At 44.1% G+C, this 57,671-nt stretch carries 50 protein-coding genes (1 of these 50 running past the window's edge); 33 read left to right on the forward strand and 17 right to left on the reverse strand.

Going from position 1 to position 57,671, the window contains the following annotated elements:
• Positions 1–155: 155 nt before the first annotated feature.
• The 6 genes from proV (at position 156) to JHD44_RS16835 (ending at position 6,751) form a co-directional block, all read left to right on the forward strand.
• Positions 156–1,328 (forward strand): glycine betaine/L-proline ABC transporter ATP-binding protein ProV, encoded by a 1,173-nt coding sequence (proV, locus tag JHD44_RS16810; protein ID WP_199463923.1) that lies wholly within the window; start codon positions 156–158, stop codon positions 1,326–1,328.
• 36 nt (positions 1,329–1,364) lie between these two features.
• On the forward strand, positions 1,365–2,333 hold the full coding sequence (proW, locus tag JHD44_RS16815) for a glycine betaine/L-proline ABC transporter permease ProW (protein WP_199463924.1): 969 nt from the start codon (positions 1,365–1,367) through the stop codon (positions 2,331–2,333).
• A 24-nt stretch (positions 2,334–2,357) separates the two neighbouring features.
• Positions 2,358–3,377 (forward strand): glycine betaine/L-proline ABC transporter substrate-binding protein ProX, encoded by a 1,020-nt coding sequence (proX, locus tag JHD44_RS16820; protein ID WP_199463925.1) that lies wholly within the window; start codon positions 2,358–2,360, stop codon positions 3,375–3,377.
• A gap of 283 nt (positions 3,378–3,660) precedes the next feature.
• The gene (locus JHD44_RS16825) at positions 3,661–4,638 is read left to right on the forward strand and encodes a LysR family transcriptional regulator (protein WP_233402259.1); all 978 of its coding nucleotides are present in this window, start codon (positions 3,661–3,663) and stop codon (positions 4,636–4,638) included.
• Positions 4,639–4,720: 82 nt separating this feature from the next.
• Positions 4,721–5,683 (forward strand): GlxA family transcriptional regulator, encoded by a 963-nt coding sequence (locus tag JHD44_RS16830; protein WP_199463927.1) that lies wholly within the window; start codon positions 4,721–4,723, stop codon positions 5,681–5,683.
• Between the two features lie 78 nt (positions 5,684–5,761).
• Complete coding sequence (locus JHD44_RS16835; protein ID WP_199463928.1) at positions 5,762–6,751, forward strand: isopenicillin N synthase family dioxygenase; 990 nt, start codon at positions 5,762–5,764, stop codon at positions 6,749–6,751.
• 63 nt (positions 6,752–6,814) lie between these two features.
• On the opposite strand, the gene JHD44_RS16840 is transcribed toward JHD44_RS16835, so the two are convergent.
• From JHD44_RS16840 to JHD44_RS16865, 6 genes are all read right to left on the reverse strand, one after another.
• A complete protein-coding gene (locus JHD44_RS16840; RefSeq protein ID WP_199463929.1) occupies positions 6,815–8,434 on the reverse strand; it encodes a BCCT family transporter in 1,620 nt (539 codons plus the stop codon).
• Positions 8,435–8,545: 111 nt separating this feature from the next.
• Positions 8,546–9,649, reverse strand: a complete 1,104-nt coding sequence (locus tag JHD44_RS16845; protein ID WP_199463930.1) for a hybrid-cluster NAD(P)-dependent oxidoreductase — start codon at positions 9,647–9,649, stop codon at positions 8,546–8,548.
• A gap of 38 nt (positions 9,650–9,687) precedes the next feature.
• Entirely contained in the window at positions 9,688–11,040 is a 1,353-nt protein-coding gene (locus JHD44_RS16850; protein WP_199463931.1) for an NAD(P)/FAD-dependent oxidoreductase, read from the reverse strand.
• Between the two features lie 83 nt (positions 11,041–11,123).
• Entirely contained in the window at positions 11,124–12,641 is a 1,518-nt protein-coding gene (locus tag JHD44_RS16855; protein WP_199463932.1) for an aldehyde dehydrogenase, read from the reverse strand.
• Positions 12,641–13,582 carry a dihydrodipicolinate synthase family protein gene (locus tag JHD44_RS16860; protein WP_199463933.1) on the reverse strand — a complete coding sequence of 314 codons (942 nt, stop codon included), beginning with the start codon at positions 13,580–13,582 and terminating at the stop codon, positions 12,641–12,643. Before JHD44_RS16860 ends, JHD44_RS16855 begins: the two co-directional genes overlap by 1 nt.
• Before the next feature lie 211 nt (positions 13,583–13,793).
• Positions 13,794–15,005 (reverse strand): aromatic ring-hydroxylating oxygenase subunit alpha, encoded by a 1,212-nt coding sequence (locus JHD44_RS16865; protein ID WP_199463934.1) that lies wholly within the window; start codon positions 15,003–15,005, stop codon positions 13,794–13,796.
• Between the two features lie 311 nt (positions 15,006–15,316).
• Here JHD44_RS16865 and JHD44_RS16870 point away from each other — a divergent pair, with 311 nt between their 5' ends.
• Positions 15,317–16,663 carry an MmgE/PrpD family protein gene (locus tag JHD44_RS16870; protein ID WP_199463935.1) on the forward strand — a complete coding sequence of 449 codons (1,347 nt, stop codon included), beginning with the start codon at positions 15,317–15,319 and terminating at the stop codon, positions 16,661–16,663.
• A 68-nt stretch (positions 16,664–16,731) separates the two neighbouring features.
• Here JHD44_RS16870 and JHD44_RS16875 read toward each other — a convergent pair whose 3' ends face one another.
• The gene (locus JHD44_RS16875) at positions 16,732–17,352 is read right to left on the reverse strand and encodes a LysE/ArgO family amino acid transporter (RefSeq protein ID WP_199463936.1); all 621 of its coding nucleotides are present in this window, start codon (positions 17,350–17,352) and stop codon (positions 16,732–16,734) included.
• Between the two features lie 117 nt (positions 17,353–17,469).
• Here JHD44_RS16875 and JHD44_RS16880 point away from each other — a divergent pair, with 117 nt between their 5' ends.
• From JHD44_RS16880 to JHD44_RS16910, 7 genes are all read left to right on the forward strand, one after another.
• Positions 17,470–18,369 carry a LysR family transcriptional regulator ArgP gene (locus tag JHD44_RS16880; RefSeq protein ID WP_199463937.1) on the forward strand — a complete coding sequence of 300 codons (900 nt, stop codon included), beginning with the start codon at positions 17,470–17,472 and terminating at the stop codon, positions 18,367–18,369.
• 131 nt (positions 18,370–18,500) lie between these two features.
• Positions 18,501–19,463 (forward strand): TRAP transporter substrate-binding protein, encoded by a 963-nt coding sequence (locus JHD44_RS16885; protein WP_199463938.1) that lies wholly within the window; start codon positions 18,501–18,503, stop codon positions 19,461–19,463.
• Positions 19,464–19,518: 55 nt separating this feature from the next.
• Entirely contained in the window at positions 19,519–20,031 is a 513-nt protein-coding gene (locus tag JHD44_RS16890) for a TRAP transporter small permease (protein WP_199463939.1), read from the forward strand.
• A gap of 1 nt (position 20,032) precedes the next feature.
• A complete protein-coding gene (locus JHD44_RS16895; protein ID WP_199463940.1) occupies positions 20,033–21,340 on the forward strand; it encodes a TRAP transporter large permease in 1,308 nt (435 codons plus the stop codon).
• Positions 21,341–21,349: 9 nt separating this feature from the next.
• The gene (locus JHD44_RS16900) at positions 21,350–22,081 is read left to right on the forward strand and encodes a 5-oxoprolinase subunit PxpA (protein WP_199463941.1); all 732 of its coding nucleotides are present in this window, start codon (positions 21,350–21,352) and stop codon (positions 22,079–22,081) included.
• A gap of 7 nt (positions 22,082–22,088) precedes the next feature.
• Positions 22,089–22,787: a 5-oxoprolinase subunit PxpB gene (pxpB, locus tag JHD44_RS16905; protein WP_199463942.1), complete on the forward strand. Its 699-nt coding sequence runs from the start codon at positions 22,089–22,091 to the stop codon at positions 22,785–22,787.
• Positions 22,777–23,700, forward strand: a complete 924-nt coding sequence (locus JHD44_RS16910; RefSeq protein WP_199463943.1) for a biotin-dependent carboxyltransferase family protein — start codon at positions 22,777–22,779, stop codon at positions 23,698–23,700. Before pxpB ends, JHD44_RS16910 begins: the two co-directional genes overlap by 11 nt.
• Before the next feature lie 3 nt (positions 23,701–23,703).
• Here JHD44_RS16910 and JHD44_RS16915 read toward each other — a convergent pair whose 3' ends face one another.
• Complete coding sequence (locus tag JHD44_RS16915) at positions 23,704–24,582, reverse strand: LysR family transcriptional regulator (RefSeq protein WP_199463944.1); 879 nt, start codon at positions 24,580–24,582, stop codon at positions 23,704–23,706.
• Positions 24,583–24,710: 128 nt separating this feature from the next.
• Here JHD44_RS16915 and JHD44_RS16920 point away from each other — a divergent pair, with 128 nt between their 5' ends.
• Complete coding sequence (locus tag JHD44_RS16920) at positions 24,711–25,136, forward strand: VOC family protein (protein ID WP_199463945.1); 426 nt, start codon at positions 24,711–24,713, stop codon at positions 25,134–25,136.
• A gap of 148 nt (positions 25,137–25,284) precedes the next feature.
• Complete coding sequence (gene dinB / locus JHD44_RS16925; RefSeq protein WP_199463946.1) at positions 25,285–26,370, forward strand: DNA polymerase IV; 1,086 nt, start codon at positions 25,285–25,287, stop codon at positions 26,368–26,370.
• Positions 26,371–26,373: 3 nt separating this feature from the next.
• On the opposite strand, the gene JHD44_RS16930 is transcribed toward dinB, so the two are convergent.
• On the reverse strand, positions 26,374–27,744 hold the full coding sequence (locus tag JHD44_RS16930; protein ID WP_199463947.1) for an MATE family efflux transporter: 1,371 nt from the start codon (positions 27,742–27,744) through the stop codon (positions 26,374–26,376).
• A gap of 105 nt (positions 27,745–27,849) precedes the next feature.
• Between JHD44_RS16930 and JHD44_RS16935 the strand changes: the two genes are divergently transcribed.
• Positions 27,850–28,728, forward strand: coding sequence for a LysR family transcriptional regulator (locus JHD44_RS16935; protein WP_199463948.1), 879 nt, complete (start codon positions 27,850–27,852; stop codon positions 28,726–28,728).
• Here JHD44_RS16935 and JHD44_RS16940 read toward each other — a convergent pair.
• The gene (locus tag JHD44_RS16940) at positions 28,725–29,624 is read right to left on the reverse strand and encodes a LysR family transcriptional regulator (protein WP_199463949.1); all 900 of its coding nucleotides are present in this window, start codon (positions 29,622–29,624) and stop codon (positions 28,725–28,727) included. The two genes, JHD44_RS16935 and JHD44_RS16940, sit on opposite strands and share 4 nt — an antisense overlap.
• A gap of 107 nt (positions 29,625–29,731) precedes the next feature.
• Positions 29,732–30,196, reverse strand: coding sequence for an Lrp/AsnC family transcriptional regulator (locus JHD44_RS16945; RefSeq protein ID WP_199463950.1), 465 nt, complete (start codon positions 30,194–30,196; stop codon positions 29,732–29,734).
• Positions 30,197–30,337: 141 nt separating this feature from the next.
• Between JHD44_RS16945 and JHD44_RS16950 the strand changes: the two genes are divergently transcribed.
• From JHD44_RS16950 to JHD44_RS16960, 3 genes are all read left to right on the forward strand, one after another.
• The gene (locus JHD44_RS16950; RefSeq protein ID WP_199463951.1) at positions 30,338–30,958 is read left to right on the forward strand and encodes a LysE family translocator; all 621 of its coding nucleotides are present in this window, start codon (positions 30,338–30,340) and stop codon (positions 30,956–30,958) included.
• A 107-nt stretch (positions 30,959–31,065) separates the two neighbouring features.
• Positions 31,066–31,740: an MFS transporter gene (locus JHD44_RS16955; protein ID WP_199463952.1), complete on the forward strand. Its 675-nt coding sequence runs from the start codon at positions 31,066–31,068 to the stop codon at positions 31,738–31,740.
• Positions 31,640–32,374 (forward strand): MFS transporter, encoded by a 735-nt coding sequence (locus JHD44_RS16960; protein WP_233402267.1) that lies wholly within the window; start codon positions 31,640–31,642, stop codon positions 32,372–32,374. The genes JHD44_RS16955 and JHD44_RS16960 overlap by 101 nt, the downstream gene beginning before the upstream one ends.
• A gap of 57 nt (positions 32,375–32,431) precedes the next feature.
• On the opposite strand, the gene JHD44_RS16965 is transcribed toward JHD44_RS16960, so the two are convergent.
• Genes JHD44_RS16965 through JHD44_RS16975 form a run of 3 tightly spaced genes read right to left on the reverse strand, consistent with a single transcriptional unit; the run spans position 32,432 to position 34,019 of the window.
• Entirely contained in the window at positions 32,432–32,770 is a 339-nt protein-coding gene (locus JHD44_RS16965; RefSeq protein WP_199463954.1) for an AzlD domain-containing protein, read from the reverse strand.
• Positions 32,767–33,492 (reverse strand): AzlC family ABC transporter permease, encoded by a 726-nt coding sequence (locus JHD44_RS16970; RefSeq protein WP_199463955.1) that lies wholly within the window; start codon positions 33,490–33,492, stop codon positions 32,767–32,769. The genes JHD44_RS16965 and JHD44_RS16970 overlap by 4 nt, the downstream gene beginning before the upstream one ends.
• Positions 33,489–34,019 carry a helix-turn-helix domain-containing protein gene (locus tag JHD44_RS16975; protein WP_199463956.1) on the reverse strand — a complete coding sequence of 177 codons (531 nt, stop codon included), beginning with the start codon at positions 34,017–34,019 and terminating at the stop codon, positions 33,489–33,491. Before JHD44_RS16975 ends, JHD44_RS16970 begins: the two co-directional genes overlap by 4 nt.
• A 196-nt stretch (positions 34,020–34,215) precedes the next feature.
• Between JHD44_RS16975 and JHD44_RS16980 the strand changes: the two genes are divergently transcribed.
• Both JHD44_RS16980 and JHD44_RS16985 read left to right on the forward strand, forming a co-directional pair.
• On the forward strand, positions 34,216–38,634 hold the full coding sequence (locus JHD44_RS16980; RefSeq protein ID WP_199463957.1) for a DUF4347 domain-containing protein: 4,419 nt from the start codon (positions 34,216–34,218) through the stop codon (positions 38,632–38,634).
• Positions 38,635–38,671: 37 nt separating this feature from the next.
• A complete protein-coding gene (locus JHD44_RS16985) occupies positions 38,672–39,928 on the forward strand; it encodes a tetratricopeptide repeat protein (protein WP_199463958.1) in 1,257 nt (418 codons plus the stop codon).
• Positions 39,929–39,932: 4 nt separating this feature from the next.
• Here the strand turns inward: JHD44_RS16985 and JHD44_RS16990 are convergent, their stop codons facing one another.
• Positions 39,933–40,868 carry a LysR family transcriptional regulator gene (locus tag JHD44_RS16990; RefSeq protein ID WP_199463959.1) on the reverse strand — a complete coding sequence of 312 codons (936 nt, stop codon included), beginning with the start codon at positions 40,866–40,868 and terminating at the stop codon, positions 39,933–39,935.
• Between the two features lie 119 nt (positions 40,869–40,987).
• Between JHD44_RS16990 and ggt the strand changes: the two genes are divergently transcribed.
• The 9 genes from ggt to JHD44_RS17035 all read left to right on the forward strand — a co-directional run bounded on the left by ggt (position 40,988) and on the right by JHD44_RS17035 (position 53,320).
• The gene (ggt, locus tag JHD44_RS16995) at positions 40,988–42,739 is read left to right on the forward strand and encodes a gamma-glutamyltransferase (RefSeq protein WP_199463960.1); all 1,752 of its coding nucleotides are present in this window, start codon (positions 40,988–40,990) and stop codon (positions 42,737–42,739) included.
• Positions 42,740–43,027: 288 nt separating this feature from the next.
• On the forward strand, positions 43,028–44,908 hold the full coding sequence (locus JHD44_RS17000; RefSeq protein WP_199463961.1) for a methyl-accepting chemotaxis protein: 1,881 nt from the start codon (positions 43,028–43,030) through the stop codon (positions 44,906–44,908).
• A gap of 73 nt (positions 44,909–44,981) precedes the next feature.
• Complete coding sequence (locus JHD44_RS17005; protein ID WP_199463962.1) at positions 44,982–45,950, forward strand: LysR family transcriptional regulator; 969 nt, start codon at positions 44,982–44,984, stop codon at positions 45,948–45,950.
• A gap of 194 nt (positions 45,951–46,144) precedes the next feature.
• Positions 46,145–47,047 carry a dihydrodipicolinate synthase family protein gene (locus JHD44_RS17010; RefSeq protein ID WP_199463963.1) on the forward strand — a complete coding sequence of 301 codons (903 nt, stop codon included), beginning with the start codon at positions 46,145–46,147 and terminating at the stop codon, positions 47,045–47,047.
• Between the two features lie 51 nt (positions 47,048–47,098).
• Positions 47,099–48,601, forward strand: a complete 1,503-nt coding sequence (locus JHD44_RS17015; protein ID WP_199463964.1) for an aldehyde dehydrogenase — start codon at positions 47,099–47,101, stop codon at positions 48,599–48,601.
• 105 nt (positions 48,602–48,706) lie between these two features.
• Positions 48,707–50,062, forward strand: coding sequence for an NAD(P)/FAD-dependent oxidoreductase (locus tag JHD44_RS17020; RefSeq protein WP_199463965.1), 1,356 nt, complete (start codon positions 48,707–48,709; stop codon positions 50,060–50,062).
• Between the two features lie 335 nt (positions 50,063–50,397).
• On the forward strand, positions 50,398–51,435 hold the full coding sequence (gene dctP, locus JHD44_RS17025; RefSeq protein WP_233402262.1) for a TRAP transporter substrate-binding protein DctP: 1,038 nt from the start codon (positions 50,398–50,400) through the stop codon (positions 51,433–51,435).
• A 70-nt stretch (positions 51,436–51,505) separates the two neighbouring features.
• Positions 51,506–52,009 (forward strand): TRAP transporter small permease, encoded by a 504-nt coding sequence (locus tag JHD44_RS17030; protein ID WP_199463966.1) that lies wholly within the window; start codon positions 51,506–51,508, stop codon positions 52,007–52,009.
• Positions 52,010–52,027: 18 nt separating this feature from the next.
• Positions 52,028–53,320, forward strand: coding sequence for a TRAP transporter large permease (locus JHD44_RS17035; RefSeq protein ID WP_199463967.1), 1,293 nt, complete (start codon positions 52,028–52,030; stop codon positions 53,318–53,320).
• 132 nt (positions 53,321–53,452) lie between these two features.
• Here the strand turns inward: JHD44_RS17035 and JHD44_RS17040 are convergent, their stop codons facing one another.
• Positions 53,453–53,953: a GAF domain-containing protein gene (locus tag JHD44_RS17040; protein ID WP_199463968.1), complete on the reverse strand. Its 501-nt coding sequence runs from the start codon at positions 53,951–53,953 to the stop codon at positions 53,453–53,455.
• 160 nt (positions 53,954–54,113) lie between these two features.
• Here JHD44_RS17040 and JHD44_RS17045 point away from each other — a divergent pair, with 160 nt between their 5' ends.
• Positions 54,114–55,145, forward strand: coding sequence for a threonine aldolase family protein (locus JHD44_RS17045; protein WP_199463969.1), 1,032 nt, complete (start codon positions 54,114–54,116; stop codon positions 55,143–55,145).
• A 111-nt stretch (positions 55,146–55,256) separates the two neighbouring features.
• Positions 55,257–55,529, forward strand: coding sequence for a hypothetical protein (locus JHD44_RS17050; RefSeq protein WP_199463970.1), 273 nt, complete (start codon positions 55,257–55,259; stop codon positions 55,527–55,529).
• 59 nt (positions 55,530–55,588) lie between these two features.
• Here the strand turns inward: JHD44_RS17050 and JHD44_RS17055 are convergent, their stop codons facing one another.
• Positions 55,589–57,671, reverse strand: the 3' portion of a protein-coding gene (locus tag JHD44_RS17055) for an EAL domain-containing protein (protein WP_199463971.1). 188 nt of this gene lie beyond the right edge of the window; the window shows 2,083 of its 2,271 coding nt (coding positions 189–2,271); its start codon lies off the right edge, out of view; the stop codon is at positions 55,589–55,591.

A 57,671-nucleotide genomic window follows, 5' to 3' on the forward strand; every position in this document is an offset into this window, starting at 1 on the left:
GAAAGTAATTTGATGATATTTGGTTATAGATTTGACCGATAAATTGTGATTGGACGCACTCTCATAAAGTTTTTAACGTAGATGTTAGTCAATTAATGACCAACAGAATAACGAATGATCGCGAGTAAAGTGATCAAAAATGCTACGAGGAACATATGAGTAAAGGTCAAGAAATCTTAGAGGTTAGTAATGTTTTCAAGGTCTTTGGAGATTCTCCTGATAAGGCTATGGAGATGTTGCATAAAGGTGCCACGAAAGAGCAAGTCCTCAGTGAAACGGGTCAAAACGTTGGTGTATTTGATGCAAGTTTTACGGTCAAACGTGGTGAGATATTTGTCATTATGGGTTTGTCTGGTTCAGGTAAGTCCACCTTAGTTCGCCTTTTGAATCGATTGATTGAACCCAGCTCAGGTTCTATCAAGTTAAAAGGTCAGACCATTACCAATCTCAAAGATAAAGACTTACTTAATGTTCGTCGCCGTGACATGAGCATGGTATTTCAGTCTTTTGCCCTGATGCCCCACATGTCGGTGATTGATAACGCGGCGTTTGGTCTTGAAGTATCGGGAGTAGACAAGAAAACTCGTCATGAACGTGCGATTGAAGCGTTAGACCAAGTTGGCTTGGCTAACTACGCATCCAGTCGTCCAGATCAACTCTCTGGCGGTATGCAGCAACGAGTTGGACTGGCTAGGGCGCTGGCCAATGATCCAACTATTTTGCTTATGGATGAAGCCTTTTCTGCATTAGACCCTCTGATTCGTTATGAAATGCAAGGCGAGTTGATTCGTCTGCAAAAAGAACAAGAACGTACCATAGTGTTCATTTCCCATGATTTAGATGAGGCGATACGCATTGGTGATCGCATTGCCATCATGGAAGGAGGGCGGATTGTTCAAATAGGCACGCCTGATGAAATTATGAACAACCCTGCGGATGATTATGTTGCATCTTTCTTTAAAGGTGTGGATTCAGCAAAAACCATCAAAATACGAGACATCGCAACGTCTGATGCCATGACGTGGTCAAAATCTTACGATGCTGCTTCTCAAGCGTCTGATGCTCAGCAAGAGTTTGTCTATCTACTCGATGATGACCAAAAGTTCCTAGGTGTTGTGCCAATCGGATCGGTCGAAGATTGGTCTTTAGAGTCCCTCAAAGGCAAGTGCTTACCTAATCAATTCACGTTAAATGGATCAACGTCTCTAAAAGAGTCCATTTCAATGGTTTCTGAATCTCCTTATCCAGTTCCCGTTTTAGATGATCGGGGTGTTTATAAGGGCATTTTGTCTAAAGACACAGTGCTCGCTTCATTAGCGAATAACTAACTCCCTCTACGCGAATTGATAAAAGGTAAAACCATTATGTTTGAAGTAAGTTTTTTAGACCCTTTTCAAATGTTCACCATTCCAGTCGGAGATTGGGTGGAGAGTATTCTTAATTATTTAGTGCAAAACTTTCGTGACGTGTTTCGTGCAGCGAGATGGCCTATCGATCAGATACTTGATCTAGTCGAAGGTACTCTAAATTTCATTCCACCGTTGATTGGTATCTTGTTATCGGCACTATTTGGTTGGCAGGTCGCAGGCCCAAGAATGGGGCTTTTCTGTGCGATCACCCTGACTCTGCTAGGTCTGATTGGGGTTTGGGAGCAGTCAATGGTGACGTTATCTCTGGTCATCACTTCACTGTTTTTCTGCGTCGTTGTCGGTGTCCCTCTGGGCATTTTAAGCGCACGTTATGATCGATTGGAAAAAGGCATTCGTCCAGTGTTGGATGCCATGCAAACACTGCCTGCTTTTGTGTATCTCGTGCCTGTGGTGATGCTATTTGGTATAGGGAATGTCCCAGGTGTTTTGGTGACGATCATCTTTGCATTACCGCCGTTAGTGCGCTTAACCAATTTAGGTATTCGTCAGATTCCAGCCGACAAAATTGAGGCAGCCAGAGCGTTTGGTTGTACGCCACAACAAATGCTTTTCAAAGTCCAATTACCACTTGCTACGCCCACCATTATGGCGGGTGTTAACCAGACACTAATGCTTTCTCTGTCGATGGTCGTTATTGCTTCGATGATTTCTGTGGAAGGCCTTGGGCAAATGGTACTCCGTGGTATCGGTCGTTTAGACATGGGCTTGGCAACCGTCGGCGGTTTAGGCCTTGTGCTGTTGGCAATCTTCTTAGACCGACTGACTCAGGCGATGGGGCAAAGCTCTAGTGCAAGTGGAGCGGTGAATTGGTACGAAGTGGGTCCAATTGGCTTCGTTCGGTCTCTGTTCTCATCCGGTAAATCAAAGCGTTCTCAATCGTTTAAAAAAGCAACACAAGAATAACGAAAACCATCAAAAGGAAAACGTATGAACTTCACAAATAAATTTGTTAAGCAATTCGCATCGGTCACTTTAGCTTCGTCAATCGGTTTAGTGTCGACTCAACTCTCCGCTGAAGCGTTACCAGGAGAAGGTGTAGAAATCACGCCAATTTTTCCTTCGATAGCAGAGGAGCGCTTTCGTGGTGAGATTGCAATAGCAGGCCTTGAAGCGCTTGGATACGATGTTCAAGAGCCCAAAGAATCAGAATACGCAACCATGATGTTAGCGTTAAGCTACGGTGACGCGGATTTCTCCGTGCATTTATGGGACAAGCTGCACGACACGTTTTATCAAAAAGCGGGTGGCGATGACACCATGATGAAAGTGGGTGCTATGATGCCGGGTGTGCTTCAGGGCTATTTAATTGATAAGAAAACGGCAGAGGAATATAACATTACCAATCTGGAAGACTTCAAAAAGCCTGAGATCGCGAAGCTTTTTGATAGCAATGGTGATGGCAAAGCGGACTTAACGGGTTGTAACCCTGGTTGGGGGTGCGAGCTAATGATAGATCACCATTTAGAAGCCTATGGATTAACGGATACGGTTACTCACAACCGAGGCTCCTACTTTGCATTAATGGCGGACACGATTGCGCGTTATAACGATGGTGAACCAGTGCTTTATTACACCTGGGTACCGCAATGGGTATCAGGTGTTCTTAAAGAAGGTGAAGATGTTACTTGGCTTAGTGTGCCATTTACAGACATGCCTGATGGAAACAATGACGTGATCACTACTTACAAAGATAAAAACCTTGGTTTTGCTGTCGATGAGGTTATGTCTGTCGTGAATCGCGACTTTGGGCTAGAAAACCCTGCTGCGATGGCCCTATTAGCGCAGGTGCAGATCAGTACCACGGATGAAAGTGTACAAAACTTAAAGATGCGAAATGGCGAAAATTCTGAAGCGGACATAAAACGTCATGCGGCGGAGTGGATTGCAAGTCACCAAGAATTGTTTGATAGTTGGGTGGCAACAGCTAAAGGTCTGTCAAAGCAATAAAATGACACTTGAGGAGTCGGCAAAAGCTTGCTGACTTCTCATTTACTAAACGAAATTACCGATCGTTTTAATTCAATTTTGTTAAAAAATTCTTACAAACCAACAAAAATTGCAAAAACTCTTCGTTTTTTTGGTATCGCTAACATTTGGTTGAAGCAAATAATGACTTCAGCTTATCAATGAGGTGATTTGCCAGTCTAACAATAACACCTTGTATTTTTACCACCTTCTGATGAGCCATCTTATTCCACATCGAGAGAGTACGAATATCATGGTCAAGCAAATGGAACCCGATCAAACCCTTGTGAAAATGCCTTCACTTAGAGCAGTGAAATCATTCGTCGCAGCGGCAAAATACCAAAATTTCACTCGTGCAGCTGAGTCCTTGTGTGTGACGCAAGCGGCCATCAGCCGACAAATAAGAGAACTTGAGTTTTCACTAGGTGTTGAACTTTTTCAGCGTTCAGGAAGAACCGTATCGCTAACCGATGCGGGAACAAAATTTTATGACGCTGCGTACTTATCATTCATGAATATTTCTCAGGCGGCTCAACGGATTCAAAAAGTGGCGCCTGAAAAACAAGAACTAAGCATATGCTGTACTCCAGCATTTACTTCCTTTTGGCTAACGCCTTACTTAAAAGACTTCTTCAATCAAGCGCCAGATGTACATATTAGCGTTATTTCTACCAGTCATCTGATACATGATCATCAGTCAGTTTCTGGGGCAAATCCAGATGTCTACATTAGTAAAGTGTACGACCCACGAGATGGCTATAAATCCATTCCACTGTTTTACGATGTGATTTATCCAGTCTGCTCACCTGAGTATTTAGCGCAGCATAACGACACCAACGATGTTGAAAGCTTGTTAGAAATGGACTTGTTAGACTTGACGCCTTATGGGCGAGATCAAGTCGCAGAGCATGTAGATTGGAATGTATGGCTAAAGTCTTTCGGTGTGAACGACTCAGAAGAAAGGGTGGAGAAGTATTTCAGTGCGAATGACTACTGTATGCTGATTCAAATGGCGACGGCGGGGCAGGGTGTTTGTTTGGGATGGCATCACTTGGTAGATAAATTAGTGGCAGAAGGGAAGCTAGTTCGAATGACAGAGCAAGCGCTCACCTTTACTGAAAAATGCCATTACCTAAGTTATCCCGAGAAGTTTGAGGGCAACCCTGCCTTTGTCCAATTTCGTACTTGGCTGATGGAAAATCTACAACGAACGCTCCCGGATGTTTCAATCGCGACACACTGATAGCCTCAAGTATTCAGGTGTATTAGCATAAGCTGGCTTCAAGCCAGCTTTTTCATTCGTTGTCATCTTTAGGAGTGTAGTTATGACAACAAAGGTAGCTATTATTTTATTGCCAGGCTTTGCGATGACATCGTTCTCTTTGGCCTTGGATACTTTAAATTCTGCGAATTATGTCGCCAATGATTCAATCTTTACCTGTGCTGTTTTTAGTGGTGCGAAAGACCCAGAGCAGAAAGTTGTTTTAAGCGCCAATCATGTATCGGTTCTCACTGAAAAGCACTTTAGTGAGACCGAAGAGGTAGACCTTATCTGTCTGTGTGCTTATAAAAATGTATCAACTTACGAAGATGAAAGCTTATTTAAACTGTTAAAAAAACATGTGAATAGAGGTGGTCAGATTGCGTCATTATCCAGCTCTAGTTTTCTTTTAGCCAAAGCAGGACTACTCAAGAATAGTACTTGTACTATCACAGAGGAACATCAGAGTATTTTCAAAGAGCTCTATCCATCGATTGGATTACAAGAAAACCTATATACAGTCAGTGCGAATATATTTACTTGTAAAGGCGGGACCACTGCCTTAGATATGATGTTGTATATAGTCGGTAGCTTATATGGTTCTGAATTAATGAAAGAGGTCTCTTCATTTCAATTTCAAGCAGACCGAATAAGAACACTGGAAGAAATTAATATCAGCAATGCTTACCTTTATCTTCGTTTGAAATCCCCATTATTGGGGGCTGCTATTGAAGTGATGGATAAAAATATCGAAGAACCTTACAGCATTGAAACCTTATGTAAGAGAATTGGTTGTTCGGTCAGAACTCTAGAAGTGGTTTTTAAAAAGCATCTAGGTATGACACCCAATAAAAAGTATTTAAGCATTCGATTAGAGCACGTGTATAAACTAGTAGATGAGACTAGGATTCCGTTAGCCGATGTGGCAAATGCTTGCGGTTTTTCAACCCATAGTTATATGGGGAAATGTTTTAAAGATAAATATGGATTTTATCCTTCCCATTTAAGAAATTCGAAATCGTTATAAGATTTTTCGTTTTTTCTAGATCGTAAAATGTCTGATTGAAAAATAATAGCTGTGGATAATAAATCACAGGAGAGAAACATGAGTGCTGATGTTCACAGCTATTTAAAAGCAACAGAAACCGATATCGAAAGTATCCCAGTTATCGATATTAGTAAACTGATCGATGGTACTGATAAACAAGGTGTCGCGGATGAAATAGGCCGTGTATGCGAAAGCTTGGGTTTTTTATATATCGTAAACCATGGCGTTGATAAAGACTTAATCAAGCGTGTAAAGGATATGACCGAGCGCTTCTTTAATCTGCCTTTTGAAGAGAAACAGAAGCTTAATATTGTAAACAGTGGCCAAACGTTGAGAGGCTATATACCGATGTTTGGTGAAAATGTCGATCCAGAACATACCAAAGATTTTAAGGAATGTTTTGACTTGGCGGAGGATGAATCCGATATCTCACCTTTCTTTGGTCCTAATCAGATGCCTGAAAACTGGCCAGAGTTCAAAGACACAATGGAAGCCTACCATCAGGCGATGGTTGAACTGGCGAACAAGCTCATAGGTGCTATTTCATTGAGTTTGGGGCTTCCACACGATTACTTTTACAACAAGCAAAAGCACCCAATTAGCATTCAACGGATTCTGCATTACCCGCCTCAAGAAGGCAGTATTACTCGGGAAAAGATCGGTATTGGTGAACATACTGACTACGGCTTTCTAACGATCTTGTCGCAGGATGATGTGGGTGGCTTACAAGTTAAAAATCGCTCAGGTGAGTGGATCAGCGCTCCGCCGATTGAAGGTAGCTTTATCGTTAACATCGGTGATTTAGTGCAGACCTATACTAACGATCGCTATGTATCTACTTATCACAGGGTTATTAATATCAGCGGCAAAGAGCGTTATTCATACCCATTTTTTATGGATATGGATTTTGACGCTGTGGTGGAACCAGTTGCAACATGTGTTTCAGAAGATAACCCAAGTAAGTATGCCGCATATAAGTGTGGTGAGCATAAATACCGTCGATTCGTAGAGAGTTATGAGCACTTAAAAGAGGAAAAGATTGCTTAGTCTGATTTGGATGAAGGCAGTACTTAAAGAAGCGAGGGAGGTGATGAGCCTCCCTACGTATTTTTAGCGATAGGGTTCGCTCTGTAAACCGCGGAAAATGGAGTAGCACATTAAGACACAGAGCAATGCAAATGGAAAACCTGTTGCAATGGCTAAGGCTTGTAACGAGCCTAGTCCTCCGCCAATTAATAATGCGATAGCGATTAACCCTTCAAATAAACACCAGAACATGCGTTGAGCAACGGGTGTCTGTTGTATACCACCAGCACATATAGTATCCACGACAAGTGAGCCAGAGTCTGAGGATGTAATAAAGAAAACAAGAACTAGGATAATGCCTAGTACAGACGTTATTTCTGATAGGGGCAGTGGCTGTAACATGACAAAAAGAGACAGCTCAGGCGTCCAATCTAAAAGAGTTTGTTGAACATCGGTATAACCTGACAGCAATTGCGCAATAGCATTTCCTCCAAATCCAGCCATCCAGATAGCACTGACTAAAGTTGGTACGAGTAACATGCATAGAACAAACTCACGCACTGTACGTCCTACGGAAATACGGGCGATGAACATTCCGACAAATGGAGACCATGCAATCCACCATGCCCAATAAAGAGTAGTCCAGCCATGAAAATAGCCGGTGTCTTCACGGTTCACCCAGTTTGAAAGAGCGGGCAACTCAACTACGTAGCCTCGAAGTTCGAGCCAAAGTGTGGCTAAAATCTCGGTCGTACTGCCAAGAAATACCACAAATAAGAAGAGTACCAATGCCATCAGCATGTTAATTTCCGATAAGCGCTTAACGCCACCATCTAAACCACGATAAACGGAATACATGGCAATCCCAGTCACCACTAAAATGATCGCAACCATAAGTTGGGTGTTAGCTTGGATACCAAATATAAACTGTAATCCAGCTGCGGCTTGAGTCGCTCCGAATCCGAGGGACGTTGCTAACCCTGCCAAGGTTGCGAGCGCTGCGAATGCATCAATGCAGTGTCCGGGCCAACCCCAAACACGTTCACCTAAAATAGGATAAAAGGCAGATCGAACGGTTAGCGGTAACCCCTTGTTATAACAAAATATCCCTAGCCCTAATGAGACGACAGCATAGGCCGCCCAGGGATGAATACCCCAGTGAAACAATGTCGCTGCCATGCCAAGCTCTATCGCTTTTTGACTGGAAATATCTGGATTCATACTGCCATCAGAGCGTAATAACCCTTGCTCTCCTAATGGCGCAAACAGCGTATGCTGCATGGGCTCAAGTACACCATAGAATACGAGGCCGATGCCCATTCCGGCTGCAAACAGCATGGAAAACCAACTTAAATATGAGTAACTTGGACGAGCACTGATGCCGCCAATGCGTACTTTGCCGTATGGTGAAATCGCAATCCCTAAACAGAACACTACAAAGATGTTCATGCTTAAAGCAAAGACCCAATCAAATTGAGTGGTTAGCCACGGTCTTAGAGTACCGAATATGTCGGCTGCGAGATTCGTGAACAGAAGAGAAAAAGCGACCAACGCTAAAACGAAAACAGCTGTTAGACTAAATACTGAGAAATGTATGTCGGCGCTCACCTTGCCAATACTTAACTGTAGGTTGTCTTGTCCTGCCACATAGTCCGTTTTGTAGCGCTCGGTTAGATGTTTTGGGGATTGAGATGTGTGTTTCAAAAGTGTTCCTTAAGCCATGATTATCTGGCCTAACTATTTTATTAGAAGTTATTTATAGCTATGCAGCAAACCAGCTAGAGAATCAAGCTGATTTGCTGATGGGGAATTGAATCAGATTTCGAGTTCAATGTCGCTTTTAACTCGGGTACAGCATGAAAGCACGTAACCTTGAGCAACTTCTTCATCGGTGATGCCACCATTGTGATTCATATCGAATTCACCGTTGACGACTTTGACACGACAAGCGCCACAGATACCTAAGCCACAAGCTTTGGAGATATTGACGCCGGCTTCTGCTGCGGCTTCATTTAATGTCGATCCCAGTTCCACGGAATGAACAATATCCTGTTCAGGGATGCGCAGTGTGACCAATGCCTTGGGCTCCTCAGCTTCGGCTTGATCAGCGTGAATTTCCGCCTGCTTAACATCCTTAATAGGCGTTTCTCCAAACGACTCCTCATGATAACGTTTCATATCAAAACCGGATTCTTCCAGTAATGTTCGCACTGCTTTCATGTAAGGCTCAGGGCCACAGCAAAAGACTTCCCGTTCCTGAAAGTCAGGGGCAATAAAACTGAGCATGTGCTTGTTTAGGTAGCCTCTATAACCAGCCCAAGATTCGCCAATATTGGTTTGCTCACAAATCAAATGCATTTTGAAATTATCAATACGCGTGGACATGTATTCCAGCTCTTTGGCATAGATAATATCCCTTGGTGAACGTGCACTGTGCGCAAAAACCATATCAACTTCGGAGTCAGTGTTGAACCACCAGCGCGCCATGGACATTACCGGTGTTATGCCCACCCCACCTGATAGCAGCAAGACTTTCTCGGCGGGGAAATCCATACAGTTAAAGTTTCCGACTGGGCCGTGAACAGCTACTTGATCACCCGATTTTAAGTGATCATGTAGCCAGTTGGAGACCATGCCGCCTGGAACCCTTTTGACAGTAATGGAAAAGCTATACGGAATTGAGGGTGAACTGGAAATTGTGTAGGAACGCATGACTCGTTCACCAGCAATTTCTAGCTCCAATGTGACAAACTGGCCAGGTTTGAAAAAGAACATGACCGGTTCGTTCATGCTAAATGTGAACGTTGTGACATCATGTGTTTCAGGGATAACTTTGACGCAGCGAACTAAGTGGCGACCGTTGCTCCAGATTTGAGTTTTCATGGGGTTCATGAAATCAGAGGTGTTAAATTCAGTCATGTTGACTCCTAAATGTGAAAACGTCCGTCACAAGACGGTTACAACTCTTTTCCTGCTAACCACTGTTTCCAGCGCATGGTGAGGTTAGCGCCTGCTGATAAAAACGGCTCAGGGGGCAATCGCTTGGGTTGTTCTTGGGCAAGGAAATCCAGAAGTAGGTCAGATGTTCCTAGTACAGCTTGTTCTGCGGCCATCATGCCGGAAAGCGTACCTTTCACTGTCCCAAGCCCGTTTTGGCAACAGGCAGACCAGATCCGTGGCTCGACTTCTCCAAAAGCTGAAACAGAGTTAAGTGACAAACACAGTCGTCCGCCCCAGCGGTGCTCCATTTCAACTCCGTTAAGCATTGGAAAGCGTTCTTGAAATGAATGATCTTGCATGGCTGCAGCACGCTTTAAGTCTGTGCTTGGTGCTTCAAGATTTTGATTGAGCGTGGCAAGGTTGCGGATGATGATGCGATCCCCACTGCCTGAAAAGTTAGATATTTTTCTAACTGTTGTGCCCATCGGATCAGCGGGTAATATCCCCCAATCAGAAGTGCCTCCGAGTCGTTTTAGCTCGCTTGAAGTCAGGGGACTCGTGATAGAGGCGTAAGTAAATACATGCAGCAATTGTTTGGGAAAGAAGCCAAATGACTGGATGTGCCCATTAACGGCTAAGATGATGTTTTTCGTTTCTACTTTTCCGCTTGGGGTTTTGACTGTGTGACTAGACTGCCCCCTGTGCAGTTCAATAGCTGGAGAGTTTTCAAATAATTGAACGCGCTCACTTAAGCCTTTTGCCGACATTCTAATAAATGCGGCAGGCTGTATCATGGCACCGCCTTCGGTGCGGATACCTTGAGTATAGAATTCGCTCCCGGTCAGCTGCTGCATTTCTGTCGCATTTTTAAGCGTAAACGGCTCACCAATATGCGCTAAATGTTGGCAATAAGTAGCAATATGCTTTTGACCTTTTGCGGTTGAAGCGGCCGTGATTTTTCCAGATTGTCGAAACACTTGCTCTGGCATGGCGTATTCTTTTGCCATGTCCGCTGCGAATTGAATGGCATGTCGATTCAAGCGAATTTGCTTAAAATCGTGTTCATGGCTATCACTGGCGTAGGTGTCTGAATTTAACTCATGTGGTAAGTCGATCATAAAACCGCTATTTCGACCGGCAGGCCCTTCAGCAAATCGTTTAGCCTCTAGCAAAACGATTCGTTCACTTTCTGGAAGTAGTTGTGCCAGTCGTCTTGCAGCAGCCAAACCAGCAAAACCTCCGCCCACGATAAGCCAATCTGTTTGAATGGAATGGTCTAAACTAGGGTAGGCTGGTTCCGATTGAATAATGCTATTCCAAGCAGCGGGACCTGGGTCTTTAGGCAGACGTTTGATTTGAATTGTCGTCATAAAAGCATCCTGGAAAATGCAATCAAACCAATCAGTTAGGAAACCGAGAGTAGAGATGGTTTGATTGCATTGTGCGGCAAAGATTAATCGATAGAACCGTCAACGGTCGTGTCGTTTAGGTCGATCCAAATGGTCTTAAGTTCAGTGTATTGATCATGCGCGTGAATGGAGTTGTCACGGCCACCAAAGCCTGATTGTTTGTAACCACCAAACGGTGTGGTCGCATCGCCTTCACCGAAGCAGTTGACTGTTACCGTTCCCGCTTTAATGGCTTGTGCAGCGCGTAGTGCTTTTTTCGTGTTGGCCGTAAAAACGGAAGCCGCTAAGCCGTAATCTGTGTCATTGGCAACGCTCAACGCTTCATCAAAGCTGTTAACGGTAATGACAGAAAGAATCGGACCAAAGATCTCGTCTTGTGCTAGCTCATCGCTGTTTTGAACACCATCAAAAATGGTGGGTTGGATGTACGTGCCATCAATGCTTTCTCCACCCGTTACAAGCGTGTATCCAGCTTCTTTGCCTTTTGTTAGGTAGCTTTCTACTTTACTAAAATGGCCTTTATCAACCATGGCGCCTAATGCATTTTGTGGGTCAAGCGGGTTGCCAACTTTCCAGCTACGAGCATGAACTTTCACACGCTCAAGAAGCTTGTCTTTGATGCCAGATTGAACAATAAGACGTGACCCTGCTGAGCAGTTTTCGCCCATATTCCAAAATGCTGCGGCACAGACCTGTTGTGCGACGTAATCAATGTCTTCTGCATCGTCTAAAACAATGCAAGGGTTCTTGCCGCCCAGTTCTAAAACCACTTTCTTCATGTTTGAATCAGCTGAGTATCGTAAGAAACGGCGACCGGTCGAAGTAGAACCTGTGAAAGTCACCATATCAACGTCTTGATGAAGACCAATCGGCTCGCCGACTTCAGCACCACTGCCTGTGACGATATTTAAGACGCCTTTCGGTAAACCTGCTTCAGCAGCTAATTCTGCTATGCGTAATGCTGTGAGTGATGTTTGTGCAGCCGGTTTAACCACCATAGTGCAACCAGCCGCTAAAGCTGGCGCAATTTTCCAAACCAACATAAGTAACGGGAAGTTCCAAGGTAGAACCGCACCAACGACGCCAACTGGCTCACGTACGATCATGGACACTGCATCAGGTCCAACCGGAGCAGTTTGGTCATAGATCTTGTCACCCAGTTCAGCGTGCCAATTCATAAGGTGAATAAACTCGTCGACATCGATATTTTCGCAGTCGCTGATGGGTTTGCCTGAATCAAGGCTTTCCATCACAGCAAGCTCATGGCGATTACGCTTCACGAGCTTTGAAAGGTTGATCAAAATCTCCTTGCGCTCGTTAGGGTGAAGCTTGCTCCAGCGTCCATCGTCAAAGGCTTGGCGGGCTTTTGCAACAGCGAAATCCACATCTTCTGGCCCACACGCCGCGATGTCCGTTAGGTGCTGACCTGTTGCTGGATTGGTCGTTGCAAATGTTTTACCTGATTTTGCCGGACGAAAAGCACCATCAATGAAGCTCATAGAAGGGAATGTTAAAGACGCTGCGATGGCTTCGTATTCTTGAAGTGTCAAAATGTTAGACATTATTTATCTCCTTTTTTAGCAGGTGCTTTTGCTGCTGAAGTGTCTGCGGTGATGTTGGCGATTGTGGTTTTCAATGTCTTGATAACTTGTGCTAATTGGCGCTTATCAGATTCATTTAAACCGCGTAAAGGCTTGCGTACCGTACCGGCATTGCGCCCGTCTAAACTAACGCCATGTTTAACGCTCTGAATGAATTTTCCACCTTGCTCAAGTACATGCATTAGCGGCATCATCGCGGACATGATTTTGCGACCAGTATTGAAGTCATTGTTGACGACGCATGCTTCAAACAGAGCAATGTGTTCTTTAGGAAGGAAGTTAGATCCTGCACAGACCCAGCTTTGTGCTCCCCAAGCAAAAAACTCGAGCGCTTGGTCATCCATGCCACAGGATGCTTGGATATGTGGGTAGTCGCGCATCAGCATGTGTAAACGGTTGATGTCGCCAGAGCTTTCTTTGATACCACAGAAATTTTTAGACTGACCAACACGGTCTAAAAACTCACTTTCCATGTTAACGCCCATTCGATCAGGGTAGTTGTAAAGCATGATCGGTAGGTTTGCTGAGCGATCTATCGTTAGGGCATGCAGTGCTAATTCTCTTTGTGTGGGCAACGAGTAAGGTGGAGTCGCAACAAGTAAGACGTCTGCTCCATGCTTTGCACCGTCTTCAGCTAGTGCAATGGATGCAGCTGGGTCTATTGAGCCAGTACCAAAAATGATAGAAGTTTTATTACCAACCACTTCTTTCGCAGTTTTTAATAATTCAATACGCTCCTGATGGCTTTCAACATAATATTCTCCAGTTGTACCGCCAATCATTAAACCATGGATGCCATTGTCGCTTAGGTAGTTAACATGCTCTGCGAAAGCATCAAAATTAATCTCTCCATTTTCGTGGAATGGAGTAATAACAGGAGTATAGATACCTTTAAACTTCATCGTTAATCTCGCTTATTGAAAGACATATTTATGTCATGTGTTGTATTTCACTTTGAGTTCAATATATCCCTGCAGTTTTAGACTTAAATTCACTGTTTTATTTTTAAATAGGCTGAGTTTTAGTTATTAAGAGAATGATAGCTTTCAATTTAATAACTTCCTGTAGACGAAAAAAGCGACCCGGAGGTCGCTTTAAAGAGTGTTGGTGCGATTATTTTGATAAGCGTTCTTTCATCGTATCGCAGTACCAATCAACAAACTGGCATACACCATTCTCGGCTATCTCTGAGAACGGGCCTGGGCGGTATGCAGGAGATTGAACACCGCGGAATGTCTCTTCAACAAGCTGGCGGTCTTGATCGTTTGTTGCAAGCCACACTTTGGTTAAATTGTCCAAATCGTAGTCAACGCCTTCTTGAGCATCTTTCGGTACTAGCCATTTAGTGGTGACTAACGTTTCCCCCGAGCTAAGAGGAAGTACTCTAAAGCTCAATGCATGATCGCCCAAAAAGTGGTTCCAAGTTGATGGGTAAAGGAAGTAAAGAAGCGCACCGATGTCCTCGACACCAGACTTATCAAGACGACCATTGACAGCGGGCTTTCCGGACATGGTGTAACTTACAGCTTTGGCTGAAAGTGGGATGCGCGTCATACGATAATTGCCTGTTTCTCCCATAACCAAACGGCTTGGTAGGCCTGCGGCCTCACATTTATTCCAATGTTCGGTAAGTTCAGGATCTTCCTCTCCGCCAACGCCTGCTACAGATAGGTTCTCAACAAATGAATTCAGTAATTCTGGGTGACTGCCATCGCAGTGATAACATTCACGATTGTTTTCGAACACTAACTTCCAATTGCCTTTTTCGACCAAATTAGATTCATAGGCTACCTTGCAGTTGTCTAAAAAGTGAGGCTCGATGAAAGGCGTCACAGCATCTCTAAATGGTGCGAAGTTAGGCGCTTCATCGGCAACACAGATATAGATGTAGCTATTCACAATCTCGCAGTTTACCGGCATTAAGCCATGTTCTTTTGGATTAAATTCAGCCCCCATGTTACCTGCAAATAAAAGGTTGCCATCTAGTCCAAATGTCCATTTGTGATAAGGACATACTAACTTTGCGTTCTTGCCTTTGTCATTTTGACAAATACGAGAACCTCGATGTCTGCAAGCGTTATGAAATGCTCTGACGATTCCTTGATCATCTCGAACAACTACTACAGGATAGTGTCCAACTTGTAGTGTAAAGTACTCACCAGGCTTTTCTATTTCAAAGGTGTGGCCAGCGAATATCCACTCCTTGTGCCAGATCTGGTTTAAATCCTCAGCGAAAACGTCTTCGTTAGTGTACAGCTCCCTGCTTAGAGCATGCCTAGGTTTGCGTTGCTTTACTAATTCTAGTGTTGATTCTGCGCTATTCATTGGTTCACTCCGTAATAAATACTGTTGTAATGCAATCGGGTAAAGGGGACCCAAACCAATGTTCCATAGTATTTATTTAGACTGGCTTATTAATGGAACGATTCTTTCTCTGCGATCCATTGCATTTTAGAAATGTAAACGACAACATCAAAATGACTTTTTATAGGGGGTATTTGAAAACATGTAATCATTGATAACATGAGGTATTTAATGATTATTAGAATAGGTATTGGAAATATTAAAAACAAAAATATATCTTGAGTGTGAATATTTAAATGTATTAATTAACAAGCTTTATAGGGAGGCTTGTTATGAAGAATATATTTAATTTTGTTGATGCTGTTCAATTCAATGAGATGCCAGAATTAACTGCTAAAAGAGTAAAGCATTCGCTACTGGATATTGTTGGGATCCTTGCTGCAACATCACGTAATTCGACCGTCAAAGCAGCTCAAGATTTTGCTTTGAAGCATTTCTGTGGAACTCCAGCTGACACAACACGTCTGTTTTTTAATGGGGCATCTGTTTCAACACTTGGTGCAGCATGGGTTGGTGGGTTTGGTGCAGACAGTCTTGATGGTCATGAGGGACACTTTTTGTCAAAAGGGCACGCTGGCGCGACAGTTGTCCCAAGCCTACTGATTCTAGCGGATGCGTATAAAGATGCTGGTCATAAAATAAGTGGCCATGAGTTCCTTAGCCTATTAGCAATAGGATATGAGACTTCCCTTAGAGCAGGCGTCTCATTGATTGAATCAACACCGTATTACCCTGCCTCGGGTGCCTTTTCAGGTATTGGTGTGGTGCTTGCTGGTGGAAGAATGATGTCTTGTAACCCAGAAGTTATCGAGCATGCGCTTGGTATCGCTGAGTACTTTTCACCGAGGTGCCCGATGATGAGAGTGGTAGACTACCCAACTATGTTAAGAGATGCCCACAGCGCAGGCGCATATTCAGGCATTAATGCTTTATATTTGGCTCAGGCTGGTATAACGGGCGCTCCTGCAGAAACATTGAAGTTCGAGCAATCACTTAAATACTGGCAATGTCTTGGTCAAAGCTGGGAAATTGACAATCAGTATTACAAGCCTTGGCCAGTATGTCGCTGGGCTCAGCCTGCCTTAACTGCTATTGAGAGGCTTCTGAATGATCAGCCCGAGATCTGTGGCAATGCTATTGAAACCATAAGAATTGAAACCTTCCACGAATCGACTAGGCTACAAGGTTATACCCCTAAAAACCGAGATGAAGCCGAGTATGGGCTTGCTTATCCTGTTGCTGCGATGGTGCATGCTGGCAAATTCGGACCTGAGCAGCTAACGGATGAGTTCCTTGTCGATGAAAACGTCTTGGCTCTTGCGAAAAGAGTAGAGATAGTGGAATCAAAAGAGCTTTCACAAAGGTTTCCAAGCGAAATCTTGTCTCGTGTAGAGATTCGTCTGAAAACAGGAGAAACGTTCTTGAGTCCTATTACTCAAGCAAAAGGTGACCCTGAAACGCCAATGTCGGAAAGTGATTTCCTCGATAAATTTTATATAAACACTAAAAGTGTTCTTACAGAAGAGCACCGTGATGCATTACTTGAAGAGTTGCTTAATTTAGAGCATCGACAAGACATATCGAGATTGCTTGAGCTGATATTTAAACCTAGTTTGTAAATACTCATTAGTGAAAATGACCAGCTGTATTTGTTAGACCAATTGGGGCAAAGCTGCCCCAATTTTATTTAAGCCAACGGTCCCATCAACATCAAAGTACTTAGTGTCAGCATAAACACTGCGATGATGGCGTCCAGTACACGCCACGCATTTGGGTTGTTAAATACGGGGATTAAAAGTTGTGATCCATAACCTAATGACATAAACCAAGCCACGCTGGCTAGGCAGGCGCCGATACCAAACGCTAGTTGCCCCAGCCCTGGATAATGGGTGGAAATACTGCCCAGTAAAACCATGGTATCAAGGTACACGTGGGGGTTTAGGAAGGTAAACGCCAAGCAGGTTAGCACTGCTTTTTTCAAAGAATTATGGTTGGCCGCATCGTCGGCATTGAGAGCGCCAGCACCCGACCAAGCACGCTTAGCGGCTTGTACCCCATAAAACGCAAGGAATGCAGCTCCGCCAAATTGCAGCACTTGCATCAGTTTAGGCCACTCTTTAACCAGTAAACCAGTGCCTGCCACGCCCAATGTGATCAGCAAAATATCGCTTATAGATGTTATCGCGACAATGATGCCAATGTGGTTGCGCATCAAACCTTGCCTAAGTACAAAAGCGTTTTGGGAGCCGATGGCAATGATAAGTCCCGCGCCTGTGGTAAAACCTGCAATTAAAGCTGTCAGTAACATTTAATAATCCAGTGAATGGTTAGATATTGAATAGGCTCATGATCTGAGAAAATTGAAAGTTAGTAAAATTAATAATTCTAGGTATAGTTAAGAAAAACTTATCTGAAGGCTATTCGCATGAGCTTGATACATCCCCAACTTGCGGCGTTCGCAGCAGTGATTGAAGAAGCGAGTTTTGATGGGGCGGCGCAACGTTTATCGGTGACGCCATCCGCCATTTCACAACGGGTCAAAGCATTAGAAGACCGTTTAGGACAAGTGCTCATCGTTCGACAATTACCTTGTCGACCGACAGAAGCAGGGGAAAAATTGCTGCGAAAAGTAAAGCCCATGTTGGCACTAGAAACAGAAGCTTATGAAGACTTTCAGCTTGAACAGCCCAACGCTGTGCATCGACGACTGGCCATCGCAGTTAATGATGATTCGTTAGAAACTTGGGTATTGCCAGCGTTGGCCACCTTAAATCAGGAGTTTGGTTACTTATTTGATGTCATCGTAGATGATCAAGACCACTCACTCAGCTTATTGCGAAATGGCAGTGCAGTAGGCGCTGTGACATCCGAAACCAAAGCCATCCAAGGGTGCGATATCCATGCGCTAGGCACCATGCGTTATCACGCCATTGCATCGCCGGAATTTAAGCAGCGCTTCTTTGCCGAAGGCTTAAACCTTGAGAGTTTAACCAAGGCGCCAATGTTGGTGTTTAGCCGTAAAGATGAGCTACAAAATCGCTTTATTCAGCAAGTAGTGGGGCATGATTTGTACCCACCAACGCACTACATTCCTACCTCAACTGGCTTTGTTGAAGCCGCAGCACTGCACCTTGGTTGGTGTATGGTGCCTGAATGTATGATTCAGCAGGCGCTTGCCGATGGGAAAGTAACCATGATTCATCCAAGTTTCACGGTCGATGTTCCACTGTACTGGCAACATGCTTCTATCCGCTCAACGACCCTGCAAAACCTAACCAAAGTCTTCGTTAATCAGGCACAGACAAAACTGGCAATTGTCGAGTAAATATATAAATATTTTTTGAGTTTTATAAAAAAATATTAGTTAGATTTTTGTGTATCAACTGTTTTAGTTTTTAGTAATCACAATGACGAAAGTCAAAATAACCATACTAAAAAACGAAAATAGGAACGCTCATGAAACCATTAAAATACACTCTAATTGCCAGTAGCCTGCTCGCAACCTCTGTTTTTGCAACCACATGGCATATGCCAACGCCCTATGGTGATGGCAACTTATCTACGCAACTTGCCTATGAATTTGCTGAAGAAGTGAAAGAAAAAACCGGTGGTGATTTAGACATTACCGTTCACTCGGGCGGCTCGCTTGTTAAGCACTTAGAGATCCCTCGTTCTGTTCGTACAGGGCAAGTTCAAATGGGGGAAATTTTTATGGCGATCATGGGTAATGAGGACCCTGTTTTCAAACACGATAATATCCCTTTCTTAGCCTCCACCTACCCTGATGCTAAATCCTTATGGGAGGCCGCTAAACCTGCAGTCGAGGAAAAGCTGGCAAAAAGTGGTATGCAGCTTCTGTATACGGTCGCTTGGCCAGCCCAAAGTCTGTACACCAAAATGCCAGTTTCAGACTTGGCGGATCTTAAAGGTGAAAAGATGCGCACAAACAGTCCATCGACTTCACGTCTTGCTGATTTAATGGGAACAGTTCCGACCACAGTACAAGTGCCAGATGTTCCTCAAGCATTTAGCACAGGAATCATTCAAGCTATGGTTACGTCACCATCGACAGGTGCTGATACGCAAGCTTGGGATTATGTGAGCTATTACACAGATATCAAAGCATGGATTCCGAAAAACATCGTGATTGTTAATAAGCGTGCCTTTGCTCGCTTGGATAAAGATACTCAAAAAATCATTATGGATGCGGCGCAACATGTAGAAGCCGAAGGCTGGAAGCGTGTTGTATTGCGTGGTGAAAGTGACACGCAAATCCTAAAAGATAATGGTATGACGGTGTCAGAGCCTACTGAGACCTTTGTGAAAGAACTGAAAGAAATTGGTGCTACGATGGCCTCTGAATGGGAAGCCGAAGATCCTGCCACTATCAGCAAAATCCTAGAGCGATACCAGCCTTAACCTCCATCTTCGCTGCGCTAATTTACTTGGCGCAGCGACCTTTCTAGGAGGCGTTATGACTTCTTTGAAAACCAAGGTCTACCAGCTCTCTGGTTGGCTTTCTGGCGCCTGTATTGTCGCCATTACGATTTTATTACTGCTGCAAATCATCGGTCGGATGTTCGGCTTCATTGTTCCTTCAGCAGAGGATTTTGCAGGGTTCGCTTTGGCCGCTTCTACATTTTTTGGCTTGGCTTATACCTTTCGTGAAGGTGGGCATATTAGGGTCACCCTTGTCATTCAACGGTTTGGCCGAATAGCACGACAGTGGCAAGAACGAGGCGTATTAGTACTTGCTGTCTTACTGAGTGCAGCGATCGCTTATGCCTGCTGTTTTATGGTGTATGAGTCTTACATTTATGAAGAAGTCTCTTATGGCTATGTACCTGTGCCGCTTTGGATTCCACAAGTGCCCGTAGCTCTTGGGGCAAGTGCATTGCTATTGGCTACATGTGATGCATTGTGGCAATCCCTAAACGGACAAGTGCCTGATTACATGAAATATGAAGACGAACTAGGGGAAGGCTAAGATGGATTTAACACTGATTTCAGTTGTGTTAGCTCTGGCGATGATTGCCATGCTCGCCTTAGGAGTTTGGGTGTCGTTTACCTTAATCGCCATTGGCGGGATTGGCTTAGTGCTCTCAGGCAACTATCAAGTTGATTTGCTATTTAGTACCTCTTCTTGGGGAGCCAGTACGGCGTGGTCACTTACGGCGTTACCCTTGTTTATTTGGATGGGAGAAATCCTGTTTCGAACGAGGCTTTCGACTGATCTATTTGAAGGCTTGTCTCCATGGCTTGGCAGTGTTCCAGGCAAGTTACTACACGTAAACATCTTAAGCTGTGGCATCTTCGCTGCTGTGTCAGGAAGCTCTGCTGCGACAGCCGCCACCATTGGCCGTATGACATTGCCAGAGTTAAAAAAGCAAGGTTACAACGATCGTATGGCGATTGGCACCTTAGCGGGTTCGGGTACACTTGGGCTGCTGATACCACCATCCATTATCTTAATTGTTTATGGGGTGGCAGCCGAAGTGTCTATCGCTCGATTGTTTGTCGCAGGGGCTATTCCTGGTTTGCTACTGATGGCTTTATTCATGGGCTACACCATGATTTGGGCACGATTAAACAAAGATGAACTGCCAGCGAAAACAACCGTGTCTTTGACGCTTAAACAAAAAATTGTTGCCATTCGTCGACTCTTTCCTGTGATGGGGCTGATTGGCTTCGTTTTGGGGTCAATATATGGTGGTTTAACAACACCAACGGAAGCCGCAGCGCTTGGTGTAACAGGGGCTTTGGCGTTAGCCGCGTTAACAGGTGCCTTAAGCATTGATAGCTTTAAGGAGAGTCTACTCGGTGCTGTGAAAAGTGCCTGTATGATTACCTTTATCCTTGTAGGCGCGCATTTTCTAACTGTTGCGATGGGTTTTCTTGGCATTCCTAAATCTCTAGCTGAATGGATTGCTGAGCTAAATCTTTCCCCGATGCTTTTGATCTTGTATCTAACGGTTTTCTTTATGGTGCTTGGCTGTTTCTTAGATGGCATCTCCGTAGTGGTGTTAACAGTAGCAGTGGTTTTACCGATGGTCGAAGCGGCAGGGATTGATCTACTTTGGTTCGGTATCTTCATCGTATTTGTTGTGGAAATGTCTCAAATCACCCCGCCAGTAGGCTTCAACTTATTCGTGATTCAAGCACTAACTGGTAAGAATATTTTGTATGTAGCGCGTGCTGCCTTGCCATTTTTCCTATTAATTGGCTTTGCCATTGTACTGGTCACGTTGTTCCCTGAACTGGTGACGTATTTACCAACGACTATGTCTCAGCGTTAAGGAGTTGTGATGTTATTAAATTGTGATATGGGTGAAGCGTTTGGTGCTTGGGTTATGGGGCAAGACGAACATATTATGCCGTTTGTCGACCAAGCTAATATTGCTTGTGGTTTTCATGCTTCAGACCCTTTAACGATGGCTAAAACAGTCAGTTTGGCAAAACAACATTCTGTATCAGTGGGCGCACATCCAGGCTTCCCAGACCTTGTGGGCTTTGGACGTCGCAAGATGGATATTGCAGCAGCGGAATTAAAAGCGCTTATTCAATATCAAGTGGGGGCTTTACAAGGTATTTGTCAGTCTCAGGGTATGAACTTAAGTTACGTGAAGCTTCATGGCGCGTTGTATAACCAGATGGCCTCCAATGAAATGACTTTAGACATTGTCATGCAAGCGGTGTCAGAAATCAGTGACACCTTGCCTTTGATGGTGATGGCCGTACCTGAGCGGGAAGCTATTTCTCGTCATGCCGAGCGCTATGGGTTGACGATATTGTACGAAGCGTTTGCTGATCGTCTTTACACTGCGGATGGACGGCTAACGCCAAGGTCTCAAACTGATGCAGTTCATAGCTCCGTTGAACTAATTGAACAACAAGTGCTAGGGCTATTGCAGCGTAGTGAAGTGACGACAGAAACCGATCAAGTTTTAGCCGTGAATGCGGATAGTATTTGTATTCATGGCGATAATCCTCATGCCTTGCAAGCGGTTAAACGTGTTCGACGTTTGTTGCAGGGGTAAATGTAAGATGAATTTTCCTACTGAGTGCCAATTTTTAAACAGTCAGACGTGTTTCTTTGAGTTTTCTAAAGAAGTCAGCGAAGAAGTATCGGAATACATTGCTTTGGTGGTTGCAGCATTAGAGCATGACCCTGGCATTGTCGATATTATTGCCTCTTACACAACGTTAATGGTTGTATTTGATCGTCATCAATATGATCGCCATAGCATCAGAAAGCGCTTTAAATGTATTTTCTCACAGCTTGCTAATGAACCGTCATTACAGGCGAAAGGTAAGTCTATTGAGATTCCTGTCTTTTATGACCCTGAAGTGGCTCCAGATTTACTGGATGTTGCAGAGCGTTGCCAGATAACACCCGAAGAAGTCATTGCGTTACATAGTGAACGAGTATATCGAGCGTATGCGATTGGTTTTATGCCTGGGTATGCTTATCTAGGGACACTAGACCCACGTATACAACTGCCGCGCCGTGATACGCCACGTTTAAAAGTCGCGAAAGGTACGGTCGCGTTTGCGGAAAAACAAACCGCAGTTTACCCAAGCGTCAGTCCGGGTGGTTGGCACTTAGTGGGCAGAACCCCGATTGAATTGGTTGATTGGAGTAGCGAATCTCTTTCCTTGATGAAAGTGGGAGACCGTATTCAGTTCAAAGCTATTTCGAGGGATGATTACGTCGCGTTAGGAGGAACTTTCCATGGCGTTTAAAGTGCTTAAGCCTGGGGTGTTATCCTTGCTTCAAGATTTAGGCCGTTATGGCTACCATGCAGTGGGCCTGTCTAATGGCGGTCCAATGGATGAATATGCGTTTCGACTAGCAAATCGATTGTTAGATAATAACCCCAATGCTCCACAAGTGGAAATCACTTACGGACTGTTAGTGCTTCAAGCTACTGCTGATACCACCATTGCATTGTGTGGTGCTGATCTCGGTGCCAAGTTGAACGATAAACCGCTTTTAGTATGGCAAACCTATGCGATTCAAGCAGGAGATCGTTTGAGCTTTCATCAACCGCAGCACGGTTTACGAGCTTATTTGGCGGTGAAGGGCGGCTTTCAATGTGAAGCGGCGTTAAGCAGTGTTTCTACTGTGATGCGCGAACATGTAGGTGGTTTAACCGGTAAAGGTGATAAACTACAGAAAGGTGATTTATTAGCGTTTGAGCCCTATTCGGAACCCTACCAGAATCGCGTACCCCGCCATGCGATTCCTGATTATTCCCAGACCAATATCCCCATGATTATGGGCTATCAGCACGAACATTTTAGTTGTGTTGAAAAGGCGCATTTCCTGTCGAGTAACTATCAAGTATCGCAAAGTTTTGATCGGATGGGTTATCGACTGGAGGGACGTTCTATCGCATACAGTGGAGACGGAATCATCTCAGAAGGAATAGCCTATGGATCAATTCAAATCCCCAAAGATGGACAACCGATTGTATTGCTCAAAGATCGCCAAACGATAGGTGGATATCCCAAAATGGGATGTGTCACAACATGGGGCGGATCACTTCTTTCGCAGAAGATGGCTGGAGATAGCGTTCACTTTGAGGCCATTCCAGTGGAAGAAGAGGAAAAAGAGTCATTGCTGTTTGAAGCACGTTTGAACTCTATTTCCTAGGAGTTATTCATCCAGCTGTTGGTAATAAGTCTCAATGGTCTGAATCAGTTCCGCGATGGCGGTGTTGTGCTGTTGGCTCCTTGGGTAAACTAAGCCGACTTCTCGAAAAAAGGTTTGTTTGCCAAGGGGCAATTCTGTGATGGAGGATTGCCAAGGTGAAAAATCAAACGCTTTTGGGATCAAGGCCACGCCAGCCCCCGCAGCGACTAATCCAATCAAGGCTTCTAGTTCATCGGCTTCACATTTCTCATCCACATCAACCGCCGCACGTTGAAGAAATCGGTCGACTTGTCGTCCACCGAATGAGGTTCGGTCGTAACGAATAAAAGGTTTGGTGATGAGTGCTTCACGCCAGTCTTGGCACTCCCAATCCTTAGGGGTGACGCAAACATAAGGCTCACTGACCAAAGGACGCCAGATCAAATCCGCATGCAAAGGAAAGGGTGGCATGATAGTCACAGCCAAGCTTAGCTCGCTGCTGTCTACTTGATCCACAAGGTTGATCGAAACCCCTGGTAAGATCTTAATGCGAACATTGGGTTGTGATTGAAAATAGTGCTGTAAAATATGCGGCAACGCATGCCTTTGCGCAGAGGAGATGGCGCCGATCTTTAAGGTTAACGCGTTAACGGTCGTTTCGGTGGAAGTACCTAAGCTGTTATAGCGATCGATGATGTCTTTGGCTTGATCGAGAATCTGGCGACCGGTGGCATTCAACTCAGCACTGCGTCCAACCTTATCAAACAGTTTTAATCCAAGCTCTTGTTCTAGTCGCTGCATCTGAGCGCTGACCGCAGCTTGAGTTAGGCCAATTTTATTACCAGCGGCGGCGAAAGTGCCTTCTTTTGCCACGACAAGAAGCGTTTTCAATTCTCGAATCATTCATAAAATTCCTTTATGTTTCTGTAAAAAATATATTGATTTTTTTACTGCATTTCCAGCATTAGAATGAATCCACAACAAGATAAAACGTTGTTTTAACGTTAGCTAGCCAACAAAAGGAAGCCAAAATGAGCCTACAACCATTTCACCTAGCCATCCCTGTTTACGATGTACCTTTAGCCCGCGCTTTTTACCGCGATGTCTTTGGTCTTGAGGAAGGGCGTTCAGCGGAAGCTTGGGTCGATTTTAACTTTTTCGGCCATCAACTAGTGATTCACAGCCATCCAAAAACACCTTCTCAAGAAAATGCCACGACCAACCCTGTGGATGGTCATGATGTGCCAGTCCCGCATTTTGGCGTCGTATTGGAATGGCAACAATGGGAAGATTTAGCCGAGCGCTTGAAGTCATTCGATACCAAATTTGTGATCGAGCCTTACATCCGTTTTAAAGGCCAAGTTGGTGAGCAAGCGACCATGTTCTTACTCGATCCATGTGGCAACGCGTTAGAGTTCAAAGCCTTTAAAGATATGAGCCAACTGTTTGCTAAGTAGTGGTTAGTTGATACATAAAACGCACCTTGAGCGCTCTCAATGTGCGTTTTTTCGTTATTAAGGAGCTAAGGTGGAGTCAAAAGTTCTGCTGGACAGCCTACGATGAGATATGTCTTAATACTGTTTATTTAAACAGTATATTGTCTCCATGCAAAATCCTTCTAGCTACCAAAAAAAGATTATCCATATTGATATGGATGCCTTCTTTGCGTCGGTAGAAATGCGTGATTTCCCTCAGTATCGCCATATTCCGTTGGCGGTTGGAGGGAATGAAAAGCAACGTGGGGTTATCAGTACTTGCAACTACGAAGCACGTAAATACGGTGTTCGTTCGGCTATGTCGACGGCGATTGCGAAGAAGCTTTGTCCACAGTTAACGGTGATTCCGGGTAGGATGCAGGTTTATAAAGATACCTCAGCTAAAATTCGGGCGATCTTTGCTCGCTATACGGATTTGATTGAGCCATTATCTTTGGACGAAGCCTATTTAGATGTCACACACTGCCAGCAACATCATGGTTCAGCGACCCTTATTGCTGAGGCCATACGAGATGAGATCCGAACAGAATTAAATCTAACGGCTTCTGCGGGCGTCGCCCCGATCAAATTCTTGGCTAAAATTGCCTCTGATATGAATAAACCGGATGGGCAATTTGTGATTACGCCTAATCAAGTGCAATCTGTGATTGACCAGTTGCCACTTGGCAAAATCCCAGGTGTCGGTAAAGTCAGCCTTGAGAAGCTCAATAACGCTGGGTTTTATGTCTGTTCCGATATTCGTAATGCCGATTACTTAGCGCTCGTAAGGCGCTTTGGGCGATTAGGTGATTCTCTTTGGAATAGAAGTCATGGGATTGATCCGCGAGAAGTCACGCCTCATCGTCAACGCAAATCTGTTGGCGTTGAAAGAACTTTTGCCACCAATATTTCAAGTTATGATGAGTGTTGGCAGGTGATCGAGAAGCGCTTATACCCTGAGTTACAGCAGCGCCTTGGACGTCATACTAAAGATAAAAGCATCACTAAGCAGGGTATCAAAGTAAAGTTTGCGGATTTCCAGCTTACAACTATTGAGCATGTTCACCAGAAGTTGGATCTTGATTACTTCAGAGATTTATTAGAGCAGGTTCTAAAGCGCCAGAATGGACGTGAAATCCGTCTATTAGGATTAAGTGTCATGCTAAAGTCCGAAGAAGAAGCTCGACAGCTTCCCTTGGACTTTGCTGAGTCATGATGTTTAAAAGAAGGGCAGTCCCTGTTTGGTTTTCATTTCGACGACTGACTCAGTACGGTGACTTAAAGACCGTATCAATATCGGTGCGACAATAATACTAAGCACGACGTTGGATAGTGGCAGCGCCAGCCATATTCCTTGTGTTCCCAACAATGCAGGAAAGGCCAACAAGAAAGGGATTTGAATCACAATATTTCCCAATGCAACGAGCATGGCTTCACGGTTTTGTCCAATAGACAAGAAATACACCGATGCGATGAATAGAAAACCGTCCAAGCACAAAGCAAATAAATGCAGTCGCATGCCTTCAATTGTAATTTGAACCAGTCCAGTTTGTTCAGTAGTAAATAATCCGATTAACTGCTCCGAAAAGATGTTGGCGATCAGTGTAGTGCATAAGCCAAGGCCTAAGACGATTTTTAAAGCCAATGTCATGGTGGTTTTTATGTGCTTAGGCTGCTTTGCCCCATAGTAATAACTGACAGGAGGCTGAATACCATTCGCTAACCCCTCTGCAATCAAGTAATAGAGCAGGGCAATATAATTGATAATTGCGAAGGCACTTACATACTCAACGGAGCCGTATTTAAGTAATAAGGTATTGTGGGCAGCAACAATAAAACTAAAGTATAGAAACATCACTAGGCCAGAGCTGCCTGCTTTCAGTACCTGCATCAGTTGTTTGAGATTAATAAACTCCAGCACTAAGCGAATGCTGGCTTTGTTTGAACAAAAATAAAGCAATGCAAACACAGCAACAGTGGCTTGAGAGATTACCGTAGCTATCGCCGCACCTTTTAAACCTAAATTCCAATGGCCGAGCATTAAATAATCTAAAACGATATTAAGCAGTGCACCTATCCCTAACAATAACGTAGCTAGGTTAGGGCGATCATCATTGCGAACCAGCATGGGCAAAGCACCTGATGCAATCGTCATGATCGCTCCCCATTGAAAAACACTGATGTAATCAAGGGCCCATTGATAAGCCGTTGCTTCAGCGCCTTGTAAGGTAAGTAGATAGCTACCACTCAATGCTAAGTGGCCACTGGAGACGATGGAAAGTAATAGAATCAGCCATAAAGAAGCAGTTAGACTACTGGACGCTTTTGTTTTATCACCTGCGCCACGTTGTTGAGACATGATGGCACCGCCCCCCATGCCCACTAAAATCCCAAAGCCAATGATTAGACCAAGGATTGGCCAAGCTAAGTTCATGGCTGCAAGACCATTTGCTCCGGCATAGTGTCCAACAAACAAGCCATCAATGACTTGATAAAGTCCATTGACCAGCATGCCCGCCACCGATGGGATGGCAAACCACCAAAAAGTTCGCTGAACAGAGCCTGTGATGGAAATAGATGCGTGTTCCATGATGTCACCTGAAGTTGATATCCATATATTATTAAATGAAAATAAGATGAACCAAAGTTAGTGTTCATCTCAAAAAGAGATGGAGTGGCGCAGGAGTAAGAGAGTTTGAATTGGACAATTGATCAATTAAAGATCTTTGAAATGGCCGCAACAGAAGGTTCTTTCTCAGCGGCTGCACGTAAACTTGGTAAAGCCCAATCCCGAGTGAGTACTGCGATCGCTGATTTAGAGTTAGATCTTGGGTCTGAACTATTCGACCGTTCTTTGCATACGCCGACACTAACCCCCTTTGGCCAAGAAATGCTAACTGAGGCTCGGTTTGTATTGGCTCAGCGAGATAGATTAAATGCCAGAGCCATGGCTGCCGTAGCAGGTCAAGATATTGAGTTAGTCATTGCAGGAGATGAGGCGGTCCCACTCGTTGGCTTTCAAACCATTTTCGCGCGATTGGCTGAGCAATTTCCAAATTTAAAGCTAACTCTCACACATGGCTCTAGAAACGATATTGCCGCCGCGGTGCTATCTGGCAGAGCCACTATGGGGGTGTTGTTCCGATCAAGTCAGTTAGACGATGACATAGAATTTCATTCTGTAGGTCATTTTAAACAAACTCTAATTGTTGCCAAAGATCACCCGCTTTGCAGAAAGGCATCCCCTAATTTGTCCCAGTTGCAAGCTTTTCGCCAGTTGGTGATTTGCGACCGTTTAGGAGAAAACCGAGCGGCACCGCTGACGTCTAACTACTGGCACATCGACAGTTATTATCAAATCTCTGAAATGGTGTCCATGGGGCTTGGTTGGGCGTTGGTGCCAGAACACATAGCGCTTTCCCCTTGGTATCGTGATTCTCTGATTAGCTTGTCCACTCAAAACATCCCGCAGTCCACCCTAGTCGAAGTGGGCGTGATAAAACGACGGGATCAGCATTTTGGTGAAGCCGGACAGTGGATACTCCGACAGCTAGAGCAGCTGTTTAATCATTAATCTAAGCTGAGCTCCCGAAGAATCGACGCAAAATTTAAGGTTGTTGGAGTCGGGTGGCGTTGTCGATAAGCCAAAGCGAGGCTGACCTTAGGTGTTGGGGCAGCAATGGGTCGGAAGGTAACGCCTGCAATGGACAGCTGTCGCATGGAATCAGGCAATAGAGACACGCCTAGATTCGCTGCAACGAGGGATAGTATGGAGGCGATTTGAGGTGCGGCGGGACCGAGTTTGGGCTCAAAGCCTGCTGCTCGACAGTTTTCCAGCACCGCATCGTGCAGGCTGATGGCGTCTTCTCTTGCGGTCATGATAAATGGGGAGTCAGCCAGTTCCTGTAAGGCAAGGGTTGCGTTTTCTGCTGTTGCGGCTAGGGGGTGATCACTCGGTAGTACCGCGATTAGCTCTTCCTCGATGATCTCGCGGATATACAAACTTGGATCATCGGAGCTCGATGGTCGAATAATGGCAATATCCAACTTTTTGTGTAGCAACAGCTCAACCAGTTTTAATGCCGTGGCCTCCTTGATTACCAACTCTACCTCTGGATACGCCGCTTGAAAGGCTTTTATGGTGGCTGGGATCTTTGGATTCAGCGCGGCGGTTCCGGTGAAGCCGAGGTGTAAACTACCGGATAGCCCTTTTGCTGCTCTTTGGCTTATGTGCAACGCATGCTGAGCTGTGGCGGGTAGATCTTTAACGGCTTGGTAAAATACTTCACCGGCTTCTGTTAGTTCCACTCCTTGCGGGATGCGATGAAATAAAGCCGCGCCTACTTCCCGTTCTAAATCCTTAATTTGCTGACTTAAAGGCGGTTGATTGATGCCTAGATTAGCCGCCGCGCGGGTCATGTTTTTTTCATCGGCTACCGCCAAAAAGTAGCGAATATGTCTTAGTTCCATAGGGATATTTTTAACATATGAAAGATTGGTTTTTCATAAATTAAAACACTGAGCAAGACTTAGCTATTCATCAAACAACATTCTTATTTCATAGATAATCAATGTGCTTAAACCTGCAATGCCTGTTTGCTTTTAATCGACGACAGCAGCATATAAGTGTGCAAACCGGAGATAAAGCTGGCTTGTAAGGTGTCGTTTATCAGGTGGTTAAACTCTTCCATGGTTTTACAGTAGACGTGCAGCATAAAGTCGTCTTCCCCTGTGATGGAGTGACACTCATGAATTAAGGGGTGATTCTGAATCAGTTCGATGGTTCTTTTGCGTGCATCGACTTCGCTTTTCCGGTACTGCACCATGATCACGGCGGAAACATCAATGCCGACTTTTTTCTTGTTTACGACTGCAACATAGTGGTCGATTACACCTTCCTCTTCTAGCCGCTTAATTCGACGAAAACACTGGGACGAAGACAATCCAATTTGCTCGGCAAGCTCAATACGGGGTATTTGGCTGTTTTGCTGAAGTAAGTTAAGAATGCTGATGTCATATCGATCAAGGGCGGGTTGCTGCATGATTAATGTCTCAAATTTAAGATTAATGAAATTATTCATGCATTTTGGGTTTTGGGTCAAGCCAATTTCGCTAAGAAAGTAGCGTAAGTTTTGGGGTACATTTTTAGTCCTTATCCCCTTACCAGCTCGTGAGAAAATGAAATGAATTTAGTCTTACTCAGTGTGTTTATTCCGACCTTCTTTTTTGTCTCTATCACTCCCGGAATGTGTATGACGTTGGCCTTGAGTCTTGGCTTAAGAGTCGGTTATCTGCGCACACTTTGGATGATGTTGGGTGAATTAATCGGCATTGGGTTAGTGTCACTTGCCGCTGCATTAGGGGTCGCGTCGATCATCGACAGCTACCCGTGGCTGTTTACCATGCTTAAATACGCAGGTGGTGCGTATCTGCTGTATTTGGGCATTTCTATGTGGCGCTCGAAGGGCAGTCTAGCTTTGTCAGCTCATAACGATGAACAAAAGAGCGGCAGCAATGTACAGTTAATGCTTCAAGGATTTGTGACTGCCGTGGCGAATCCTAAGGGGTGGGCGTTTATGATTTCTTTATTACCGCCTTTTATCGATAGCAGCCAATCGTTAGCGACACAGTTAGCCAGTCTTGTGGCTGTGATTTTAATAATAGAGTTTATTTGCATGAGCATTTACTCAATCGGTGGTAAAAGCCTAAAGCACCTGCTAAGTCACTCAGACAATATTCGCACCATGAATCGAATCTCAGGCGCCTTGATGGTATGCGTCAGCTTCTGGCTGGTGATGAGTTGAGTTATTCATGTTGATACTTTTTAGGTATGGAATACGATAGTACCATATATTAGAGCGCTTATTAGTGGCGCTCTAAAATGGTCTCACTTTAAAAAGGAGACCTTAAAGTGAGTACATCGCAATCCTATCTTTCCCAATCTTCTACCCAGCTTAACAGTGATAATAGCAATGCCTCGCTTGTATTTATCGAGCAAGGGGCGACTGCCTATCGCCGTGCGGGCTGGGCATTATTTCTTGCAGGTTTTTCCAGTTTCTCCCTTATATATTGCGTTCAGCCTTTGCTACCTATTTTCGCCAAGGAGTTTACTGTCTCCGCAGCACAGAGTTCTTTGACCTTGTCTTACACTACTGGAGTGCTAGCGTTTGCCATTGTACTGGCGGGTGCATTTTCCCAATCCCTAGGTCGTAAAGGATTGATGTGCGTTTCGATGCTATTGACGGCAGGCTTATGTGTGGTGTCTTCCCTAATGACAGATTGGAGTGCCTTTTTAATCCTAAGAGCCTTGATGGGGTTGTTATTAGGTGGCGTGCCTGCGGTTGCCATGGCGTGGTTAGCAGAAGAGATTGATCCAGCACATTTAGGTAAAAGTATGGGGCTTTATGTGGGGGGCACAGCTTTTGGAGCCATGATGGGTCGAGTGGGGGTTGGCGTACTTCGTTGTGCCGATTGCACAGCAATTATTGGGTTCTCTAGGTTGGGAGATGGCCATGTTGGTACTAGGGGCAAGTGCCTTGTCTATGGCGATTTTTGCCATGCCACTCACACCATATTCAGGTGCTAATGCCAGTTCTTCAAATAATGGACCTTCTCAAGGGCTTTTAGAGGCGTTATGGGAAGCACTCAATAACCGCTCATTTCTATTATTAACGGCAGGGTTTTACGTCTGTGGCTTCCAATTAGCGTTTGTGACGGTACATATGCCCGCGTATCTACGTGACTTAGGCTTCGATCCTTGGCTAGGTACGTGGAGCATTGCGGTGATTGGGTTATGTAACGTGATTGGCTCTTATGTTGCAGGGATTGTGTCAGGAAAATACTCAAAGTCGCTGGTATTAGGGATTATTTACTTTGTCCGTGCTTTATCGATCGTTGTCTTTATGCTGCTACCTACCAGCACCTTTAGTGTATTAGGCTTCAGTGTATTGCTAGGCTTGTTCTGGCTGGCAACAGTTCCACCAACATCGGGACTGATTGCAGTTCTGTTTGGCACCCGTTATATGGCGCTGTTATACGGCGTTGTTTTCTTAAGTCACCAAATTGGCAGTTTCTGTGGTGTATTACTGGGTGGTGTTCTGTATGAAATGAACGGAAGCTACGATGTAGTTTGGTGGTTAAGTGCTGTATTGGCTTTGATTGCAAGTATCCTTCATTGGCCAATTAAGGAGCAGCCCGTGCAGCGACTTGCGGCCGCATAATTTGGCAAATAAAACGAGGCCAGCTGAGATAGCTGGCCTCGTTTTTGTAAAAGTGAATTAACCTAAGAGCACCACAACTACGCCAAATACCGCAACGCCGGAAAAGATAGGCCAGCCCATCGAGCGCGTTCGACGCCAGACTAAGTAAGTCATCATGACTCCCACAAAGGTTGCAAACCACGTTGTCACGGAAGGGTTCCCAGGTACAAGTGAGGTACCAAACATAGCCGCGATCATCGTTGGTCCCAAAATCGACAACCAACTTGGCATATTGGCAATGCCTTCTTGAGTGTTCTCTCTTTCTAGTTTTCGTGCCATCCATAGATATGGCAACAGTCGAATCAAATACGTACCGATAGCGATGGTAAGTAGGGTAATCCAAATCGTGTTGCTCATGAGTGCGCTCCTGGTTTGCCGGTGAACTTAAGTGCATAGAACGCTAGAGCACCGCACAAGGCTGCCGCCGGGATAGCGATATTTGGAAAACCAAAGACTTTCAGCAGCATGGCAGAGGCTGCGGCACCTGCAATAGTCACCGTCCACTGTAGGTTATTGCAACGAGGCACGATGAGTACAAAGAACAAAGCTGGCAAAGCAAACGGTAGGACCTCATTTATTAATGGCCAGCGCTGCATTAATTCATCCCCGGCAATCGCCCCTAAAGCCGTGCCTCCAATCCAACTTAACCACGCCAGCGTTGCGGCTCCGGTGTACCAGCCAATACGTGATTCACTGGGCATTTGCGGTAAGCGTGTGTGGGCGATGGCGAAGATCTGATCCGTTAGACCATGCATGAGTGGCCCCCAACGGGCGTCTTTAGTTAAGTAGGGGGCTAAGTTTGGGCCATACACCACATGTCGTGCATTGATCAGTAATGTCATGATAATCACCAGCCAAAGAGGAGCGCCAGAGGCCACCATGGCGACAAATAAAAACTGTGAAGCACCGGCGTAGATAAAGGTCGAGATCAAAATGGTTTCGAGCACACTGAAACCTGATTGAACGGAGATCAAACCAAACGAAATGGCCACAGGAATATAACCACCAAGTAGAGGAATCGCATCTTTAACACCTTGTTTCCAAGGCGTCATAGATAAGGGTTGTGCAATGCTACTCATATTGACTGCTCCTGTTTAGGGTAGGTGATCACCATGATCAAGGTCGTCCATAAATCCCCAGTCTGGTAACAGTGAGATTTATCTGCTGAGAAAGTAAATGTATCGCCAGCGCCAAGCTTTTGTAGATCCTGTTCCTCACCAGCAAGCAATTCGCCACTGATGATGGTGATTGATTCAATCGATCCAGTGATATGAGGCTCAGACAGTTTGATTGTGTTAGGAGCACATGACATCCAGTAAACATCGACTCTTGGGTTGTCAGTACCTTGGTCGATCAACTTTACTTCGATGCCATTTTCACCCAATGAGGCAGGTACTCTGGCGACTAAGTCACTGAAAGGCACATTGAGCTGCACTGCTAAGCGCCAGATCGTTTCAAGAGTTGGGTTGCCACCCCCTTGTTCAATCCTAGACAGATTGGATTTGGCGATGCCTGCATCTTGCGCAAGTTGTGATAAAGACAAGCCTTTCTTAAGGCGTAGGGCTTGTAGATTCCGGCCTAAAATATCGAGATTCGGTTTTTCCATAGAATTGGCTTCTTATTTGAGCATTTTATAATTTGTTCCATATATCGAACGTTCTATATATAGAACAATTAAAAGTCAAATTTTTGCACTATTTTTCTTCTTGCATTCAATTTGCTCATATAGCAAAAATAAATAATTAAATTCATTTCTTTATGCTTTAATCAGAATAGCTAGATTAATTTTTGGGTTATCTAAATTGGGTCTTTTGAGGTGTTTAATGAGTCAAAATATTCGTTCAAAGCAAGTTGCCATCATTGATCAATCTATATCTGAATATCAGCTTCTAGTGAATGCTGCCGAAGCACAAGGATTAGACGTTATTCTGATTTCGGATGAAGGCGATGGCTTTGTACTGCTAGCCGAACAGTTAGCCGATAGATCGAATTTAGAAGCCATACATCTATTTTCCCATGGTGATGATGGTCAAGTGTTTCTTGGTGGTGAGGTACTTAATTCTGAAAACTTAGCTCAGTACCGCGATGTATTAGAAACAATCGACAGTAGCTTGGCAGCCAACGGTGAGTTGTTACTCTATGGATGTAACATTGCTGAAACGGATATCGGTTTGGAGTTTATAGGTAAGTTGGCGAAACTAACCGACTCGGATGTAGCGGCATCTATTGACTTGACCGGAAGTGCCGAAAAAGGCGGTGATTGGATATTAGAGGTCACAACAGACGATGGCTTGCAATTTTCCTATTTAGACGAAGAATTGTTTGCCTCGTTTTCGGGAGTGCTGTTGCCAACAGATGGTGAAGTGATAGACCCAGAATTTTTTCCTAGTGATTTTAATGACCCAAGCACAAGACTCAGCACCGATGGTTTTTTTGAATTGTCGGTTCCAGCATTAGACGAAATACAAGGGGCGAATGGAACTGAATATGTTCATGTGCTTGCACAAAATGCCGACTCATCTTTTACCATTACTGCTCAGGGGGACCTGACATCGTTTGAGTTAACTGGACTCAATGTTGCTGAAGATTTTCCCGATAACGAGTGGAGTTCCATGAGTATCTCTGGTGCATTGTTAGCTGGAGGTACGGTTACAGGCACTATTACTGATGATGCCAATTCATTGGATCACATTGTCGATCTTAGCAATTTCGCTAATCAGCAGATCACTTCGTTTACCATCACTTTTACCTCATCAAATAATAATACAGACCAGTTTGGTTTCTATGATTTCACAGTAACGAATGCTAATAGTGGTTCAGGATCACAAAATACTATTCCAGAATTGTTGGGAACACCGGTTGATCAGGCTGTCGTAGAAGATATCACGACGGCAATTGATTTATCAGATTATACGGTCTCTGATAACGACGGAGATACGATTACACTTACGTTAGCCGTAGATCGGGGCACAGTTTCAACAGTAGACGGAGATGGCACCGTAGCGGGAGTGACGATTGCTAATTCAGGAACATCGACTATGACGTTGCAAGGTCTGACCGACGACCTAAATACTTTCCTGAGTGATTCATCTGCCGTTCGATACACAACAGCTCAAGATGACACGACGACGGCAACACTTAGCGTTACGCCGTTTGATGGCACAGACGATGGTCTTACGGATTCGATTGACATTACAGTCACTCCTACGAATGACATTCCTGTGATTGCTAATTTAACCGGAGATACGGTGACGTTTAGCGATGGCGATTTAAATGTGTCTCTAGATTTAAATAATGACCTGACGCTCACTGATGCTGATTCACCAGCCAGTTTTGATTCAGGTTATCTTCTTGCCTCCATTACAACGAATAAAAATGCATCTCAAGATCAACTTTCATTTAGCTCTTCAGGTGAGGTCAGTTTAGCTGGGAATACATCTGGCTCGAATGTGTCTGTTAACGGTACGGTAATAGGGACACTTGCTAATGATATTGCTGTTGGAAACGATTTACGGGTTGATTTCAACTCTGATGCGACGGTTACTCGCGTACAAACACTACTTCAAAGTCTTATTTATACCAATGTCAGTAATATCCCCAGTAACGAAGACCGAACGGTAAGTATTTCTGTTTATGATGATACTGGGGCTAGCTCAGATACTGCGACAGTGACAGTGTCTGTTGTGTCAACCAATGAAGCTCCCGTTTTCACAAATGTAGATGGGACCCCTACTTTTATAGAAGGGGGATCGGCTGTCGTGCTTGATGATAATATGAGCATTTCTGATCCTGAACTAAATGAGTTAGATAGCTATAGCGACGCCTCTTTAACGGTACAGAGAAGTGGTGGTGCTAATGCTGACGATATTTATGGTTCTTCTGGTACATTATCTTTGTTAACAGAAGGAGCTATGTTTGATGTGGGTAACATCACTATTGGTGAAGTGACAACTAACTCAGCCGGGAGGTTAGTGTTAACGTTTAATGCGAACGCGACACAAGCTCTGGTAGATGCGGCATTACAACAAATTTCTTACAGCAATAGCAGTGATCTACCTGATTCGGATGTTCAGCTTTCCTTAAGTTTTAATGATGGCAATAGTGGTAGCCAAGGTTCAGGAAACAATTTAACCGACAGCGATGATGTTATTAATATCACGATCACGCCAGTAAACGATGCGCCAACAATTGCAACAAATACTGGTTTCACTATTGCTGCTAACAACACTACTACCATTACAAATGCTCAATTGAATGAAGGGGATCCTGACGATGATGGTATTGGGTTGACATACACACTCACTTCTTTACCAACTCTTGGTAGTAGTTTACTTTTGAACGGTTCAGCGCTGAATTTGAATGATACTTTCACCCAGCAAGATATCGATGATGATTTGTTAGCATTTAGGGCTGGGAATACTGGAGGGCAGTCTACGTTTAACATTTCTCTATCTGATGGCGGTGAAAATGGGGTGTCCCCGGTAAGCGATACTTTAACTGTGCAGGTTACACCCCCACCCGTGACAACACCTACTACGCCAACAAATAATGAAACAACAGTTGTTTCTAACACAAATATCACGCCTACGACTTCAACGATTATTCAAAACGATAACGGTAGTGGAAATGTAGTTACTGTAACCTTACCCCCAAGTGTTAGCATTACCTCAGAAGGTCCTTCAACCGCTCAATCTGGTAATGATGCGGTGACAACATTAGTTAACGCAATTGATTCCAGAGGAAGTACTGGCGAATCAAACCTGTTATCTGGCGCTCAAACGTTTTTAAGCCGACTTTCATCAACCACTACTTTAGATATTAGAACGATAGTACCTACAACAACAGCGTCGTCTTTGGACTCACCTATTGTTATTACTGGTTCGTCGTCTATAAATGGAGGTGCTCAGTCAGAAGCCTTTGTCATTGACTTGAGAAGCATGTCGTCTGGTACGAACCTAAAGCTAGACAATATTGAGTTTGCAAGCATTATAGGAAGTGCAACGATAACTGGGGGAGCTGGAAGTAACTATGTAACTGCTGATGATAGTTCTCAGTTTATTTCTCTTGGTGAAGATGATGATGAGCTCTACGGAAATGGCGGTGATGACATAATCGGAAGTGGTGGAGGAGATGATATCGTTGATGGCGGATCAGGCGACGATACGGTTTTTGGTGGCCTTGAGGATGACATGCTCTATGCCGGAGAAGGGAATGATCACTTAAACGGTGGTTTTGGATATGATCGAGCGTTTTTTGGAGGGGATAGGTCTGACTATGTGATTGCTCAAGGCGAGCAAGAAGGAGAGGTCTCCATTACTCAACTTTCAAGTGGTGATGTGAATACGCTTTTTGATATTGAAACAGTCAGCTTCGATACTGGCAATTCCATTATTATTGCGCACAATGAAATTGAAGCAGTTGGGCATTATTTGATCAATACTTGGTTAGATGAAGAGGTTTCCAATGCTATCGGTAATTTTATCCTTTCCTACAGCCAATCTGTAGACGATCTGGTTCAAGTATTTGAGGCTTACGCACTGTCTGAATATGGTCAAGATTTCTCCGCAGTAGATGTGCTAGAGGATTTTGCTAGCAGTGTGGACATTCTTTTATTAGATGTTGAGCGAAATCAAATAGCAGATGAAGAAGTGGTTATCGAAGACGGTGGCGCACAAATTATTTCTGGTGAGAGTGGGTTCAATAAAGTTGTTATCAATGCAACGCAACAATTCACCTGGATTGATGTTCAGGAAGATCATATTATCTTAACCAATTCACAAACTGGAACGATGGCAGAACTTAATAATATTGAGATGCTCGAGTTTAATGATGACAGTCAACTTGTGATCAGCTCTAACCAAGTCGAGTCGGCTATTGCCCGTCTCTACGAACTCTTCTTTGAAGAGTATATTTCTGAAAGTATGTGGCAACTTGGAACGATCGCTGCCCAAGAAGTTAATGACGGACTGCTTAGTGCTGACACTGTTTTAGAATGGTTCGATGAAACATCGGGCTTAAGTGATTTATCGTTAGATGGTTATATTAATGCTTTCTTTAACAATGTGTTGGATAGAGATGCATCTAACCAAGAAAGTAATTACTATCAAAATTTAGTGACTGAAAATAATCTAGATAAGCATTGGATACCCGTATATTTAGTTTTAGAAAATGATGATTTTATCACCACCACAGGAACGATTTATGAAACTTTCGATGCTTAGTGGTGTGATTTGAGTAAGCGGATTCTGGTAGTGGTGAATGGACGTAGAGCATTTATTTGATCATGCCCAGCATTTCCAAAAGCTGGGCATGATGGGCAAAGCGGAAAATATTTATAGGGAAGTGTTAAAAAAACAGCCTACTCACATTAAGTCGATGGGTAACCTTGCCATTTTGCTAGAAGAGAAAGGGGCCTTTGATGAGGCGGAAAGCTTATTTAAATCTATTCTCAAGCATTGGCCACATCATGAGTTAACACTTCGACAACTGGCTAAGCTTTATCGTCATTCAGGTAGAGTTAGCGCGAGCATCGCCATTCTTGAAAGTATTTTAAAGAACAACCCGTCGATTAAAGCCCAGTGGGACTTATCTTTTTCGTACCTGCTCAATGGTGACTTTGAAAAAGGTTGGCTTCATTTTGATTCACGAATACTGCTTGCAAATCTGCCGTTAAAAGTAGATCAGAAAAAATACTGGGATGGTGAAATTAATCCATCAAAAACACTACTAATCATTGACGAACAGGGTATCGGAGATAGTTTACAGTTTCTTAGGTTTATCCCAGAAGTGCTAAATAAACCCTTTAGAAAAGTAATTTTTTACGGAAAGCCGATGTTGAAAAGCTTAATGAATAAGCTTTTTCCAGAAATAGAGTTTATTTGTAAGGCTGAAGAGGTGCCCGAGTATGATCTGTATGTTCCTTTGATGTCATTGGCAAAAGTATTTAAAGTTTATCTACCTGAGAAAATCGTTAATGACTTTAGTCTGGATTATGTATCAAGATTAGAACTTCGGCCTTCAAATGCAACCCATAAAAAACCTATTGTTGCTTTGTGTTGGCAGGGCAATAGACATTTCAAAGGAGACAAGTTTCGTTCTCCCGGTTTGAAGACGTTATTACCTCTGTTAAAAATTCAAAATGTAGAGTTTGTTTCTGTACAAGTTGGTCCAGCAAGGCAGCAAATCCACGATCTGGGTGTTGAAGGCATCATTACCGATTTAGGCAATAGGATAGAAACAGAAAGGGGAGATGTCTTAACAACACTTAAACTTCTATATCAGTGTGATTTTGTCGTCACATCCGATACATCTGTGGCACATATGGCAGGAATACTTGGTAAGTTAGGGTATGTGTTATTAAGCAGCAGACCTGATTGGCGCTGGCTAACCGATACAGAGCATTCATTTTGGTACCCTTCGTTAAAATTAATGCGACAAGCCAAAGTTAACCAATGGAAGGGAGTCGTTGAGCTGATAATTCAAGACATAGAAAATCAGTCTGCTTCAAAAACATAATTTCCTATTGATGACTTGGTTGAACTCCCTTGCTAATGGATACAAAGTGGCTTCGTAGCCACTGATAGGCCTTTTCTTGTGTTCGAGTGCTGTGATAGTACAAACAAGACTGATGTATTTGAGAAGGGATGGGCAACGTTCTAGTTGTAATAGAGAATTCTTTACACAGTTGTAACGCCAAAGATTGTGGGAGAATCGCAAAAAAGTCACTATTAGCAACAGTCTCAGCAATAACCAATGGTGATGAGAGAGTTAGCATAATATCGCGCTTTAAGCCCATTTTACTTAGTTGCTCGTCAACCGTCCCGGGTTTACCGTCCCAATGGACTACTAAAATGTGTGGGTAGTGGATGTAAGTTTCGATACTAATAGAACGCTGATCTGAAAGATTAAGGCCTGGATGGTCATTGCGTGCAATCATCAAAAAGGGCTCTTCCAGCAAAATCTCAGATTGAACAACCGATGGGATATCTCCTACAAATGGTGTGGCTATCACAAAATCCACTTCGTGATTGGCAATGGCTTGAATGGCTTTGGGGTCCATTCTCTCCACATACAACTTCATGCCTCTAGACATGTGCTGCCATTGTTTCATCAATGGAGGAATAAGCGTCATTTGAGCATAATCATTAGCCACAATAGTAAATGCCTTATTATCAATCATGGGGTCGAACCCCGTGCTGGCTTCCAAAGCTTGCTGAAGAAGCATTAAAGACTCATTGATACTTGGTGCGATGGTTAATGAAAGCGCAGTTGGTTGCATTTGATTACCACGACGAATAAAAAGCTCATCTTGCATGGTTTCTCTTAAGCGCGCTAAAGCATGACTAAAAGCTGATTCACTTAAAGAGACCTTCGCAGAGGCATTTTTTACTGATTTTGTTTCCATCAATGCTTGAAAAATAAGCATTAGGTTTAAATCCATTTTTCGTAAATTCATTCTGAATATCCTGCAGGTTCTGCTGCATATTAAGCACTTCTTTTGAGATTAAGTGTTTCATACTATGGAGCTAGGGGATCAAGTCTCTGTTCAACGATAATAATATAAGGAATGTATCAATGCGATTTGCGATCAATACTTTAGCATTAACAATGTCTCTCATAACCAGCTCATCTATCCTGGCAGCAGGGCAAGCAGCAGATGCGTTTTCTCCAGAAGCAGCAGGGAAAATAGAACATAAAACACTGGTTGAAGCGAAACACTTCATGGTAGCCGCAGCAAACCCTGAAGCAGTGAAAGCTGGGTATGATGTCCTAAGTAAAGGTGGTTCAGCGATGGATGCCTACGTTGCAGTACAAACTGTACTTGGTTTGGTGGAGCCTCAGTCTTCAGGTCTTGGCGGCGGTGCTTTTGCTGTCTATTACGATGCCAATCTAGGCAAAATTACAACGTTTGATGCACGAGAAACAGCGCCAATTGAGGCCACTCCTGAATTATTTCAACACCCTGACGGCACTCCTTATAAATTCTACGACGCTGTGATTGGTGGGCGGTCAGTCGGAACACCTGGTACGGTCGCGTTAATGCAAAAGCTGCATGATGTTCATGGTAAGTTGCCTTGGAATAGTTTGTTTGATCCTGCTATTAAGCTTGCAACTGAAGGGTTTGAAGTCTCCCCCAGGTTGGCAGGTGCCATTGCTGATACGCAAGACTCTTTGTCTAAGTATCCTGAAACGGCGGAATACTTCCTAGATAAAAGCGGTCAACCTCTAGCAGCAGGCACATTATTAAAGAATCCTAAATACGCTAATGCACTTAATCTTATTGCAAAGGCGGGTGCTGAAGGTTTTTACCAAGGTCAAATAGCTAAAGATATTGTTAAAGCCGTGCGTTCGATTTCTGATAATCCAGGTGTTTTGTCAGTTTCAGATTTTGACACTTATAAGGTGAAAGAGCGGGAGCCAACTTGTCTGCCATATGAGGCTTTTGATATATGTGGAATGGGGCCTCCAAGCTCTGGTGCATTAACTGTTGGTCAGATTTTAGGCATCACAAAATACTTTGATTTAGCCTCTTTGGGGGCCGATTCTGCAGAAGCTTGGCAAATCATTGGCGATGCATCACGCTTAGCTTTTGCTGATCGCGGGCGTTATATGGCCGACACAGACTTTGTGCCAATGCCAGAAGGCTTATTGGACGAAGGCTATTTAGCCTCTAGGGCAAAACTCATTACGCCAGGGAAAGCCTTAACGTCAGTGTCAGCGGGTGACCCTCGCTGGGAGAAAGCTGTGACATTAGCGGATGATCAAGCGATTGAGTTTCCAAGTACTAGTCATATCTCGATTGTTGACGCAGAAGGGAATGCATTATCCATTACAACGACGATTGAAAATGGCTTTGGCTCTCGAGTAATGAGTAATGGCTTCTTGCTTAATAACGAACTGACGGACTTCTCATTTGCCTCATACAGTGATGGTTACCCAATTGCTAACCGACTAGAGCCTGGTAAGCGTCCCAGATCTTCTATGTCACCAACGATTGTCTTGAAGGATGGTAAGCCATACATGGTGGTAGGCTCACCGGGGGGATCTCGTATCATTGGCTATGTGTCCAAAGCTTTGATTGCACATTTAGAGTGGGGCATGGATATGCAATCTGCCATTTCGCTACCAAACATGTTGAATCGATTTGGTACATACGATGTTGAAAAGGGAACGGCAGCGGAGTCCTTTGTTACTGACCTTGAGTCCATGGGTTTCAAAGTTTCGATTCGTGATCTTAATTCAGGACTTCAAGGCATTGTTCTCGAAAATGGAAAGCTATATGGCGGTGCTGATCCAAGACGGGAAGGTATTGTGATGGGGGATTAATTTCTAGATAACTAGCAATAACTCCAGTGATTATAACTGGGGTTATTGCTTATTGTCTGATGCAAAAAAAACGTCACTTAAGTCGCATTTTGATTGTCATTCATGAGTCGGCTCATAAAGCTCTAAGACATGTTTGAGTGCTGTATCACTACAGATTTGGCAATTTATATCATTACCTGTTGTTATCATTTCATCTGCAAAAATGTTGTTTGTGGCACTTTGATGACGGTAGTTACTATCAAGAATCGAAAGGAACTACTATAAAATGTCATAAATAAAGGTTGTAAAATGCTGAATTTGTCATGGAAACAAAGGTTTTTGATTACGATTGTGACTTCTGTTGTGGCGTTGTCGTGTGTGGCGGCAGCCATTCTGTGGAGTTATCAAACTTTAGAGAGAGCCAACGATGTTAAGGACAATGTCTCGACCTATCAACAGCAGATAACAACTTTTTCCAATACATTGCTGAAGTTAAAACAAAGCGCGAATGCGTTATCAATCATTGAGGCTGCAAGGTTTGAATCATTGCTGAATGACCTATCAATGCAGGCGCAGTACTTTAAAGAGCAAGCTCAAAGAACCAGCGATGCAGAAGTGGTGACACTTTCAAGGCGGCTAGAAGAAACAGTCGCTACATATGTGGATCTTCAGCATGTATGGTTTGAAAACCGAGAAACATTGGGCTTGTCTGGAAGCCTTGGACATTATGCCACGCTTACCCAATACGGAAACGTTCTTTTTGACATCTCTCTTTCACGTGTAAGTCAATTCAGTATTCCAATCAGCTTGGCGCAAAAAGGGCTGATTGAAAGCAGAAGTCAGTCTGATGTAATTAAAATCCAGCAAGCTTTGACTGAATTAACTGCTATGGTCGAAGACTTTGGTTGGGAATCCAATGATATTGGTAAGGCTGTATTGGAATATGCTCAAGTCTTTGATCAAGTCTCTCAGTTGATCACCAAAGATAAACAACTGTCTGATCAGTTACAGACCATGTCGCTTACGATTGATCAAATTTCCTCGCAGCAGCGTCAACACCTCGAAGAGCATATTTTAGGACTGGTTTTGCAGCAAGTGTCTGTTGCCAAAAGTACTGCATTTTTGGTGGTTTTGGCTGCCCTATTAGGGATGGGTGTTTTGATTACCGTCACTTTGATGTTTATGTCGAGGCAGCTTAACCATCAATTGAGTTATATGAAGCAAGTCATGTCGAGCGTGGCCGCAGGGGATTTTTCGAAACGGCTCCAAACAACTAATAATCAAAACGATGAATTAAATCAGTTACGGCTTTCTTTTAATCATATGCTTGAGGATGTTTCAAAGTTGATGAAGCAGGTTCTTAGGGCCGCTGATGACTTATCTGCTGTTAGAAATCAACTTGAAGGGGAAGTTCTGCAGTTGGCCGCTGCTAGTGAACAAGTCGAGCGAAATACAGAGCAAGTCATGGACTCGACGCAACATATTTCAGTGATGTCTGAAGATGTAGCAGAACGTTCTTCTTCGGTTAATCGAACAGCCCAAAATGCCCAAGAGTTAAGTAAGTCAGGACAAGGAATTGTGAGCGGAAGCGTTCAAGCAATGGAGCGCATAGCCTCACTAATACATAACAGTCATGATGCCACGCAAACGTTGTCTGAATCTGGCGATAAAATGAAGAATATCGTCGATGTGATCAATGGCTTAGCGGACCAGACCAATCTATTGGCCTTAAATGCAGCGATAGAATCTGCCCGAGCGGGTGAAGCCGGGCGAGGCTTTTCAGTGGTTGCGGACGAGGTAAGAGGTCTAGCACAGAAAACGGTGGAAGCTACCTCTATGATTGGTGAGATTATCAGTGACTTTAATAGACATAGCTCTCATATCAAGCAATTAATGGCTCAAGGTATTGAGCTGGCTGCAGATGGGCAAAATGCTGCGCAAAACGCAAGTCAGTCTTTTGTCGAAATAGATCAAGCAGTATTTGCGGTATTTAACGATATGAAGTATGTCACTCAATCGGTGGGAGATATCGCGCAAAATAGTGCTTCGATCACTCAGCAAATTCAGGATATTACCTTGCAAACAGGTCATACCAAAACAACACGTCTTGAGTTAGAGAAGCATACGAAAAAGTTATCTAAACTAGGTGAGGAATTAGAGGAGCTGACTCATCGTTTTAATCTGTCTTAAAACAGTAGCCGCTGATCATTAGGGAAGATTGCTTTACGCGGTTGATATAGATAATGACCAAAAAGAGTATACCATGGCAAAGCCAATTGAGCCGGATCAAATCTTGCTAAAAATGCCATCGCTAAGGGCGGTGAAGTCCTTTGTGGCGGCAGCAAAGTATCTCAACTTTACACGTGCGGCAGAGTCGCTTTGTGTGACTCAAGCGGCGATAAGCCGTCAAATTAGAGAGCTGGAGGTGGCTTTAGAGGTGCCTCTTTTCAAACGTACTGGGCGTGCTGTGGAGCTGACCGAGGCGGGGCAAATATTTTATGATGCGGCCTATTTGTCGTTTGTGAACATTGCTCAAGCGGCTCAGAGAATTCAAACCACTGCGAAGAAGAAAAAAGAGCTCAGCATTTGTTGTACGCCGGCTTTTTCATCATTTTGGCTAACCAGTCGTTTACCCGACTTTGTGCAGCAATACCCGGACATCGACATCAATGTGATCTCAACCAGTAATATGTTGAATACTGAGCCAGGTGTATATCCGGACATTTTTATTAGCAAGCTGAGTGATCCGCGAGAAGGTTATCATTCAGAAGAGTTGTTCCATGATCTCATTTACCCAGTCTGTTCGCCATTCTATTTGGAAGAACACCCGGAGTTAGATGAGTTTGTGAATTTGGATGGCGTGACACTTTTGAACCTCACTCCTTATGGACGCTCACAAGTAGCGGAGCATGTGGATTGGGATGTTTGGTTAAATAGCCTGAGCTTAGGATCAGAAGCCATTGGCGAAGCTCATTACTTCAATACGAACGATTACAATATGCTGATCCAGTTGGCGGTGTCGAATCAAGGTGTCTGTCTTGGTTGGCATCACTTAGTCGCACCATTAATCGAACAGGGTGCGCTGGTGAAAGTTGGTGAAAAAGAAATGGTGTATCGGGAAAAACGACACTATTTATCTTACGCCGAACGTAATGAAGGGAATGAAGCGTTACAGTCCTTTAGGAAATGGTTTTTAGAAGATTTGAAAAATAATTTATCAAATTTATTTTAAGGTTTTAAGCGGCTCATCTGGCCGCTTTTTTTTGTCTCGTTGTCTATCTATTCGCCTTTTATCCATAACTTAATGTCATCAATAGATTGGAAAAATGGTTGATTGTGACAGTTTGAATACGCTGGGTAATATCAATTTAGGTTAGGTGGCTTGTTCACCCTCATCACAGCGTATTTGTATAGAAGGCAATTAGAATGAAATTTGAAGGGATCTACACTCCTGTTATTACCCCTTTCTTTGAAGACGGTTCGATCAATTATGATGCGTTTTCACAACACGTAGCGTATCTAAAAGAGTCTGGTGTGCACGGTCTAATGATCGGTGGCACTACAGGTGAGTATTATGTTGAAACCCTAGAAGAGCGCTTAGAGCTGCTATCCACTGCGCGTAAAGCTGTGGGTTCTGATTTGACGATCATTTTCGGGACTGGCTCTGTTAATCCTAATGATTCCATTTGGTTGGCTGAGCGTGCCAAGGGCGCAGGCGCTGACTGCATTCTATTAGCGACACCTCCTTACTCTCTGCCAACTCAGAAAGAATTGGCAACCCTTGCCCTTGAGATTGATCGCGTCGCGGGCCTACCAGTCATGCTTTACAACTACCCAGATCGTATGGGTGTGAATATGGAAGCCGAATTCTTTGAGCTAGTGAAAGGTGCCACCAACATCTGTGGCATCAAAGAAAGTTCAGGCGATATCAACCGCCTACACATGCTAATGAACGAATTCCCTCACATCCAAGTTACTTGTGGTATGGACGACCAAGCACTTGAGTTCTTTGCTTGGGGTGCAAAAGGTTGGGTGTGTGCAGGTTCTAACTTCTTGCCAAAAGAGCACGTAGCACTTTACCAAGCTTGTGTTGTTGAAAACGACTTTAACAAAGGCCGCAAAATCATGGCAGCGATGATGCCGTTGATGAGTGTTCTTGAGCAGGGTGGCAAGTTCATTCAGAGCGTTAAGCACGGCGTTACCTTTGATGGGCGCGATGCGGGCATCGTTCGTTCACCGCTCATGGGTCTAGACGAAGCTGAGAAAACTGAACTAGAACAAGTGATTGTTGCGCTGCAGAAAAACATTGCAAGCATCGTTGCCGAGTAATCACGCATCTAATTGATACGAACTTGTCATCATAAGAAATAGGAAAGGAACATGTCAGAATTTTTAACCACTTCAGAATACAAAGACATCGCTAAATCGTTGGTGCTGCCAACTACTAGCTTTATCAATGGTGAAGCATACCGTGCCATGAGCGGTGAGTCGTTTACATCAACGAACCCTGCAACAGGTGAAGTGCTGGCTGAAATTACGGCCTGCCAAGCAGACGATGTGGATTACGCTGTTTCATGCGCTAAAGGAGCTTTTGATAGCGGTGTTTGGAGTGAACTTCATCCAAATGAGCGTAAAGCGACGCTATTGGCTCTATGTGACCTAGTTGAAAAGCATCAACACGAACTTGCTGTGATGGAGAGCCTAGATTCAGGTAAACCTATCTGTGATTGTGAATCCATTGATATCCCAGAGTTCGTTCATACGGTTCGCTGGCACGCTGAGTTGATGGATAAAATCTACGATCAAACGGCTCCGGTAGGCTCTGATGCTATGTCGATGATCGTGCGTGAACCTGTTGGTGTTGTGGGTGCTGTTCTGCCATGGAACTTTCCTCTACTTATGTTGGCTTGGAAAATCGCCCCTGCACTAGCGGCCGGTTGTTCAATGGTGATTAAGCCAGCGAAACAGACGTCTTTGACTGCGATCCGTATTGCCGAGTTAGCCGCTGAAGCAGGTCTACCAAAAGGCGTGCTTAACGTCATCACAGGTGGCGGTGCAGCAGTGGGTGAAGCCATTGGTCGTCATATGGACGTTGATATGGTGACGTTCACAGGCTCCACGGTGACAGGCCGTCGTTTCCTACAGTACTCATCAGACTCTAACCTGAAGAAAGTGGTACTTGAGCTAGGTGGCAAAAACCCATGTGTCGTTCTGGACGATGCAGAGGATCTTGATTACGTCGCTCAGCAAGTATGTGCCGCGGCATTCTGGAACATGGGTGAAAACTGTTCAGCAGGTTCACGCTTGATCGTTCATGAAGCGATTCAAGACAAGTTGCTTGAGTTGGTTAAAAAGTACTCTTCTGAGTGGCAGTTGGGTGATCCACTGGATCCACAAAACAACTTAGGTGCAATGATCGATACTGGTCACTTCAACAAAGTATGCGAATACCTAGAACTGGGTAAGCAAGAAGGCTACGAAGTTGTGATCGGTGGTAATGCCCGCGATGGTCGTTTTATCGAACCGACTATCTTCGCTGGCGTGAAAAACAGTGATCGTATGGCACAAGAAGAAATCTTCGGCCCAATTCTTTCGGTTATTACGGTGTCTAGCTTCGAAGAAGCGATGGAAGTGGCAAACGATACGGAATACGGCTTAGCAGCCTCTGTTTTCACTGCGAACTCAAAGCGCGCTATCAAGGCAGCACGTGCGATCAAAGCGGGAACTGTGACGGTGAACTGCTTTGGTGAAGGGGACATCACAACACCATTTGGTGGCTATAAGCTGTCAGGTTTTGGTGGGCGTGATAACTCTATCCACGCACACGATCAATACACAGAGCTAAAAACTATCTGGGTGGATCTATCTGATCACTCAGCATAGTGCATTAGTCGCAATGCATTGCTATAGGCATTACATAGGGTAATGCCTAACCTATTCTGGCCGTACTTCTGTGCGGCCTACGGCTTGTTGTAATGTGGTAATCATATGGTCAAAACAATAAAGACAAAACGCCTTCCTAAAGACCCTGGGCCAGCGGGTTGGAACGAAATTTATCGTGATAAATCGTCCTTTCCGGCTTTAGATCAAGATATCGAAGTGGATTGGGTTGTTGTGGGAGGTGGTTTTGCAGGGCTTGGTGCAGCAAAGCGCTTGCTGCAACTTCTAGGAAGCAAAGAGCGAATTGCGGTGGTTGAAGCTCGGGGTATCGCACAAGGTCCTGCAGGGCGAAACAGTGGCTTTATGCTGGATCTTCCACACGAATTAAACTCTGACACTTATGCTGGTTCTAAAGAACAGGATTTGCGTCAAATAAGGCTTAATCGGGAGGCCATTAATTTAGCAGAAAGTATTGCCCAGCAGTACGGCATGGATAAGGCACAGTTTAGTCGTTCTGGAAAAATTACTGCTTCCGCGACTCAACGTGGCTATCGCAGTATCGAGACCTATGCCAAACATTTGGCTGCCCTCAACGAGCCATTTGAATTGTTAGGCGCATCAGAGTTAAAAGAGCTACTAGGTATTGATTTTTACACTCAGGGGCTAAGAACAGATAAGACAGCGATGATTCAACCTGCTGGTTTTATTCACTCTGCGTATCAAGGTCTAGTGTCCGAAGGTGTTCAAGTTTACGAGTGCTCCCCAGTTCAAGAAATGTCGCTGGGCGACAGTGTTCATACATTGAAATGCGCGAACGGTAACATTAAAGCTAAGAATGTGATTATGGCGGTCAACGGTCATATTCAATCTTTCGGCTTCTTTAAGCAGTCGCTATTGCACATATTTACCTACTCATCCATGACTCGCTCACTTAAGCCTCATGAGCTAAAGGCTCTAGGTGGTATTGATAATTGGGGGGTACTTCCAGCAGATCCCATGGGCAGCACCATACGTAAGATTTCAGATCATGCAGGCTCTGGACATCGTGTGATCGTGCGTAACCATGCGACCTTAAATCAGAGCATGGAAGCAACAGATGGTAATCTAAAGGATGCTGCCAGATTGCAAGACAGGTCCTTCGCAAGGCGTTTCCCAATGCTCAATGGCGTGGAGATGGAGTACCGATGGGGAGGGCGATTATGTCTAACCTATAACTCAGTGCCTGCATTTGGAGAAATCGAAAAGCGGGTATGGTCGGCCTGTTGCCAGAATGGCTTAGGAACGGTTAAGGGGATGCTGTCAGGCATGATGGCGGTTGAGAACGCGGTGTTGGGCAGTACAGAACTGTTAACAGAGTTTATGAAGCATCAGCAGCCGAAACGCTTACCACCTGAGCCTTTTTTATCCGTTGGAGCCAATGCAACATTACGCTGGAAAGAGTGGCTGTCAGGGATTGAGCTTTAGCGTGCCTCTGTTTCAATAGTGCTCGCAATGTCTACAGTCTCACTACCATGAGGCTGTCTTGATGCGTTTTACCAGTGTTTCCTCCAGTGCTTACATGACCCTTTCATGTAAGCCACTTTTAGCCGCCTCTATTACAGAGGCTGCTTTTTTCGTTTTGGGGCTTCGATACATTCTCACTAAACATAATTAACGATGACTTTAGGTTATGGTTTGATTAGTGAATATATTATTGGACGGTTCCTGAGCGCAAAACATATTCTGTAAATCCCAGAATAAATTTAACAAGTAAGTCATAAGACTCTGTTTTATGGCTAAAAATAAAGGAACTGGATGATATGAATAATGTTTTCAATACAGGTTTGAAATACACGAAATTGATCGCTATGACCACCACGCTAGCGGTAGCTGGAATGGGTTCTGCATTGGCTAGCGATGATAATCACAAATTCAATTTGGCTCTTGAATCCGGTGATCGTGATTCTGCATCAGGTAAATCGATGCAAATGTGGGCAGATTTAATTCGTGAAAAATCGGATGGCCGTATGAAGGTCAATATCTTCTATCAAGGTGAGCTAGGTGGTCAGCAAGAACTGTTCGACCAGCTAGTAAAAGGCAACATCGATATGATGTTGACGTGGCCACAAACGTCTTACGACGAGCGTCTAGGTGTGAACTACATTCCATACCTGACTCTTGGTTGGGATGACGCTCTGAAAGCGTATGGCGAAGGTGGTTGGTTGAAAGAAATCTTTGGTCCTCTTTACAAAGATATCGGTCTTAAATACTTCGGCCCATACCCAGAAGGGTTTGGTGGTGTAGCAACCAAAGGAAAATACGCGACGAGCTACGATCAAGCTGTTGAACAAGGCTTAAAGGTGCGCTCAGCGCCAGTTTTCCCACTGCCACAAACTGTTCAAGCGATGGGCTTCCAGGCAGTTCCAATCGATTGGAATGAAGTGTACACCTCGATTCAAACAGGCGTAGTGGATGGTGATTCTAGTAACGTTATTTACTGGGATTACGAATACTTCCGTGATCAACTTGATTACTACGTTCACACTAAACATAACTTCTCTTCTTACGCTCTACTAATGAACGACGAGGCTTGGGAAGAGTTGGATGCATTTGATCAAGCAATCATCGAAGACGCAGCACAACAAGTGATTAACAAGCAATTTGTTGATGCCAAGATCGAAGATGAGAAGTGGATCAAAAAAGCACAAGAGGCCGGTATGAAATACATCGAGCCAAGTGCTGAAGACATGCAGGTTTGGGTGAAGAAAGTACGTGAAGAAGTCTGGCCGATTGCTGAAGAATCGCTAGGCAAAGAAATCATGGATGAAATCCGCGCCAACGCTTCTGTTCCAAAATAAGATTGCCACTCTCTATGCGAGGGGCAGGTAGCTACTGCCTGTCCTTCGCTCGCTGTATTCGAGGTTTTTTATGTTCTCTCTCAACAGCCTTATCGGCTTAATCGATAAGATATTGACGATGATCGTCATCCCCGTTGTTGTGGTCCTAAGTATAGCCATTGCCTCTATGCTGGCTTGGGGGATTTTTAGTCGTTCTTTATTGAACGCACCCGTCTTCGGTTTAGAAGAATTGGTTTTGATCTCTGCAATGTGGTTGTACATGTTAGGCGCTGTATTAGCTGCGAAAGATCGTTCTCACTTAACGGCTGATTTTGTGTCAGTCATTTTTAAAAATGAAAAACTCATTGCTGGTTTTGCAGTACTGGCGACGACTATTTCAATAGTCATGGCGCTGTACTTTGTTTCTTGGAGTTATGAGCTTTTGGCTTGGTCACTAAAGAAAGCTCAGATAACGCCTGTTTTCAAACTGCCCTGGTATATCTCACAAAGCAGTTTATTTGTAGGGAGCCTAGCGCTGGTTTTCTACTTGATCCGAGATTTTATTAAAGATTGCCAGAAATTTATTAACGTTTAGTGACGGTTGGGGAAAATTATGGGCGCGTTATTAGCCATAGGGGCAGTAATTGTATTGATGATGGTCGGTGTACCTGTCGTCTATTCATTTGCCGCCATGACATTAGTGTTATCGATCGTTTACGACGTCGATGTATCTTCTTTAATGACCACAGGGTTTTGGTCGGTTAACTCGATCATCCTACTGGCTTTGCCATTGTTTGTGATGACAGGCTACCTGATGCAAGCAGGGGGCATGGCAAGTCGATTGGTTCACTTCGTTGAATCGTTAGTGGGTAAATCTCGTACTGGTATGGGTTCATCAATGGTTATGGCCTGTGGTGTGTTTGGTGCGATTTCAGGCACAGCTTCTGCAGCGGTGGCATCAATCGGTACGATTATGATTGGTCCCATGGAAAAGCATGGCTACAAGCGAGAATATACCAGTGCGCTATTGGGCATTTCATCTCTATTAGGGCTGTTAATCCCACCCAGTTTGACAATGATTTTATATGCAGTAGTGACTCGTCAATCAGTGGCTGCATGTTTCTTGGCGACGATCGGTCCCGGTATTCTGTTGATCATCATGTTGTGTCTTTTGAACTGGATCAAGATGCGTAATGCACCTGGTGAAGTGGTTAAAATGACCTTCAAAGAGCGCACAGACCTTATCAGCAAAAACTTCTGGAAGGCGATGCCTGCCCTGATGTTGCCAGTGATTATCCTAGGCGGTATCTACGGAGGCGTATTCACACCTACAGAAGCCGCCGCCATTGCTGTGGTTTACGCAATTCCTGTCGGTCTGTTTGTGTATCGTGAATTAAGCTTTAAAGATCTTGCGCGTTGCCTTGTCAGTGCAGCAGCAACAACGGGCGTGATCATGGTGATCCTTGTGTTCTCATTTGTTTCAAGTCGTATTTTTACGTTTGAGCGTGTGCCACAAGAGCTAACCGAACTGCTGATGGAAACGTTCCAAAATAAGATTCTTATTTTGCTTGTGGTAAACATCTTTCTGATTCTGCTTGGCATGATTATGGATGATGTCAGTGTTGTGGCAATCATCAGTCCATTGCTACTGCCAGTGATGGTTAACATCGGTGTGGATCCAATTCAGTTTGCTGCGATCGTAGGCACCAGTGTTGTTATTGGCTGTAATAGCCCACCGATGGCGCCGATACTGTTTATGACCTGTCGAATAGGTAAAGTGGGTATGAGTCAGGTTATGAAACCAGCGTTGTTCTTTATGTTCTTTGCCGCATTACCCGTCATGCTGGTGACAACATACTGGCCACCATTGGCGCTGTATCTGCCAAAAATGTTTGGCTACATATAAGACCGTTGGTGTCATTTTGATCTGCTTACGCACTCTCTACGTAGATTATTGAAAGGGTCACTGACCCTTTCAAAACATCACCCTTTTGAGAAGCATGCATTGGTGATCCAATCATGCTTCTTTTTTTATCTCTTAGGCTTTCCAGTTCCAGTCACTAGCCTCAATAAAGCTTGCAACAAGTGTCTCGATGCCTTCTTGATCTTCTTGAGTGAAGCGGTGGGTCACAGGGCTATCAATATCAAATACGGCTTTTAATTCGCCATTGACGATCACTGGGATTACTAATTCCGAATTAGACGCTGCATCACATGCAATGTGGTCAGGAACCGCATGTACATCGTCGACACGCTGTGTTGTTAGGCTTCGAGCCGCAGCACCACAAACACCACGCTGAAACGGAATGCGAGTGCAGGCTACTTTGCCAACATAAGGCCCGAGCACCAGCTCCTCTTGACGGGCAAAATAGAAACCTGCCCAGTTTAATTCAGGCAGTGATTGCATGATAAAAGCAGAGAACTGCGCGGCATTACAAATCAGGTCTGTTTCACCGGTTAGCAAGGCTTGCAGTTGTTGGTTTAGATCCTGGTACAACTCTGCTTTTGGCAGGCTGTTATCGACTTCAATGTTGAACATGGAATGGGTAGCTCCAATCGTCTGTAGAAATGTAGCAGCAGACTAACGTAATTCTCATGAAAACGATAGATTGTTAGTTTTTTACAAGTGGGCAACGCGTTACCCTGATACGCTTGGGTAGATAAATATTGTCTACGCAAACGTAATGATAGGAGTTTACATGCGTTACAGCTTTCTAAATGATTACAGTGAGGGCGCTCATCCAAGTATTCTTAATGCTTTGGTTGAGTCCAACATGGTCCAACAAACACCCTATGGGGGTGATGTGTTTTCAGTGGATGCAAAGCAACGTATCCGTAATCATCTCGGGGAGTCTTTCTCCGGTAGTGTACATTTTGTTGCCAGTGGAACTTTGGCAAACCTCGTATCGATCAGTAGTGTGCTGAAGCCCTATGAAGCAGTTATTACTGTGCAATCGGGACATATCGTGTCACATGAAGCGGGGGCGATTGAGGCAACTGGGCATAAACTGATTACCGTCCCAGGTGTAGAAGGCAAGCTAACGCCAGAAAATCTTCGAGAGGCCATCGCGAAAAACTCTTTCTTCCCACATATGGCAAAACCAGGGCTGATTTATATCTCTAATGTCACTGAGATGGGCACTGTATACACTCATGCGGAGCTTAGCGCGCTATCAGCGATCGCCAAAGAACATGGACTATTGTTGTTCATGGATGGTGCTCGTATGGGGATGGCGCTGGCGTCTAATAAGAATGACATGACCTTAGCTGATATTGCTGAACTGTGCGACGTCTTTTGGATCGGTGGTACTAAAGTTGGAGCGTTACTTGGAGAAGCGATTGTTGTCAGTAACCCAGAGTTAGTAGAAGGCTTTGATATCTGTATTAAGCAAAAAGGTGGTTTGTTAGCAAAGGGTCGTGTACTGGGCGTGCAGTTCCAAACTTTGTTCAATGATGAACTGCTATACGTGGAGATCGCAAGACACGCAAATGCGATGGCCGCACAATTGGCAGAAGGCATTAAAGCTGCTGGATACGACTTACAGGATGAACCGGATGCTAACCAAGTGTTTGCGATTTTACCGAATACATTAATTGAAACACTTAAGCAGTCATTTGAGTTCTTCGTCTGGCAACCTGTGGATGATGCAAAATCTTTGGTGCGCTTGGTAACGTCTTGGGCGACAGAAGAGTCTCAAGTCATTCGTTTTGTAGGACAACTGAAAGGTTAAAAAGATGGTTTTATGAAAAGTGAATTGGGCGTGAAACTTATGGTTTGTTCATGCCCTAAGCATCCAATTTGTGGTTTAATTGCCTTGTGAATGATGAGTCTTGAGGTATGTATGACACGAGTTTTAATGTCCCGAATTGTAAAAGGGTTTTCCATCCTAGCGGTTGCTTTCAGTGCTAATTTTGCTATGGCCGAAACTTCTGACGATTGCACTGCGAAGCTAGAAAAATATTTGGACACGCTGCGTAAAAATGTTGCCTCTGATTACATATCACCTAGACAAAAAGAAGCGTCCCAGAAATTGATTGATAAGGCCGCGAGACTGCGTGCTAACACAGAATATACTTATACAGATTGTGCTGTGTTTGATAAGTTACTGTTCTAATGTATATAGCTAATTAATTAAAAAAGCTGGCCTCGGCCAGCTTTTTTAATTGATTATAACTAGTACACCATTCTCAGCTGCTTTGCTTTCTCGTTATTGTTTTCTGTCCATTCAGAGATCGGAGAAGGTTTTCCGAAATAGTAGCCTTGTAATGTATCGCACCCTAAGCTAATTAATAAATTGGCTTGCTCTCGCGTTTCAATGCCTTCCGCAATGACACTCATATTTAGCGATCTAGCAAGTTGGATGGTGGATTTAACGATATCTAGATGGCGCTTGTCATCCGGAAGAGGTGCAACGAAGCGTCGGTCAATTTTTAGAATGTTGGCTGGAATGTCAATTAGTTGTCCCATCGACGCTTGACCTGTTCCAAAGTCGTCTATGGCAATAGAGTAACCGTACTGCGATAAAGCACGTAAACGTTTATGAATAAGAGGATTGGTCATAACAGGGCTGGTTTCAGTGATTTCTAGTTCCAGCATTTCGCTTAGCCATGGGCGCTCTGATGTCATCGACATGAGTAGAGCAAAGAACACATCGTTCATCAGCTCTTGACCTGCTAGGTTGAAAGCGATTGGGGTTTTGATACTTTCTTGATGCCACGCTTCTAAAACATCAACTAACTGTCTTAATAGGTTCTCAGCAAGTTTAGGTAATAACCCTAACTCTTCAGCAAGCCGAATGAAAACGATCGGGGATACGTATGAACCATCTTCTAGGCGCCAACGTGCAAGGGCTTCAAAGGATCGTATTTCACCAGATGATATGACTTGAGGTTGGAGCCAAATTTGGATGTGCTTATTTTTAATCGCATCACCCAAGGCCAAGCCAAGTTTATGCTCTTGAATAAGTTTGGCTTCTAATTGTTGATCAAAGAAAGCAATACGCTCCGCTGAGGTGGAGTATTCTAGCGCCATTTCACAGCGTTCTAAAAGTTCTTCTGCGGTTTCGCCTTCATTTTGGTAATAGGCGACACCAATTTGGTAATCAATGTTAAGTATGTCTTCACCAATCCGGATCTGCTCGGGCAAAACAGATTTAATCAAGGTTCTGAGATTGCGCTGAATTAGATAAGTCTGACCCACCGGCATAAAACAGGCAAATTTTACACCACGTAAACGGCCGGAGATGGTTTTATCTGATAGACGCGCTTGCAAGGTGCGGGAAAAGTTTAAAATAACTTTATTGGATTGCTCTCGGCCATACTGTTTATTCAGTAACTTAAACTGGCTTATGCGGATAATAAACATCGCGCCAGTATAATAGTCCGATACATTTCTAATTCGATGGTTAACTTGATTGCAGAAGTTTTGGTGATTTGGCAATCGGGTCAGGGAATCGAAGTGCGCCAAACGCGAGTTAGTTTGTTGAGTGGTCTCAAGTTCTTCTGTCAGGGCCCTTAGGTGTGTAATGTCTTGCAAGTGCAGGACATAGTGCCCATGTGTGGTTAGGCTTGATCTGTGAACTTCTAAAAAGCTCTTTGTATTAGACTTAAGAACGCACTCGGAGACGTTTTTTTGCCAGAAAAATTTGTTTGATGCATCAGAGGTAGAGGCGATCCAATCATTAATCTTGGTACCTTCAATATCATTAGCCGAGTCTTCTGGGAAAAGGTCAAGAGCCTTTTGATTAAGCTTTAAGACGATGCCTTTTTTATCACAAAGAAGAGTGGGCGTGCCGGTATGCTCAAAGATTTCTTCATACAAATCTGACTGATGATTTAGTCGGTCAGCTAAATCCCTTAGGCGATTAATACTTAGGTGTAGCGTTTTTAGCATACGAGATACAGACAGCGGTAGGCCAAAATTGAGTAATGCAAATAACATTAATTGCATATACAAAGTGCCTGTACCCCAGTACATGTCTTGCTGACGGCTTAAGTATAAGTCTGTTACTAAAGTCAGAACGTTCGCAGCACTAAAAAAAAGAGATATTTTAAAATTGTAAAAAAGACGAATAACTAACGGTAAGGAATAGAGCGAAATCACGCCAAACTCAATACCATTAGATGTACCTGAGATAGCTATAAAAAGCACACCTGTCAATGCAATGAGAGCGGGTAAAGCCATCGATGCAAATCTATGGAAACGTCTTGATAGCATCATTAGGCAAGATGTCATGATGGTATAAAGAAGGCCTAAT

Origin of the sequence: Marinomonas ostreistagni, assembly GCF_016461785.1 — a bacterium.
In the GTDB taxonomy this organism is placed as follows: Bacteria; Pseudomonadota; Gammaproteobacteria; order Pseudomonadales; family Marinomonadaceae; genus Marinomonas; species Marinomonas ostreistagni_A.

Coding starts and splice junctions, on each gene's coding strand:
- proV (WP_199463923.1), top strand. CDS start 156: ATGAGTAAAGGTCAAGAAATCTTAGAGGTTAGTAATGTTTTCAAGGTC.
- proW (WP_199463924.1), top strand. CDS start 1,365: ATGTTTGAAGTAAGTTTTTTAGACCCTTTTCAAATGTTCACCATTCCA.
- proX (WP_199463925.1), top strand. CDS start 2,358: ATGAACTTCACAAATAAATTTGTTAAGCAATTCGCATCGGTCACTTTA.
- JHD44_RS16825 (WP_233402259.1), top strand. CDS start 3,661: ATGGAACCCGATCAAACCCTTGTGAAAATGCCTTCACTTAGAGCAGTG.
- JHD44_RS16830 (WP_199463927.1), top strand. CDS start 4,721: ATGACAACAAAGGTAGCTATTATTTTATTGCCAGGCTTTGCGATGACA.
- JHD44_RS16835 (WP_199463928.1), top strand. CDS start 5,762: ATGAGTGCTGATGTTCACAGCTATTTAAAAGCAACAGAAACCGATATC.
- JHD44_RS16845 (WP_199463930.1), bottom strand. CDS start 9,649: ATGACTGAATTTAACACCTCTGATTTCATGAACCCCATGAAAACTCAA.
- JHD44_RS16850 (WP_199463931.1), bottom strand. CDS start 11,040: ATGACGACAATTCAAATCAAACGTCTGCCTAAAGACCCAGGTCCCGCT.
- JHD44_RS16855 (WP_199463932.1), bottom strand. CDS start 12,641: ATGTCTAACATTTTGACACTTCAAGAATACGAAGCCATCGCAGCGTCT.
- JHD44_RS16860 (WP_199463933.1), bottom strand. CDS start 13,582: ATGAAGTTTAAAGGTATCTATACTCCTGTTATTACTCCATTCCACGAA.
- JHD44_RS16865 (WP_199463934.1), bottom strand. CDS start 15,005: ATGAATAGCGCAGAATCAACACTAGAATTAGTAAAGCAACGCAAACCT.
- JHD44_RS16870 (WP_199463935.1), top strand. CDS start 15,317: ATGAAGAATATATTTAATTTTGTTGATGCTGTTCAATTCAATGAGATG.
- JHD44_RS16875 (WP_199463936.1), bottom strand. CDS start 17,352: ATGTTACTGACAGCTTTAATTGCAGGTTTTACCACAGGCGCGGGACTT.
- JHD44_RS16880 (WP_199463937.1), top strand. CDS start 17,470: ATGAGCTTGATACATCCCCAACTTGCGGCGTTCGCAGCAGTGATTGAA.
- JHD44_RS16885 (WP_199463938.1), top strand. CDS start 18,501: ATGAAACCATTAAAATACACTCTAATTGCCAGTAGCCTGCTCGCAACC.
- JHD44_RS16890 (WP_199463939.1), top strand. CDS start 19,519: ATGACTTCTTTGAAAACCAAGGTCTACCAGCTCTCTGGTTGGCTTTCT.
- JHD44_RS16895 (WP_199463940.1), top strand. CDS start 20,033: ATGGATTTAACACTGATTTCAGTTGTGTTAGCTCTGGCGATGATTGCC.
- JHD44_RS16900 (WP_199463941.1), top strand. CDS start 21,350: ATGTTATTAAATTGTGATATGGGTGAAGCGTTTGGTGCTTGGGTTATG.
- pxpB (WP_199463942.1), top strand. CDS start 22,089: ATGAATTTTCCTACTGAGTGCCAATTTTTAAACAGTCAGACGTGTTTC.
- JHD44_RS16910 (WP_199463943.1), top strand. CDS start 22,777: ATGGCGTTTAAAGTGCTTAAGCCTGGGGTGTTATCCTTGCTTCAAGAT.
- JHD44_RS16915 (WP_199463944.1), bottom strand. CDS start 24,582: ATGATTCGAGAATTGAAAACGCTTCTTGTCGTGGCAAAAGAAGGCACT.
- JHD44_RS16920 (WP_199463945.1), top strand. CDS start 24,711: ATGAGCCTACAACCATTTCACCTAGCCATCCCTGTTTACGATGTACCT.
- dinB (WP_199463946.1), top strand. CDS start 25,285: ATGCAAAATCCTTCTAGCTACCAAAAAAAGATTATCCATATTGATATG.
- JHD44_RS16930 (WP_199463947.1), bottom strand. CDS start 27,744: ATGGAACACGCATCTATTTCCATCACAGGCTCTGTTCAGCGAACTTTT.
- JHD44_RS16940 (WP_199463949.1), bottom strand. CDS start 29,624: ATGGAACTAAGACATATTCGCTACTTTTTGGCGGTAGCCGATGAAAAA.
- JHD44_RS16945 (WP_199463950.1), bottom strand. CDS start 30,196: ATGCAGCAACCCGCCCTTGATCGATATGACATCAGCATTCTTAACTTA.
- JHD44_RS16950 (WP_199463951.1), top strand. CDS start 30,338: ATGAATTTAGTCTTACTCAGTGTGTTTATTCCGACCTTCTTTTTTGTC.
- JHD44_RS16965 (WP_199463954.1), bottom strand. CDS start 32,770: ATGAGCAACACGATTTGGATTACCCTACTTACCATCGCTATCGGTACG.
- JHD44_RS16970 (WP_199463955.1), bottom strand. CDS start 33,492: ATGAGTAGCATTGCACAACCCTTATCTATGACGCCTTGGAAACAAGGT.
- JHD44_RS16975 (WP_199463956.1), bottom strand. CDS start 34,019: ATGGAAAAACCGAATCTCGATATTTTAGGCCGGAATCTACAAGCCCTA.
- JHD44_RS16985 (WP_199463958.1), top strand. CDS start 38,672: ATGGACGTAGAGCATTTATTTGATCATGCCCAGCATTTCCAAAAGCTG.
- JHD44_RS16990 (WP_199463959.1), bottom strand. CDS start 40,868: ATGAATTTACGAAAAATGGATTTAAACCTAATGCTTATTTTTCAAGCA.
- ggt (WP_199463960.1), top strand. CDS start 40,988: ATGCGATTTGCGATCAATACTTTAGCATTAACAATGTCTCTCATAACC.
- JHD44_RS17000 (WP_199463961.1), top strand. CDS start 43,028: ATGCTGAATTTGTCATGGAAACAAAGGTTTTTGATTACGATTGTGACT.
- JHD44_RS17005 (WP_199463962.1), top strand. CDS start 44,982: ATGGCAAAGCCAATTGAGCCGGATCAAATCTTGCTAAAAATGCCATCG.
- JHD44_RS17010 (WP_199463963.1), top strand. CDS start 46,145: ATGAAATTTGAAGGGATCTACACTCCTGTTATTACCCCTTTCTTTGAA.
- JHD44_RS17015 (WP_199463964.1), top strand. CDS start 47,099: ATGTCAGAATTTTTAACCACTTCAGAATACAAAGACATCGCTAAATCG.
- JHD44_RS17020 (WP_199463965.1), top strand. CDS start 48,707: ATGGTCAAAACAATAAAGACAAAACGCCTTCCTAAAGACCCTGGGCCA.
- dctP (WP_233402262.1), top strand. CDS start 50,398: ATGAATAATGTTTTCAATACAGGTTTGAAATACACGAAATTGATCGCT.
- JHD44_RS17030 (WP_199463966.1), top strand. CDS start 51,506: ATGTTCTCTCTCAACAGCCTTATCGGCTTAATCGATAAGATATTGACG.
- JHD44_RS17035 (WP_199463967.1), top strand. CDS start 52,028: ATGGGCGCGTTATTAGCCATAGGGGCAGTAATTGTATTGATGATGGTC.
- JHD44_RS17040 (WP_199463968.1), bottom strand. CDS start 53,953: ATGTTCAACATTGAAGTCGATAACAGCCTGCCAAAAGCAGAGTTGTAC.
- JHD44_RS17045 (WP_199463969.1), top strand. CDS start 54,114: ATGCGTTACAGCTTTCTAAATGATTACAGTGAGGGCGCTCATCCAAGT.
- JHD44_RS17050 (WP_199463970.1), top strand. CDS start 55,257: ATGACACGAGTTTTAATGTCCCGAATTGTAAAAGGGTTTTCCATCCTA.